The sequence below is a fragment of the Metapseudomonas otitidis genome (assembly GCF_900111835.1).
In the GTDB taxonomy this organism is placed as follows: Bacteria; Pseudomonadota; Gammaproteobacteria; order Pseudomonadales; family Pseudomonadaceae; genus Metapseudomonas; species Metapseudomonas otitidis.
In genome coordinates this window covers 169,769-224,795 of sequence record NZ_FOJP01000014.1, presented here as the reverse complement: position 1 = coordinate 224,795, position 55,027 = coordinate 169,769, and the positions used below count along the sequence as shown (strand labels likewise).

Annotated in this window: 58 protein-coding genes (2 of these 58 cut by a window edge); 34 read left to right on the top strand and 24 right to left on the bottom strand. The window is 67.1% G+C overall.

Annotation, left to right across the window (positions count from 1 at the left end):
* The 23 genes from BM198_RS29775 to BM198_RS19450 form a co-directional block, all read left to right on the top strand.
* A protein-coding gene (locus BM198_RS29775; protein ID WP_139233668.1) for a hypothetical protein crosses the window boundary here: on the top strand, window positions 1-414 show its 3' portion. The gene continues 75 nt to the left of window position 1, outside the view; 414 of the gene's 489 nt are visible here — the last part of the coding sequence; its start codon lies beyond the left edge, outside the window; it ends in the stop codon at window positions 412-414.
* 20 nt (window positions 415-434) lie between these two features.
* Entirely contained in the window at window positions 435-686 is a 252-nt protein-coding gene (locus BM198_RS29770; RefSeq protein WP_139233667.1) for a hypothetical protein, read from the top strand.
* A gap of 359 nt (window positions 687-1,045) precedes the next feature.
* The gene (locus BM198_RS19545; RefSeq protein WP_074971813.1) at window positions 1,046-1,522 is read left to right on the top strand and encodes a hypothetical protein; all 477 of its coding nucleotides are present in this window, start codon (window positions 1,046-1,048) and stop codon (window positions 1,520-1,522) included.
* A gap of 41 nt (window positions 1,523-1,563) precedes the next feature.
* Window positions 1,564-1,839, top strand: coding sequence for a hypothetical protein (locus BM198_RS29765; protein WP_139233666.1), 276 nt, complete (start codon window positions 1,564-1,566; stop codon window positions 1,837-1,839).
* A gap of 373 nt (window positions 1,840-2,212) precedes the next feature.
* A complete protein-coding gene (locus BM198_RS29760) occupies window positions 2,213-2,536 on the top strand; it encodes a hypothetical protein (RefSeq protein ID WP_139233665.1) in 324 nt (107 codons plus the stop codon).
* Window positions 2,537-2,711: 175 nt separating this feature from the next.
* On the top strand, window positions 2,712-3,170 hold the full coding sequence (locus tag BM198_RS29755) for a hypothetical protein (protein ID WP_139233664.1): 459 nt from the start codon (window positions 2,712-2,714) through the stop codon (window positions 3,168-3,170).
* 593 nt (window positions 3,171-3,763) lie between these two features.
* Window positions 3,764-4,045 carry a hypothetical protein gene (locus BM198_RS19535; RefSeq protein ID WP_074971811.1) on the top strand — a complete coding sequence of 94 codons (282 nt, stop codon included), beginning with the start codon at window positions 3,764-3,766 and terminating at the stop codon, window positions 4,043-4,045.
* Window positions 4,046-4,393: 348 nt separating this feature from the next.
* A complete protein-coding gene (locus tag BM198_RS19530) occupies window positions 4,394-4,993 on the top strand; it encodes a transposase (RefSeq protein WP_044407810.1) in 600 nt (199 codons plus the stop codon).
* 163 nt (window positions 4,994-5,156) lie between these two features.
* Entirely contained in the window at window positions 5,157-6,719 is a 1,563-nt protein-coding gene (locus BM198_RS19525) for a ShlB/FhaC/HecB family hemolysin secretion/activation protein (RefSeq protein WP_244165717.1), read from the top strand.
* 18 nt (window positions 6,720-6,737) lie between these two features.
* A complete protein-coding gene (locus tag BM198_RS19520) occupies window positions 6,738-8,588 on the top strand; it encodes a DUF2341 domain-containing protein (protein ID WP_074971810.1) in 1,851 nt (616 codons plus the stop codon).
* Window positions 8,589-8,598: 10 nt separating this feature from the next.
* A complete protein-coding gene (locus tag BM198_RS19515; protein ID WP_074971809.1) occupies window positions 8,599-9,021 on the top strand; it encodes an ExbD/TolR family protein in 423 nt (140 codons plus the stop codon).
* Between the two features lie 3 nt (window positions 9,022-9,024).
* Window positions 9,025-9,750, top strand: a complete 726-nt coding sequence (locus tag BM198_RS19510) for an energy transducer TonB family protein (RefSeq protein WP_083422424.1) — start codon at window positions 9,025-9,027, stop codon at window positions 9,748-9,750.
* 39 nt (window positions 9,751-9,789) lie between these two features.
* Entirely contained in the window at window positions 9,790-11,484 is a 1,695-nt protein-coding gene (locus tag BM198_RS19505; protein WP_074971808.1) for a putative porin, read from the top strand.
* 23 nt (window positions 11,485-11,507) lie between these two features.
* Window positions 11,508-12,143, top strand: coding sequence for a DNA repair protein (locus tag BM198_RS19500; RefSeq protein ID WP_074971807.1), 636 nt, complete (start codon window positions 11,508-11,510; stop codon window positions 12,141-12,143).
* A gap of 50 nt (window positions 12,144-12,193) precedes the next feature.
* Window positions 12,194-12,679, top strand: coding sequence for a YbjN domain-containing protein (locus BM198_RS19495; protein WP_074971806.1), 486 nt, complete (start codon window positions 12,194-12,196; stop codon window positions 12,677-12,679).
* A gap of 3 nt (window positions 12,680-12,682) precedes the next feature.
* The gene (locus tag BM198_RS19490) at window positions 12,683-13,645 is read left to right on the top strand and encodes a peptidylprolyl isomerase (RefSeq protein ID WP_074971805.1); all 963 of its coding nucleotides are present in this window, start codon (window positions 12,683-12,685) and stop codon (window positions 13,643-13,645) included.
* A gap of 90 nt (window positions 13,646-13,735) precedes the next feature.
* Window positions 13,736-14,698: a LysR family transcriptional regulator gene (locus BM198_RS19485; RefSeq protein WP_083422423.1), complete on the top strand. Its 963-nt coding sequence runs from the start codon at window positions 13,736-13,738 to the stop codon at window positions 14,696-14,698.
* Window positions 14,699-14,980: 282 nt separating this feature from the next.
* A complete protein-coding gene (locus BM198_RS19480) occupies window positions 14,981-15,682 on the top strand; it encodes an ABC transporter ATP-binding protein (RefSeq protein ID WP_044404834.1) in 702 nt (233 codons plus the stop codon).
* Window positions 15,679-16,890, top strand: coding sequence for an ABC transporter permease (locus tag BM198_RS19475; protein ID WP_074971804.1), 1,212 nt, complete (start codon window positions 15,679-15,681; stop codon window positions 16,888-16,890). Before BM198_RS19480 ends, BM198_RS19475 begins: the two co-directional genes overlap by 4 nt.
* A complete protein-coding gene (locus tag BM198_RS19470; protein ID WP_074971803.1) occupies window positions 16,883-18,364 on the top strand; it encodes a TolC family protein in 1,482 nt (493 codons plus the stop codon). Before BM198_RS19475 ends, BM198_RS19470 begins: the two co-directional genes overlap by 8 nt.
* Window positions 18,354-19,613: an efflux RND transporter periplasmic adaptor subunit gene (locus tag BM198_RS19465; protein ID WP_074971802.1), complete on the top strand. Its 1,260-nt coding sequence runs from the start codon at window positions 18,354-18,356 to the stop codon at window positions 19,611-19,613. The genes BM198_RS19470 and BM198_RS19465 overlap by 11 nt, the downstream gene beginning before the upstream one ends.
* Before the next feature lie 1,062 nt (window positions 19,614-20,675).
* The gene (gene praB / locus BM198_RS19455) at window positions 20,676-21,155 is read left to right on the top strand and encodes an alkane oxidation protein activator PraB (RefSeq protein ID WP_074971800.1); all 480 of its coding nucleotides are present in this window, start codon (window positions 20,676-20,678) and stop codon (window positions 21,153-21,155) included.
* 190 nt (window positions 21,156-21,345) lie between these two features.
* Window positions 21,346-22,812, top strand: coding sequence for an outer membrane protein transport protein (locus BM198_RS19450; RefSeq protein WP_074971799.1), 1,467 nt, complete (start codon window positions 21,346-21,348; stop codon window positions 22,810-22,812).
* Between the two features lie 185 nt (window positions 22,813-22,997).
* On the opposite strand, the gene BM198_RS19445 is transcribed toward BM198_RS19450, so the two are convergent.
* Window positions 22,998-23,300 carry a hypothetical protein gene (locus BM198_RS19445; RefSeq protein WP_074971798.1) on the bottom strand — a complete coding sequence of 101 codons (303 nt, stop codon included), beginning with the start codon at window positions 23,298-23,300 and terminating at the stop codon, window positions 22,998-23,000.
* 167 nt (window positions 23,301-23,467) lie between these two features.
* On the opposite strand from BM198_RS19445, the gene BM198_RS19440 reads away from it, so the two are divergent.
* The 3 genes from BM198_RS19440 to BM198_RS19430 are packed head-to-tail and all read left to right on the top strand — an operon-like array spanning window position 23,468 to window position 25,680.
* Entirely contained in the window at window positions 23,468-24,145 is a 678-nt protein-coding gene (locus BM198_RS19440) for a hypothetical protein (RefSeq protein WP_074971797.1), read from the top strand.
* Complete coding sequence (locus BM198_RS19435; RefSeq protein WP_074971796.1) at window positions 24,142-24,687, top strand: RNA polymerase sigma factor; 546 nt, start codon at window positions 24,142-24,144, stop codon at window positions 24,685-24,687. The genes BM198_RS19440 and BM198_RS19435 overlap by 4 nt, the downstream gene beginning before the upstream one ends.
* 45 nt (window positions 24,688-24,732) lie before the next feature.
* A complete protein-coding gene (locus BM198_RS19430; RefSeq protein WP_074971795.1) occupies window positions 24,733-25,680 on the top strand; it encodes a FecR family protein in 948 nt (315 codons plus the stop codon).
* 4 nt (window positions 25,681-25,684) lie between these two features.
* Here the strand turns inward: BM198_RS19430 and BM198_RS30205 are convergent, their stop codons facing one another.
* The 19 genes from BM198_RS30205 to BM198_RS19340 all read right to left on the bottom strand — a co-directional run bounded on the left by BM198_RS30205 (window position 25,685) and on the right by BM198_RS19340 (window position 43,981).
* Window positions 25,685-25,825, bottom strand: coding sequence for a hypothetical protein (locus BM198_RS30205; protein ID WP_160158561.1), 141 nt, complete (start codon window positions 25,823-25,825; stop codon window positions 25,685-25,687).
* A complete protein-coding gene (locus tag BM198_RS29750) occupies window positions 25,816-26,112 on the bottom strand; it encodes a PAS domain-containing protein (protein ID WP_074971794.1) in 297 nt (98 codons plus the stop codon). The genes BM198_RS30205 and BM198_RS29750 overlap by 10 nt, the downstream gene beginning before the upstream one ends.
* 39 nt (window positions 26,113-26,151) lie before the next feature.
* Window positions 26,152-27,471: a methyl-accepting chemotaxis protein gene (locus tag BM198_RS19420; RefSeq protein WP_074971824.1), complete on the bottom strand. Its 1,320-nt coding sequence runs from the start codon at window positions 27,469-27,471 to the stop codon at window positions 26,152-26,154.
* A gap of 130 nt (window positions 27,472-27,601) precedes the next feature.
* Complete coding sequence (locus BM198_RS19415) at window positions 27,602-28,681, bottom strand: protein-glutamate methylesterase/protein-glutamine glutaminase (protein WP_074971793.1); 1,080 nt, start codon at window positions 28,679-28,681, stop codon at window positions 27,602-27,604.
* Window positions 28,678-29,187: a chemotaxis protein CheD gene (locus BM198_RS19410; RefSeq protein WP_074971792.1), complete on the bottom strand. Its 510-nt coding sequence runs from the start codon at window positions 29,185-29,187 to the stop codon at window positions 28,678-28,680. The genes BM198_RS19415 and BM198_RS19410 overlap by 4 nt, the downstream gene beginning before the upstream one ends.
* A complete protein-coding gene (locus tag BM198_RS19405; protein WP_074971791.1) occupies window positions 29,180-29,989 on the bottom strand; it encodes a CheR family methyltransferase in 810 nt (269 codons plus the stop codon). The genes BM198_RS19410 and BM198_RS19405 overlap by 8 nt, the downstream gene beginning before the upstream one ends.
* Window positions 29,990-30,002: 13 nt before the next feature.
* On the bottom strand, window positions 30,003-30,536 hold the full coding sequence (locus BM198_RS19400; RefSeq protein WP_074971790.1) for a chemotaxis protein CheW: 534 nt from the start codon (window positions 30,534-30,536) through the stop codon (window positions 30,003-30,005).
* A gap of 55 nt (window positions 30,537-30,591) precedes the next feature.
* Window positions 30,592-32,226, bottom strand: a complete 1,635-nt coding sequence (locus BM198_RS19395) for a methyl-accepting chemotaxis protein (protein ID WP_074971789.1) — start codon at window positions 32,224-32,226, stop codon at window positions 30,592-30,594.
* 29 nt (window positions 32,227-32,255) lie between these two features.
* Entirely contained in the window at window positions 32,256-32,774 is a 519-nt protein-coding gene (locus tag BM198_RS19390) for a chemotaxis protein CheW (RefSeq protein ID WP_074971788.1), read from the bottom strand.
* 5 nt (window positions 32,775-32,779) lie between these two features.
* Window positions 32,780-34,729, bottom strand: a complete 1,950-nt coding sequence (locus BM198_RS19385; protein ID WP_074971787.1) for a methyl-accepting chemotaxis protein — start codon at window positions 34,727-34,729, stop codon at window positions 32,780-32,782.
* Window positions 34,726-36,888 carry a chemotaxis protein CheA gene (locus tag BM198_RS19380; protein ID WP_074971786.1) on the bottom strand — a complete coding sequence of 721 codons (2,163 nt, stop codon included), beginning with the start codon at window positions 36,886-36,888 and terminating at the stop codon, window positions 34,726-34,728. Before BM198_RS19380 ends, BM198_RS19385 begins: the two co-directional genes overlap by 4 nt.
* Complete coding sequence (locus BM198_RS19375; protein ID WP_074971785.1) at window positions 36,888-37,193, bottom strand: STAS domain-containing protein; 306 nt, start codon at window positions 37,191-37,193, stop codon at window positions 36,888-36,890. Before BM198_RS19375 ends, BM198_RS19380 begins: the two co-directional genes overlap by 1 nt.
* Before the next feature lie 13 nt (window positions 37,194-37,206).
* The gene (locus tag BM198_RS19370; RefSeq protein WP_074971784.1) at window positions 37,207-37,575 is read right to left on the bottom strand and encodes a response regulator; all 369 of its coding nucleotides are present in this window, start codon (window positions 37,573-37,575) and stop codon (window positions 37,207-37,209) included.
* 9 nt (window positions 37,576-37,584) lie between these two features.
* Window positions 37,585-38,760, bottom strand: a complete 1,176-nt coding sequence (locus tag BM198_RS19365; protein ID WP_074971783.1) for a methyl-accepting chemotaxis protein — start codon at window positions 38,758-38,760, stop codon at window positions 37,585-37,587.
* Window positions 38,761-38,953: 193 nt separating this feature from the next.
* The gene (locus BM198_RS19360) at window positions 38,954-39,583 is read right to left on the bottom strand and encodes a response regulator (protein WP_074971782.1); all 630 of its coding nucleotides are present in this window, start codon (window positions 39,581-39,583) and stop codon (window positions 38,954-38,956) included.
* Window positions 39,580-41,403, bottom strand: a complete 1,824-nt coding sequence (locus BM198_RS19355; RefSeq protein ID WP_074971781.1) for a PAS domain-containing protein — start codon at window positions 41,401-41,403, stop codon at window positions 39,580-39,582. Before BM198_RS19355 ends, BM198_RS19360 begins: the two co-directional genes overlap by 4 nt.
* A gap of 70 nt (window positions 41,404-41,473) precedes the next feature.
* A complete protein-coding gene (locus tag BM198_RS19350; protein ID WP_074971780.1) occupies window positions 41,474-42,172 on the bottom strand; it encodes an alpha/beta fold hydrolase in 699 nt (232 codons plus the stop codon).
* Between the two features lie 45 nt (window positions 42,173-42,217).
* Window positions 42,218-42,970: a substrate-binding periplasmic protein gene (locus tag BM198_RS19345; protein WP_044404593.1), complete on the bottom strand. Its 753-nt coding sequence runs from the start codon at window positions 42,968-42,970 to the stop codon at window positions 42,218-42,220.
* A 123-nt stretch (window positions 42,971-43,093) separates the two neighbouring features.
* Window positions 43,094-43,981: a LysR family transcriptional regulator gene (locus BM198_RS19340; protein WP_074971779.1), complete on the bottom strand. Its 888-nt coding sequence runs from the start codon at window positions 43,979-43,981 to the stop codon at window positions 43,094-43,096.
* Window positions 43,982-44,072: 91 nt separating this feature from the next.
* Between BM198_RS19340 and BM198_RS19335 the strand changes: the two genes are divergently transcribed.
* Window positions 44,073-44,852, top strand: a complete 780-nt coding sequence (locus BM198_RS19335) for an SDR family NAD(P)-dependent oxidoreductase (protein ID WP_074971778.1) — start codon at window positions 44,073-44,075, stop codon at window positions 44,850-44,852.
* Window positions 44,853-44,862: 10 nt separating this feature from the next.
* Window positions 44,863-45,615, top strand: coding sequence for an SDR family NAD(P)-dependent oxidoreductase (locus BM198_RS19330; protein ID WP_074971777.1), 753 nt, complete (start codon window positions 44,863-44,865; stop codon window positions 45,613-45,615).
* Window positions 45,616-45,648: 33 nt separating this feature from the next.
* On the opposite strand, the gene BM198_RS19325 is transcribed toward BM198_RS19330, so the two are convergent.
* Entirely contained in the window at window positions 45,649-46,593 is a 945-nt protein-coding gene (locus BM198_RS19325) for a PDR/VanB family oxidoreductase (protein WP_074971776.1), read from the bottom strand.
* Window positions 46,593-47,651 carry an aromatic ring-hydroxylating dioxygenase subunit alpha gene (locus BM198_RS19320; protein ID WP_074971823.1) on the bottom strand — a complete coding sequence of 353 codons (1,059 nt, stop codon included), beginning with the start codon at window positions 47,649-47,651 and terminating at the stop codon, window positions 46,593-46,595. Before BM198_RS19320 ends, BM198_RS19325 begins: the two co-directional genes overlap by 1 nt.
* Before the next feature lie 202 nt (window positions 47,652-47,853).
* On the opposite strand from BM198_RS19320, the gene BM198_RS19315 reads away from it, so the two are divergent.
* Window positions 47,854-48,561 (top strand): GntR family transcriptional regulator, encoded by a 708-nt coding sequence (locus tag BM198_RS19315; RefSeq protein ID WP_074971775.1) that lies wholly within the window; start codon window positions 47,854-47,856, stop codon window positions 48,559-48,561.
* 6 nt (window positions 48,562-48,567) lie between these two features.
* Here BM198_RS19315 and BM198_RS19310 read toward each other — a convergent pair whose 3' ends face one another.
* Complete coding sequence (locus BM198_RS19310) at window positions 48,568-49,191, bottom strand: TetR/AcrR family transcriptional regulator (protein WP_074971774.1); 624 nt, start codon at window positions 49,189-49,191, stop codon at window positions 48,568-48,570.
* Window positions 49,192-49,427: 236 nt separating this feature from the next.
* Here BM198_RS19310 and BM198_RS19305 point away from each other — a divergent pair, with 236 nt between their 5' ends.
* From BM198_RS19305 to BM198_RS19285, 5 genes are all read left to right on the top strand, one after another.
* Window positions 49,428-50,603 (top strand): serine hydrolase domain-containing protein, encoded by a 1,176-nt coding sequence (locus BM198_RS19305; protein WP_244165716.1) that lies wholly within the window; start codon window positions 49,428-49,430, stop codon window positions 50,601-50,603.
* 116 nt (window positions 50,604-50,719) lie between these two features.
* Complete coding sequence (locus tag BM198_RS19300; RefSeq protein WP_074971773.1) at window positions 50,720-52,054, top strand: alginate export family protein; 1,335 nt, start codon at window positions 50,720-50,722, stop codon at window positions 52,052-52,054.
* 20 nt (window positions 52,055-52,074) lie between these two features.
* Window positions 52,075-53,172, top strand: coding sequence for a polyamine ABC transporter substrate-binding protein (locus tag BM198_RS19295; protein ID WP_074971772.1), 1,098 nt, complete (start codon window positions 52,075-52,077; stop codon window positions 53,170-53,172).
* A 45-nt stretch (window positions 53,173-53,217) separates the two neighbouring features.
* Entirely contained in the window at window positions 53,218-53,700 is a 483-nt protein-coding gene (locus BM198_RS19290; protein ID WP_074971771.1) for a DUF3237 domain-containing protein, read from the top strand.
* Window positions 53,701-53,740: 40 nt separating this feature from the next.
* Window positions 53,741-54,901, top strand: a complete 1,161-nt coding sequence (locus tag BM198_RS19285) for an MFS transporter (protein WP_074971770.1) — start codon at window positions 53,741-53,743, stop codon at window positions 54,899-54,901.
* Between the two features lie 122 nt (window positions 54,902-55,023).
* Here the strand turns inward: BM198_RS19285 and BM198_RS19280 are convergent, their stop codons facing one another.
* Window positions 55,024-55,027: the final stretch of an OprD family porin gene (locus BM198_RS19280; RefSeq protein ID WP_074971769.1), read on the bottom strand. 1,292 nt of this gene lie beyond the right edge of the window; 4 of the gene's 1,296 nt are visible here — the last part of the coding sequence; its start codon lies beyond the right edge, outside the window; the stop codon is at window positions 55,024-55,026.

The window sequence follows — 55,027 nt, the reverse complement described above, 5'->3', positions numbered from 1 at the left end:
TTGTGTGCTGGAGCAGTAGGTTTGGGGTGTACGCTCGGTGGTGGCTCTCTGGCTCTCTTCGGTGCAGGTAATGTTACAGAGGGATCGACGGGATTTTATACGCATTTTCCTGGCGACGGCAGTGCGTTTAATCCAGTAGAGACGGATTTTAATAACATTCCGGGAGGGTATGGGGCAGTTCTATATGGTGGGGTGGATTTAGCAGTATCGGTAGGGGTGGGATTTGTAAAAATTTCCTTAGCTATGGGTAAGGCAGACGGATTTAATCGGCTAAATTCAATATTTAGAGTTATGGTTTCTCGTATGGATAATAATTACTTTTTGCCTTTGACATATAAATCTACTCCGTATGGTACTGCTGGTGCTATTTATTTGCTTGGTGTTGGCGGTAAAGGGTACGATTTTTGGGGGTAAAATTATTAATGGTCAAGAGAATGAAAATTAATTTAAATCTAACGAGAGCTGTTTTGTGGTTTACCACAGTAGTGGTGGTGCTTTTTGTTTGGTTGTTTATTGTATTTTTTGTTTGTGGGATTTTAATGTCGGTTTTTCAGGTGAAAGATAGTTTGGTTTTAATGGTTCATGCTTTTTTTTCTGCTCCTCTTTCTGTTGTGTGTACTGTGTTTTTTGTTGTTAAAAAGCGTGAAATGTTTTCGGCTATAATAGACGCTAATGTTGGTCGGTAATGTGTTTTGGGTAAAGGAAAGGAGGCGGACTCCGAGGGATTTTCGCAAATTTACTTTAGTGCCTGAGCTTGTCTATGAGTATCGTCATGTCACAATAGTTTCTTCTTTGCAAGTGCCGAGTATTAAAGCTCCTGAAGAACGCCACCGGTCGGCAAAAAAGCCTGCGTAGCCCAGCGCACAAAAGAAACAACGTAAAAATATAAGGGTGGTCTGAAGTAGCCCCGTATTTCTGGTCGACTTCAGTCATCGGTTTTTGAAATGAGCAAACTGTTCAAAAATAAGCTGCCGGACGGAAGAATTAGACTTCAGTCGCCTTCGACAAAATTAGCGCCAAGAATAGCCAGGGTGGACGAGATTCCATGGTAAAAATTAATGCGCTTAATGAGTTTTTTGGTTTGTCCCGCTACGACTTATGGAAGTCTGGTTGGGGTAATAAGAGTCAGGTTGATGAATATTCATATATAAGTGATCAATGTAATCCAGAGGATGTGTTGCTGTCTTGTAGGATTTTTTTCCCCGATTTCGTTGTTGTGGAGAATGGTGTTTTTCTAGAGAGGAATTATAACAGCGATGCGTTTTTATCTTGGCTTGAGATATTTGGTGGCGACCTGCATGCCGTTGAAAGGATGATCAATCATACTCATTTATATGATTTGTTCGATGGGTGCGTGGAGGAGGTGGATGATAGAGTTTTTGAACAGCTAGCTGAGGTTCTTGTGTTTTCGTGGAAATTGATTTTGGGAAATAAATTTCCTGATAGAAGGTTTGATGTGAAAATATCAAATTCGGAACAGGAGTATGGGCCGGTGGTTACATTTTGTCAGGCGAATTTCTAGTTTGCTTCATCCTTCATCAGCACAAGTAAGCGACATTACCCATGCACAGCCCTTCTGATGGATGTTATATGAAGGATATGGCGGAAATTAATAAGAAAGTTCGTGAGGGTCTGGGGAGTGGTGATGTTGTGCTTCTGCTTCACGGGCTAGGCTTTACAATCACTGAAAGCATAAGATTCTTGGTTGAAGAATATGGTTGCACTCTTGCTGATGCAAAGCGATTTGTATCGGAGAGCCCTGTTTGGAAGCCGGTTGTGGATGCATCAATACCGTTGCACAGAGAAATAGTTGAGTGCCTCGGCAAGGGAAAAGTTTAGAAAGCTCTGGGTCAAGTCAGTGCAGCCAGCTGATTGGATACTGAGCTTCTTCTTTAGTCCGACCTTTGCTGCAGAAATGTGGCTGTTGACCGGGTCTCTGCGTTTAAGGCACATCTCTCCTGTTAGCGAGCAACTCTCCATAGGTTATCCCAAGATTTGGCAGGGGTGGTGCATGATAAGTGGTATGGGTAATGGTGCGATTTTTTGATCTGGCTCAATATTTTGTAGTGGCTATTGATTTTGTGCTGTTTTGGGTTTTGTGGCTTCTATTTTTGAGTAGTGCTCGGCTTTTGAGACTCCTTGTCCGGTGAGTCGGGGGGCGATTTCTGTGATAAGGCTTTTGATTAGAATTCACTTGGTGGTTCGGTGAGTGATGGGAGTGGTTGAGGTGTGTCTGGATGCTCTTGAAATAAGAAATTGGATTTCTGAGAAGCTTATGCTTATTCGTTCGGATATCAGTAAAGAGGCTTTTTCTGATATTTCACATTATATGACGCATGGCGAGTATGAGATGGCCTTTGAGTATTTGCTGCTGGAGGTCATGGATTTGAAGTTGAATGAGAAATTTATTGACGGTGAGGTCGTGGAGATAGCGGTTTGTTTGGGGTTGGATCGCGACTACCACTATGATGAAAATTTCTGGCAGCGGCTGAGCTCAATTTGGGGGCGGATTCTGTATAAGGTTGCAGAGTCCTGATGAAGTGCCCTGGTGTTGTCGGCTTTTATGAAGTAAACGCCCGATATTGTGAGGCGTGAAATTGAAAATATTATAAAGATTCGGATCGTTGTGGAAGTGCGTCAGTTTGTGGGGGTGGTTAGATTTTTTAGTTTGGTATGTGTTGGGGCGACTGTGACAAGTATGGGGAAGTAGCGTGATCTGTGATTTATATCTTAAGCAGCCTGTGCATTCCGAATACCTTAGGTTTTTGAGTGTGTTCGATAAAGGTTTTTCCAGTGAGGCCAGGATTTATGGCTCTGGCTATCTGGGTGTGAATGTGGAGCGCATCAGGCTGGTTACCTTTGTGGTCGAGTTGAGGCGTAACGGGTTTGAGGCTATGAATGTCCCTGTCGCTTATAGAGAAAATCCGAATATCAGCAGGGAAGAAGCTTTCTGTTTGGCCAAGGATTACGCCGCTCTAATGGGGCGGAGTGTGGCGTTTGAAGGGGCGCGAGTTGCCGATGATTCGCCGCTGTTCTGGGCCTTCTCAATGGTGGGAGGTTCAGAGGAAAGGGCAGGGGGAGTTGTTTATATAGATAAGTTGGATGGTCATGTCTGGGTTGTCACTGAGTATGATGAATATATGCATGACTATTGCGGCTTGCTTGTCTGAGTTTTGATTGGGGCTGGCGCTCATGGGGCTTTTATTATGTTGCCGGCGGTTCTGGGTAGAAGTTGATCCATGAGTGGGGGTTTTCTGCGGCAGGTTCTGGGTCGCTATGAGGTTTTTATTTATCAGCCTTATAAGTGACTCAGCAGGTGATCCTTTGCGGATTATCTGTTTCGGAGGTACTGCGTGATCGCGCATTCAGGGGCACGGCCTCTATGCCAGGATCAGATGCCACATAAGCAGCGGCAGCAATCTGTCGTTGTAATCCCCGGTACTACGTCTCTGACAGGTCCTCAAGAAGGCCCATAGCCGCCTGACTGAGGAGGAACAGCGCAACCTCACGCTTTGATTCCATCCCCTGCCGCCCTTTTTCTCTTGCGAGCTTTCCTGCTGCCTCCTATAGTCCGCCCGCTGCGGTCAATCCCGTAGCCGACCTTGGCCGGTCGAAAACTCTAGGCGTACCGGCGCCTACCATTCGAGTGCAGGCGCTTTTTTCTCACGCTAGGAGCATCGCGTTATGACTCGCGCCCCTCTCGATATGCCTGTCTTTTCTTCATCCGCTTCCAACCACCTGCGCAGCCGCGGAGGTCTTCGTCATGACTGACCTGCGCCCGCTCTCCGCCAACCCCTCCGGTTCTTCCGTTCTCTTGCTCGATGGCAGCCGGTCCTATCTGGATCTCCAGGAAACAGCCGAGTACCGCCTGATGGCCGCGCGCGATTTGCTGGCCAGCTTCGCGTACATGGAGGGTTCCTGTGCTGATGGGCGTTACCTGGCCAACGTAGCCGAGGCGGCCAACCTGTTGCTGTCGGATGCCTATGACCTGCTCCGTGCGGCTCGGGAGGCAGTGAAGCGTGACCGCCTGAGCACCGTCGACTGAACCCTTCACGTCTCCCCAAAGAGGCCCTGCATCAGCCGGGCCTTTTCATTTCCGCAGGGTCGTTTCAGCGCCTTGTCCGTTCCCGCATCTACCAGGCGAAGGCGATCCCCACCGCCCCGTAATACCCGTTCCAGACGCTTTCCACCCCCGCAAGTCCCGTCCTTCCGACGCCGTTCATGAAGATTCGATGACAAAAGTTCGGTGCCTTCGCCGGGCGCCGGTCAAGGGAGTGTGGAACGACGACGGCAAGGACAACGCCGCGCCACATCGGCCGCTACGGAAGGCGGCCACTTCGGCCCGCGGGTTTGCGGGCCCCGGCCAGGCAGTGGAGCAACGGCGATGGGGAAGATGGACGGATTCGCGAAGGTGGGGATGCAGGAGCTGGACCAGCGCCTGTCGAAGATCGTCGAGGCGGCGCGCAAGAAGCCCGTTTCGGTCTACCGCTACGGCGCGCCCTGGGTGTGGATCGTGTCCCAGGAGGACTGGCAGAGCGCGCTCAAGGAGGTGTCCAGCTACATCCCCCCGGGCCACTCGCTGGTGGTGCTCAAGCCGCAACTGGATGCGCTGCTGGAGCCGGCCCTGGAGGCGTTGCAGGGCTGGGCCCGTACACGCCAGCTGCAGGTGCCGCTGCGGGCGCTGCTGCAGGCGCTGGTGCTGCAGGTGCTGTATTCGCTGCCCAGCGAGAAGCAGCTCTACGAGCAGCTCAACTACAACCTGCTGTTCCGCTGGTTCGTCGGCCTGCAACTGAACCAGCGGGTCTGGGGCTTCAGCGCCTTCGTCCGTGACCTTGGCGAGGTGCTGGACAACGCCCAGGCCGTCCGCCTGCTGGAACGGGCCATCAGCGAGGTGTTCGCGCCGTCGCTGATGAGCACACCGGAATTCACCCCGAACTTCGCCCAGCTGCACACCTGGATCGCCCGTCACGCGGCGCAGGCTCGCGCTCGCTAGGCCCGATACACCAACGACAACCATGGGTGGCCCGGCCCCAGGCACGGCCCGCCCACAGGACGGCGCACGCCAGCGTGGCGCCATTTCACGAGGGGGCTGTGTGGTTCTTCAGTCATTCAACCGGCACCTGCGCCTCGGCCGCGTGCCGTTCGCACCTTCGCTCCTGGCCCTGGCGCTGCTGGCCGGTACGGCCCGGGGCGCGGAGGAGGGCGAGGGTGCGGCGCGCCGGGTCGACGTCAACGAATACGTGGTGCGTGGCAACAGCGTGCTGCAGGCGCGGGACATCGAGGCGGCGGTCTACCCGTTCCTCGGCCCGCAACGCACCCTGGCCGACATCGAGGGCGCCCGCGACGCACTGCAGCAGCGTTACCAGGCCCTGGGCTACCAATCGGTCTTCGTCGAGCTGCCGGAGCAGCAGGTGGAGGGCGGCGTGGTCTACCTGCAGGTGAGCGAGACCCGCGTCGGCCGGGTGCGGGTGATGGGCGCCCAGCACTACTCGCCGCTGGCGGTGCGCGACGAGGTGCCGGCCCTGCAGGAAGGCCAGGTGCCGGACTTCGGTCGGGTCCAGGCCGAGCTGGCCGCTGCCAACCGCAACCCCGGGCGCCAGGTGGTGCCGGTGGTGCGCGAGGGGCGCCGGCCGGGGACCATGGACGTGGACCTGCAGGTGGAGGACAAGAACCCCTGGCAGGCCAGCATCGGCCTGAACAACGATTACAGCGCCGACACCGAGAAGCTGCGCTCGGTGGTCAGCCTCGGCTACACCAACCTCTGGCAGCGGGGCCACGCGGCCTCGCTGACCTACTTCACCGCCCCGGAGGACCGCGACAACGCCGAGGTCTGGTCCGGTAGCTACAGCGCGCCGCTGGATGCCCGCTGGACACTGCAGCTCTCCGGCTACCAGTCCGACAGCAACGTGGCCACCCTGGGTGGCAGCAACGTGCTGGGCAAGGGCCACGCCTACGGGGTGTCCCTGGCCTACGCGGTGCCGCCGGCCGGGCCCTGGGCGCACTCGCTGTCGGTGGGGGTGGAGTTCAAGGACTTCGAGGAGTCCCTGCAGTTCGGCGGCAGCCAGGACCAGGTGCCGATCCGCTACGCACCGATCACCCTCGGCTACACCGGCTACCGCTACACCGAGCGCTCGCAGTTCAGCCTCGGCCTGTCCCTGGTGGCCGGCACCCACAGCCTGCTGGGCTACGGCAGCGACGACGAGGCGTTCGACTACAAGCGCTACCGGGCCAAGCCGGGCTTTGCCCTGTTCAAGGGCGATGCCACCTACACCCTGACCTTCGGCGACGACTGGCAGAGCCACAGCCGCCTGGGGTTCCAGCTGGCCTCCGGGCCGCTGGTCTCCAACGAGCAGTTCTCTGCCGGCGGTGCCAGCAGCGTGCGCGGCTACCTGGCCGCCGAGCGCACCGGCGACGACGGCTGGTTGCTTGGCCAGGAGTTGCGCGCGCCGTCCCTGGCGCCGCTGCTGGGCAAGGGCGTGGCCCGCCACCTGGACGAGTGGCGCTTCTACCTGTTCGCCGAAGGCGCGCAGCTGTCCCTGCAGGACGCGCTGCCGGAGCAGGACGACAGCTACAGCCTGGCCAGCGTCGGCCTCGGCACCCGCGCCACGCTGCCCCACGGGCTGTCCGGCAGCCTCGACTGGGCCTACCCGCTGAAGGACGGCCCGAACACCCGCAAACGAGACCCCCGCGTGCACTTCAGCGTGCAGGCGAGCTTCTGACCCCTTGGAGTTGACCCCATGCGCCGCTTGATACTCACCACGCTCGTCAGCCTCGGGCTCCTGGCCCCGGCGATCGCCCATGCCTGGTGGCAGGACGATTGGCTCTACCGCAAGCAGATCACCGTCGACACCACGCCCCAGGGCGCGGCCATCGACCAGCCCGCCGGGCGCACGCCATTGCTGGTGCGCCTGCACACCGGCAACTTCACCTTCGACGGGGTCAACGAGAACGGTTCGGACATCCGCTTCGTCGCCGCCGACGACAAGACCGTGCTCAACCACCAGGTGGAAAGCTTCGACCCGCTGATGGGCATGGCACTGATCTGGGTGGACGTGCCCCAGGTGGAAGGCGGCCAGCGCCAGGACATCTGGATGTACTACGGCAACCCGAAGGCCCCGGCCACCGGCAATGGTCAACTGACCTTCGACCCGGACTACAGCCTGGTCTACCACTTCGACGGCGCCGTCGGTGCGCCGCCCCGCGACACCACCGCCTACGGCAACCACGCCCAGACCGCACCTGCCAGCAGCATCGACGGGGTGATCGGCCGCGCCGCCCAGCTCAACGGCCAGCCGCTGTTGCTGCCGGCCAGCCCGTCCCTGGCCCTGCCGGCCGGGGGCGCCTTCACCTTCAGCGCCTGGGTGCGCGCCGACCAGGCTGCCGGCGAGCAACTGCTGCTGGCACGCCGCGACGGCGGCAACGGACTGCTGCTGGGCCTGGCCCAGGGGGTGCCCTTCGTCGAGGTCAACGGCCAGCGCGCCCAGGCCGGCCAGGCCCTGGCCAGCGGGCAGTGGCAGCACCTGGCGCTGAGCGCCGACGGCAGCGCCCTGCGGCTGTACGTGAACGGCCGTGAATCCGGCAGCCTGTCGCTGTCGCTGCCGGCCTTCGCCTCGGTGATCGCCATCGGTGCGGACCTGCCGGGCAGCCAGGCCGCCGCCCCCGAGGGCGCCCCGGCCGAGGCACCGGCTCCGGCTACCTTCAGTGCCTTCACCGGCGCCGTCGACGAGCTGCGCCTGTCCAAGGTGGCGCGCCCGGCGGCGCTGATCCTCGCCGATGCCACCGCCCAGGGCGCCGAGTCGCGCCTGGTGGTCTACGGCGTGGACGAGGAACAGTCAGGTTTCGGCTTCGGCAGCCTCGGCTTCCTGCTCAAGGCGGTGCCGGTGGACGCCTGGGTGATCATCGCCGTGCTGGTGCTGATGATGATCCAGTCGTGGGTGATCATGATCCGCAAGAGCCGCACCCTGGGCCGGGTGCTGCGTGCCAACGCGGCGTTCCGCGAGCAGTTCGTCCGGGTCGGCACGCGCCTGGAGCTGCTGGCCGACGACCGCCAGCTGCACGAGCGCCTGGGGGATTCGCCGCTCTGGCACCTGTACCAGGTGGCGGTGCGCGAGATCCGCACCCGGCGTGACCAGGGCGCCGACACCGGCTCCATTTCCGCCGCCACCATCGAGGCCATCCGCGCCTCCATGGACGGGGTGCGCACCCGCGAAGGGCAGGCGCTGGCCTCGCGCCTGTCGACCCTGTCCAACGCCATCGCCGGCGGCCCCTACATCGGCCTGCTGGGCACGGTACTGGGGATCATGGTGGTGTTCCTCGGCACCGCCATGGCCGGTGACGTGAACATCAACGCCATCGCCCCCGGCATGGCTGCCGCGCTGCTGGCCACCGCCATGGGCCTGTTCGTCGCCATCCCCGCGCTGTTCGGCTACAACCGCCTGACCACGCGCAACCGCGAGGTCAATGCGGACATGCGGGTGTTCGTCGACGAGTTCGTCACCCGCCTGGCGGAGGTGCACGGCGAGAGCACCTTCAGCGAAGCGGTCCACCGCCGTGGCCACGCCGTCGGCGCTGCGCCCATGAGCGCCTGAGGAGAGCAGCATGGCCAACCTCAGCAGCGCCCATGACGACGATGAAGACGGCGCCGTCGACAGCATCAACATCACGCCCCTGGTGGACGTGCTCATGGTGGTGCTGGTGATGTTCATCCTCACCGCCACCGCCCAGGTTTCCGGCATCCAGATCAACCTGCCGAAGGCCAGCGCGTCCATCTCCCTGTCGCAGCCCAAGACCAAGGCCATCTCGGTGAACGACGGCGGCCAGGTGTTCCTCGACGCCTACCCGGTGACCCTGCCGGAGCTGGAGGACCGGCTGCGCACGGAGAAGGCGATGAACCCCGACTTTCCGTTGATCGTCCGTGGCGATGCCACGGTGCAGTACCAGAAGGTCATCGAAGTGCTGGACCTGCTGCGCCGCCTGGAGCTGTCCCAGGTGGGCCTGGTCACCGGCAAGCCGCAGGGTTGAGCCATGACCACCTTTCCCAGCAAGGGCCCGGAGAGCGGGCTCGCCGAAGTCCGCAGCAGCGCGCCGGGATGGCGCCGGCCGCTGGCCTGGGGCGTGGGGGCGCTGGTCGCCGCCAGCCTCGCCTGGCTGCTCTGGCTGTGGGCCAACGACATGAGCGGGGTGCGCCGGGAGGCGCCGAAGATTCCCGCCATCATCCCGCTGCCGCCACCCCCACCACCGCCGCCGGTGCCGGAGAAGCCGCCGGAGCCGGAAACCCCGGTGGAAGAGAAGCTGCCCGAGCCCGAGCCGACCCCGGAGCCGGAGGAGGTCAAGCCCCAGGAGGAGGCGCCGACCCCCGCCGACGACCTGGCCAACCCGATGCAGATGGACGGCGACGCCCAGGCCGGCTCCGACGCCTTCAACATCGGCGCCGGCAAGGGCGGCGGCATGGCCGGCAGCGGCGGCGGGCGCCTGGGCAACGGCACCTACAGCCAGTTCCTCGCGTACGCCTTCCAGAAGCTGCTGCGCGAAGACCCGGACCTGCGCACCCAGGCCTACCGGCTGCAGGCCGAGGTGTGGATCGACACCAGCGGGCGCATCACCCGCGCTGAACTGACCCGCTCCAGCGGCGACCCCGCGCTCGACCAGCAGGTGCTGGCGGTGCTGCGTGGCGCGCCACCCCTGGAGCGCCCGCCGGCCTCGCTGACGCTGCCGGTACGCATCGCATTGCAAGGACGCCGGCCCGGCTGATCGGGCTTGCGAGACGAATACGCCATCAGGAGTAGAACCATGATCCGCAGAATGAGCCGACTGGCCCTGGGCATCGGCGCCGTGATCGCCAGCCTGGCCGCCGCCACCTCGGCGCAGGCCACGCCCTCGGAGAACGCCACCGTCAACCTGATCCGCTTGCTGGTGCAGCAGGGTGTGCTCAAGCAGGACCAGGCCGACGCGCTGATCCGCCAGGCCGAAGCCGAGGCCGTGCAGGCCCGCCAGGCCGCCGCCCAGGCCGCACCGCCCGCGCCTGGCGCCCCGGGGGAGGTGCGCGTGCAGTACGTGCCGGCCATCGTCCGCGACCAGATCCGCGACGAGGTGAAGGCCGAAGTGATGGCCCAGGCGAAGAAGGAGAACTGGGCCGCGCCCAACACCTTCCCCGACTGGGCCTCGCGCATCAGCCTGGAGGGCGACATGCGCCTGCGCAGCGAGTCGCGCTATTTCTCCAGCAACAACAGCGACCGCCTGATCGACTACGCGCGCCTCAACGAGAAGGGCCCCTACGACGTCAACCCGCGCAGCAACACCCAGCTGCCGCCGCTGCTCAACAGCCGCGAGGACCGCGAGAACCTGCTGCGCCTGCGCGCCCGGCTGGGACTGCGGGCCACGCTGTCGCCGTCCTGGAGCGCCGCCTTGCGCATCGCCACCGGCTCCGACAGCGGGCCGGTATCCACCACCCAGACCTTGGGTGGCGGCTTCGCCAAGAAGGACGTGTGGCTGGACCAGGGCTACCTCACCTACAAGCCCGACGAGCGCCTGACCTTTACCGGCGGGCGCATGCCCAACCCGTTCATGACCACCGACCTGCTGTACTCCGGCGACCTCAACCTCGACGGCCTGGCGGCGAACTTCCAGCAGCCCCTGGACAGCGAACTGGGGCTGTTCGGCACCGTTGGCGCTTTCCCGGTGGAGTACACCCCCGATACCGCCACCACCAGCAGCGGCTTCGACAAGGTGGAGAGCGACACCAACTGGCTCTACGGCGCGCAGATCGGCGCCCGCTGGCAACCCGACGCGGACAACAGCCTGAAGGCCGCGCTGGCCTACTACCGCTTCGACGACATCGAGGGCAAGCGCTCCAGCCCCTGCACCCCGTGGAACGGCGCCCCGGCCTGCGACACCGACGAGTCGCGCCCGGCCTTCATGCAGAAGGGCAACACCCTGATGCTGTTGCGCGACATCACCCCCGACCCCACCCGGCCCACCACCACGCCCGAGCCGCAGTTCGTCGGCCTGGCCTCCGAGTTCAACCTGGTGGACCTCAACCTGGTCTGGGACACCGCGCTGTTCGACGGCTTCAAGCTGCGCAGCCAGGCCCACTACGTGCGCAACCTGGCCTACGACGAAGGCGAGATGAACAAGCGCTCGGCGGGCAGGCTGGCCAACAACGTCGACGAGAACGGCAACATCCAGAGCGGCGACACCGCCTGGATGCTGCAGTTCGTGCTGGGCAACGCGCTGGACTTGAAGAAGCACGGCGACTGGAACCTCTACGCCGGCTATAAGCGCATCGAGCCGGACGCACTGCCCGACGGCTTCAACGACTCGTCCTTCCACCTGGGCGGCACCAACGCCAAGGGCTGGTTCGTCGGCGCCAACTACGGCTTCGCCGAGAACGTCTACGGCAGCGCCCGCTGGCTGAGCGCGGAAGAGGTCTACGGCGCGCCCTTCGAGATCGACGTCCTGCAATTCGAGGTCAACACGCGCTTCTAGTGCGCGTCGGAAAGGAGAGCGCCATGAACACCCGATCCCGATCCGCCCTGGCCCTTGGCCTGGCCCTGCTGGCCAGCAGCGGGGCCCACGCCGAAGGCATGGAAGAGCGCCTGCGCACCCAGCTGCGCAGCACCACCCAGCAACTGCAGGCGCTGCAGAGCGAGCAGGCCCAGGCGGCTGCCGCCCGCAGCGCGGCGGAAAGCCAGCTGAGCACCGCCCAGGCGCAGATCAAGCGCCTGGAGGCGGAGCTGGCCAAGGCCCGCCAGCAGAACGAGCAACTGGCCGGGCAGCAGGCGGCCCTGCACGAGGCGGCCCAGGCCCAGGTGGCCGCCAGCAATGAGCAGGTGGGCAAGTTCAAGCAGGCCTACGAGGAACTGCTGACGCGCGCCCGTGGCGTGGAGGCCGCCCGCGTGCAGCTGACCGGCGATCTGGCCGCCCGCGACGAACAGCTGCAGCAGTGCACCACCCGCAACCACGAGATGTACCAGGTGGCCCGCGAGGTCCTCGACGCCTACGAGCGCATCGACGTGGCCGACGTGGTGAAGCTGCGCCAACCCTTCGCCAGCCGCGCACGGGTGAAGTTCGAGGAGCTGGCGCAGTCCTACGGCGACCGCCTCTACGACACCCAGTTCGACGCCGCCCTGGCCCCCAAACCCTGAACCCCAAGGCGTCGGCACGGGCCGGCGCCCCCGTACACAGGAGTGACAGCATGAACACCCAGGACCTGATCCAGAGCATCACCCCCGACCAGCTCGGCGACTGCCTGCGCGAAGCCGGCTACCGCGTCAACCGCACCGAACAGGGCGGCATCGTGCAACTGCTCAGCGCCACCCAGGGCATCGGCTTCGCCGTGCGCTTCGGCAACCGGGCGCTGGAGGAGGGCGCCTACCTGGACTATTGCTTCAGCTGCGCGCTGCGCATTCAGGGCGAACTGCCCGCCGGCCTCGCCGAGGTGTGGAACGCCACCCGGCGCTTCGCCCGCCTGTCGCGCCAGGGTGACTTCCTCGTGCTGGAGATGGACGCCCTGGTGGCCGCCGGCATCAGCCCCCAGCACCTGCGTGGCCAGCTGGAGCTGTGGGACCACCTGCTGCAGGAGTTCATCGTCTACCTGCGTGACTTCAGTCGCGACAGCGCCACGCGTCATCCCGAACCGGCCGCCGAGGCCGAGCCCGCTGCCGAAGCGGTCGAGGCCTGACCCATGGCCTGGCGTGGAGCCCTGTGGGGCCTGGGCGGCGTGGCCCTGACCGCGAGCGTGGCCGGGGTGGTGCTGGGGCTGCGCCCCGGTTCACCACCGGAAGCTGCCGTGCAGCCGGCGGTGCAGGTGGCACCGGCGCCCGTGGCATCGCCCACGGCCGTCGCGCGCCTCGGCGCGCTGGCGCTGGAGGCGGATGAACTGGAGGCACTGCTGGCGACCCTGCCGGCGGACAGCCGCGAGCAACTGCGCGAGGACCGCCCCGCACTGGAGGCCTGGATACGCGGTCGCCTGGCCGAGAAGGCGCTGCTACAACAGGCCGAGGCCCAGGGCTGGGAAGACCGCCCGGATATCCGCCGCATGACCCGCGCCGCCACCGAGCAGGTGCTGCTGCGCACCTACCTGGAGGCGGTCAGCCAGGTGCCGGAGGGCTACCCCAGCGACGCCGAACTGCAGGCCGCCTATGACGCCGGCAAGGCCAACTGGACTACCCCACCGATGCTGCGGGTGGCGCAGATCTTCCTGGCGGTGGGGCCGGAGCGCAGCGAGGAGCAGGTGCGCAAGCAGGCCCAGGATCTGGCCCGCCGTGCGCGGGCCGAGGGTGCCGACTTTGCCGCCCTGGCGCGGCAGTACTCCGAGGATCGGGGCTCGGCGGAGCAGGGCGGCGACAGCGGCCTCCAGCCGCTGCAGCAGTACCTGCCGGCCATGCGCCAGGTGCTGCTGGGGCTGAAGCCGGGGGCCGTGTCCGACCCGGTGCGCAGCCAGGACGGCTACCACGTGCTGCGGGTGCTGGAGACCCAGCCGTCGCGCACGGCCACCCTCGACGAGGTGCGCGGGCGCCTGCGCGATGCGCTGCGTGCGCAACGCCAGCAGCAGGTGGCCCGGGCCTACCTGGATGGGTTGGTCAACGCCGGCACCCTGAGCATCGACGGGGCACAGATCAGCCAGGCGCTGGAGGCTGCGCACTGAGCGGGACGGGTCGGACAGGGAGGTGCCGGCCAGGACCGGCGCGCGAGCCATCGGCCCGGCGCGCCGAGGATTCCTTAGGGAGGAGGTGCCATGACATTGCAGGAAGGCGCCGGGCCGGTACACGCCCCCGGCCTGGATGAAACACCGCTGGACCCGGCATTGCTGGAGCTCGATCACGAGGCGGCGCGCTGCTTTCTCGCCGCTGCCCGCTGCGGGTGCTTCATGCAGGCGGCCCGCAGCCTGAGCATCAAGCCCACGCTGCTGCGCAAGAAGCTGGCGCAACTGGCCGCCTGGAGCGGCCAGCCGCTGTTCGTGCACCAGGGCAACACCGTGGTGCTCAGCCCGGAAGGGCGGCGCCTGCGCCAGCTGTTCAGCGCACGCCTGGGGCTGCTCGACCTGCCCCGGGCGCAGCACGAGGAGCAGCCCCGGGTGCGCATCGCCGTGGCCGAGACCCTGCTGCACGACATCCTCGGGCGCGACCTGCTGGCCTACCTGCGCCAGCACGCGCGGGTGCGCCTGGACCTGCTGCGCCTGGACAGCACCAGCGCCCCCGCGGCCGAGGTGGACGTGCAGGTCTGGCTGGCCCCCGAAGGACCGCCCCCCGATCCCGGGTTCCCCTGTGACACGCTCGCCTGCCTGGCCCCGCTGGACTTCCTGCCCCACGTGGCCAAGCGCTACTCGCGGGAAAGCAGCCGGCCGCGCAGCCTGCTGGAGCTGGAGGACTACATGCTGGTGGACCTCAATGGCCAGTCGGGCCTGGAAGCCCTGGCGCCGTGGAACCGCGCCATCGCCGCGCGCCGCTCGGGGGTGACGCGGGTGAACGCCTACGAGGTGCAGCGGCAGATGATCCAGTGGAGCGCCTGCATCGGGCTGCTGCCGCACTACGTCCCGCTGATCGACAAGAACCTGCTGGCGCTGCCGGCGCTGTTCCCCCAGCCCATGACCCTCAACGCCTGGCTCGCCGTGCGCAGCGAGGCCAGCGAGCGCGATGAGGTGCAGCGCATCGTCACCCTGGTGCGTGCCGCCTTCGAGGAGCGACGGGACTGGTTCTGACCCAGAGCCTCCTGCTTCAGACCAAATACCACGGTGGGATCGGAGGCGTTCTTGCGCAAGAGGGCAAGATCGTCGACGCTCGCTGGGGCGTGTTTCCACCCGTCGGAACCCAGGCAGCGACGGGGTCCCCAAACTAAAGATTGGCTTTACCTGAGAGGGATTTTTGCTCTTACTGAGCGCTGCGCCGGGCACTGCCTGGGCCGGCGCGGATGCCGGTTTTAGAGCGGTTTCGCCCACGTCCTGCGGGCGCGGCGCACAGTACGGAACGGCGGAAACATGGACATGTTGCACAACAATAACGAGCGGCTCATCCGCCTGCGGGACATCGACAAGCGTTACCACCACGCCGGCCAGGAGCTGAGCATCCTGCGCGGTGTCTCCCTTGAGGTGGCGCGTGGTGAGAGCTGCGCCATCCTCGGCAGCTCCGGGTCGGGCAAGAGCACCCTGCTCAACGTCCTCGGCCTGCTCGACCGGCCCAGCGCCGGCGACTACCACCTGGCCGGGCAGGACGTGCTGCGGGCCACGCCGGATCAGCTGGCGGCCCTGCGCAATCGCCTGATCGGCTTCGTCTTCCAGAGTTTCAACCTGCTGCCGCGCCTGAGCGCGCTGGACAACGTGGCGCTGCCCCTGGGCTACCGCGGCGTGCCCCTGGGCGAGTCCCGCGAGCGGGCGCGGGCGGTGCTGGAGCAGGTCGGCCTGGCCCAGCGCTCGGCCCATCGCCCGGCCGACCTGTCCGGCGGCCAGCGGCAGCGGGTGGCCATCGCCCGGGCGCTGGTGGGCGAGCCCTCGCTGATCCTGGCCGACGAGCCCACCGGCAACCTGGATACCGCCACCGCCGAGGACATCATGGCGCTGTTGCTCGCGCTCAACCGCGACCAGGGCGTGACCCTGGTGATCGTCACCCACGACCCCGGCATCGCCGAACGCCTGGACCGCCAGGTGCGGGTGGTGCAGGGCCGCGTCAGCGAGGCGTTGCCGGCATGAGCGCCCACGCCGGGTTCGCCTCGCCCTCCCTGGGCCAGTTGCTGCACGAGGCCATCGGCAGCCTGCGCAACCTGGGGCGGCGTTCGCTGCTGGCGCTGCTGGGCATCGTCATGGGCAGCTGCTCGGTGATCGCGCTGCTCAACATCGGCAGCAACGCGGCCGACCAAGCCATGAGCGTGTTCAAGGAGATGGGCACCGAGACGGTGGTGGTGCAACTGCCCTCCGGTGCGCGGGGGCAGGACGGGCTGCCGCTGCGTCTCGACGTGGACGCCCTGCGCCAGGCGGTGCCCGAGGTTGCCACCGCCAGCCCGGTGGTGCTCTACAGCGCGCCGGTGGTGTTCCACGGGCGCAGCGCCAACCTGGCGCTGGTGGGGGCCGGCGATGCGCTGGCGGATACCGCCGGGCTGCGCCTGGCGGAAGGGCGCACCCTGTCCGCCTTCGACCGGCGCGAAGCCTTCGTGGTGGTCGGCAGTCGCGCCGCCCAGGTGCTGGGGGAGCCGGATGACCCGCTGCGTGTCGGCGACTGGCTGCGCATCGGCCACTACCAGTTCCAGGTGATCGGCCGGCTGCGGGCCCAGGGGGAGGGCGGGATCATCCCCTTCACCAGTAACGATTCGCTGTTCCTCACCGAAAGCGGGATGGCCCGGGTGAATGCCGACCCGCGCCTCGGCGCGCTGCTGGCCCGGGTTGCGCCCGGCCAGGCCGTGGCGCCAGTGGGCGAGCGGGTAGCGGCCTGGGTCAACGACCGCATCGCCGGGGAGGAGAAAGGCGCGCTGCAGGTGGCCGAGCAGATGATCGAGGCCATGCAGCAGCAGACCCGCACCTTCACCTACCTGCTGGGCGGGCTGGGGGCGATCTCCCTGGCCGGCGGCGGGGTGGGGGTGATGAACGTGATGCTGATGAACGTCAGCGAACGCCGCCGGGAGATCGGCGTACGCATGGCCCTGGGCGCGCGGCAGCGGGACATCCGCAACCTGTTCCTGCTGGAAGCGGTGACGCTGACCGCTGCCGGTGCACTCTCCGGTGCGCTGCTGGGCATCGCCGCCGCCTGGGGTTACGCCTGGCTATCCGGCTGGGCCTTCAGCCTGGCGGCCTCGGCGCTGCCGCTGGGGATGGGCAGCACGCTGCTGGTGGGGCTTTTCTTCGGCCTCTATCCGGCGGTATCCGCTTCGCGTCTGCAGCCGGTCGAGGCCCTGCGCGATGCGTAAGGCCCTGCTGGCGTCGCTCCTGGCCATGGCGTTGCCTGCCCTGGGAGCACCTTGGAGCGAGCGGCTCTCGCCCTCCGCACCGAGCATGGCGGGGGAGAGCCGCAGCGTACTGCTGAGCGAGCAGGAGGCCGACCTCAGCTTGCTGGATGCCGTGGCCCTGGGCCTGCGCAACAACCGCAGCATCCAGAGCAGCTACCTGCGGCGCATCGCGCAGAAGTTCGACCTGCGGGTGGCGGAGGATGCCTTCTCGCCCAAGCTCTACATCAACGGCACCTACCGGGCCAACCGCAACCACCAGGACCGCTACCGCGACGGGCGCATCGGGCCCACCGCCGTGGTGCTCGGCGAGTACGGTACCCAGGTCGCCCTGAGCTGGAGCCATGGCTACAACGAGGCCGACGTGGCCGGGCGGCGGCGTAACGATGGCGTCGACCTGACGCTCATCCAGCCGCTGCTGCGCAACGCCGGGCGCGAGGTGAATCGGGCGCCGGTGCGCATCGCCCAACTCGCCGAGCAGGCCAATCGACTGGCGCTGAAGTCCAGCGTCTCGCAGACCATCACCGCCATCATCAGCGCCTACCGCAATCTGCTGCGGGCCCAGGAGCAGCTGCGTATCGCCCGTGCCGCGCTGGAGCGCACCCGCGAGCTGGTCAAGGTCAACCGCTCGATGATCGAAGCGGGGCGCATGGCCGAATTCGAGATCGTGCAGACCGAAGCCGACCTGGCGACCCAGGAGCTGGGCGTGGAGGAGGCCGCCAACCAGGTGGACACCTCGCGCCTGGAGCTGTTGCGCCTGCTGGCCCTGGACCTGTCCTCGCGCGTCCGCGCCAGCGACGAGCTGGGGGCCGAGCCCATGGAGGTGAACGGCGAACAGGCCCTGCGCCTGGCCGAGCAGCAGCAGCCGGATTACCTGCGCCAGCTGATCGCCCGGGAGCAGGCCGACCTCAACCTGGTGATCGCCGAGAACCAACGCTTGTGGGACGTGTCACTGGAAGTGGGGGGCAGCCAGCGCCAGGATCGCTACAGCTACCCCACCGCCAGCGGCTCCGACCGCTCCTGGGACAGCTACGCCGGCATCCGTGTGGACATCCCCATCGGCGACCTGTCGCGGCGCCAGGCGGAGGTGCAGGCGCGGGTCAACGTCGAGGACCAGGCCCTGCAGGTGGCCGATGCGCGGCAACTGCTGGAGCGCAACGTTACCGATGTGGTGCGCGACGTGGGCACCCGCTGGCGCCAGCTGGAGATCGCCAACCGCGCCCTGGCCCTGTCCCAGCGCAAGCTGGAGATCGAGCGGGAGAAGCTCGCCGCCGGGCGGTCCAGCAACTTCCAGGTGCTCAGTTTCGAGAACGACCTGCGCAATGCGGAAAACGCCCGCCTCAGCGCGATGCTGGCCTACCTGGAGGCGCAGACGCGCCTGGACCTGACCCTGGGCCTCACACTCGACCGATGGGACATTTCGCTCAATGACTACTGACCGTCGCGCCCTCATCCGCCGTGGGCTGTTCCTGATCCTGCCGCTGCTGCTGGTGGCCGGCCTGGCCTGGGGCCTGCGTGACGCCCCGGCGCGGGAGCCGGCAGGGCGCCACTGGGTAACGGTGCAGCCCGAGCCGCTGGAGCAGAGCGTGGGCCTGGTGGGGCGCATCGAGGCCGAGCGCACCCTGGTGCTGACTGCGCCCTTCGCCGGGCGGGTGGCCGAGCTGCCCGTGGCGCTCGGACAGCGGGTGAAGAGCGGCCAGTTGCTGCTGCGCATGGACACCGGCGAGACCGAGGTGCAGCAGCGTGAAGCCCTGGCCAGCCTGCTGCGTGCCCGGCGCACCCTGCAGGAGCTGGAGGACTGGGACAGCGGCGAGGAGATGACCCGCGCCCGGCGCACCCTGCGCAGTGCCGAACTGGCCCTGGCCAGCAGCGAGAAGAAGCTGGCCCAGACCCGCGCCCTCTATGAGCGCGGCATCATCCCGCGCAACGAGCTGGAAGACCTGGAACAGCAGGCCCGCCTCCAGCGCCTCGACCGTGAGGCCGCCGAGCGCGACCTGGCCCGCTCGCGCAATCGGGGCAGCGGTGAGTACCTGCAGATCGCCCGGATGGAGCTGACCAACGCCGAAGCGCGCCACGGGGCCCTGCAGGCCTTGCTGGAAGCCCGGGAAGTACGCGCACCCTTCGCCGGCATCCTGGTCGCGCCGCCGGGCAGCGGCACCCCCGAGGACGCCACCCGAGGTCCGGTCCAGGCCGGTGCCACGGTGACCCAGGGGGCGCCGCTGTTCGGTGTGGCCGGCATCGAGCGGCTGCGCATCGTCGCGCGGGTCTCGGAGCTGGACGTGAACCAGTTGCGGGAAGGCTTGCCGGTGCGGGTGGAGGGCGACGGCTTCGAGGGCGAGGCGCTGCAGGGCACGGTCAGCGTGGTCGGTGGGCAGGCCCTGGCGGGAAACGGGCAGGGCGGGGCCCAGTTCGAGGTGGTGGTGGCCGTCGCCGATCTCGACGAGGACCAACTGACACGCGTGCGCCTGGGCATGAGTGCGCGCTTGTCGATCCAGGTCTACAGCAACCCGTCGGCCCTGGTGCTGCCGCCCCGTGCCTTGCGCAACGAGGACGGGCGCTGGTGGGTGGACTACCGCGCCACCCCCGAGGCCGCCGTGCAGCGCCTGCAGGTGCGCCCTGGGCGGGCCACTCGCGGCGGCATCGAAGTCTTCGACCTGCAACCCGGGCAGGTGGCGCTGGACGGCTGAGCCACAGCTGCCCGTAGCTGCCGCGTAGCCCGGGCTTCAGCCCGGGACATAGCGCCGCCCCTCCAACGTTCGGCTCAAACCGCGGCCTGTATCGCACCCCCTGCAGCTCAGCAGACGAGAAAGATCGCCCAATAAAGGCGGCATAAGCCCACTTTTACCTTCCTGTTCCCGCCCGTCTCGCTGCCAATCCCCTCTCGACGCATTGCCAATCCGCCGTCGGTGCCCATCTTCCAACCACCCGTTCGTGCGCCATTCTGGTGCGGTGTCCCCAATGGAAACACGCCCCCAGCCCAGACCTGACGGGGCGGTCAGCGCGTGCTCGGGAGAAAGTGTGTAGGAAGTTCCCGTTCGCACCGCTTCGCTGGGGCGCTCTAGGTCGAGGGGGACCCATCTTTTGCTAGGTATGAATCGCAGTTCACCAACCTAATCTCAGTTCCGGCGCAACGACCTGGCAAAGCCCCACACGAGTTGGGGTGTAACGCCTACGGAAAGACGCCAACAGCAACGAACCCTGGCGAATCGGTAACCATGATCGCTACGCATTGGAACGCAGCAGGGAGGTGGCAACGGATGCTCCACGTCTTCGCCCACTTGGGCCACGCACCTATCACCCGCCGGGAATCTGCCGCCCGGCTCTTTCGCGACGAAGCTTGGACAACTGCCGGCTTCGTCGTGCTCGCACCGCCTGCGAGGCGGTATCGGCAGCACCCTGTCCAGGGCCTCGGGGCCCGGATCAATCGACAGCAGTGAACGATGGCCGCCCGACTCCGGGCGGCACGGTCAGCGCCTCGCCGGGGCGTGTGAAGGACGACAAGCGCAGCCAGGGATCGCTGCATTCTCGAGAGCCGACCTTCGCATTTACCGACGGGCCTGTGGAGCCTGGAGCGGGCAGTGTGCCGCCGTGATGGACCCGAATACCCAGCCAGCAGCTGCGGGTCGACCACGGAAGGGTTCGCACCAGGTTTGAAAAGCGGTCATGGGATCAACAGGAAGGTCTGAGTGGTTCATTCCCAGGTGACCAAAACAACCATGCTTTGCTTATCAACCAAGGAACGAAAAACAATGAAAATGTCCAAAATCTCCGTTGCTACCGCTGCCCTGGCCCTCTGCATGGGCGCTTCCTCCGCCATGGCGGTGACCATCACCCCGACCAACACGAAGTTCTCCGCCAAGGGTGTATCGGTTGTGAAGCCTGGCTTCCTCAGCCCGGTCACCTGCAACGTTGAATTCGTCGGCACGACCAATAACAACAACACCGCCACCATCACTGCGGTGAACATCACCGGCGGCGGTGCTTGCGGCCTGGCTGGTACCTCCGGCCTGCCCTGGACCCTGACCGCCACCAGCACCACCACCGGCACCGTCAGCGGCGTCAAGTTCACCTTGGCCGGTATCAACTGCAGCTCCTCGCCGGTGACCGTGAGCGGTGCCTGGAGCAACGCCACCAACACCCTGACCCTGACCCCGAACCAGGCCGTTGGCACCTGCACCATCCAGAGCCTGTCGGTAAGCCCGAACCCGGCCTTCACCGTCCTGCCCTGATTGCACCGGCCCTTCCCCTTGCGGGAAGGGCCGTTTCCAGCGATCCAACCCCATAACAATTGCGCGTACCCCGTACGCCCCGAGGCGATGCCCCGAACGAACGCCGGCCGTTGAGCGGTTGTACGTCGAGTGACTTGGAAGTCCGCCATCGGATGCACCAGCGCACAACAATAAGAACCCAGGAGTTGTCATGAAGCCGTTTGTCCCGTCATCCCAACGTAACGTCCCCGCCCTGCGCCGCTCGCTGCTCAGCCTCGCCGTGGTGGGTGCCCTGCTCGGCGTCCAGCAGGCCGAGGCCGGTGCCTTCGCCGTGCCTACCTACGGCACCCCTGGTTGGGGCCGTGCCTTCGCCGGTGGTTCCCTGTGGCACAACGATCCCTCTGCTGCTTTCAACAACCCCGCAGCCATGGCCTTCATCGAGCGCCCGGTGGGGCAGGTTTCGGCGATCTATGCCGACATCGACATGAAGTTCAAAGGCCAGGCCTATGACTATGAGGGCAACCCTCGTGTCGACTACGCCGATGGTGCTGATATTGGAACCTCGAACTATCAGTCGCTCGGCGATGGTGGCAACGGCGGGTTCAGCAAATGGTTGCCCACTCAATTCCTGGTCATTCCATTAGGCGATCGCTTTGCGTTCGGCTTGGGGCAGGTCGTACCCATGGGAATGCGCAGTACGTGGGACAAGAACTTCAAAGGTAAGGACTTCGCGCTGGACACCAAGATCGAAACGGCGGCCCTGGCAGGTTCGGTGTCGTTCAAGATCGACGACCAGTGGGCCATTGGTGGCGGTGTGGTAATTCAGCGTACTCAGGGATTCGTCAGTCAGAACGTTGACCTGATGGCCGCTGCGGGCGCCGCGCCTGACTCCTTTGCCAATGGCTTGCTGCACGCGGGAGCTAGTAAGGCAACGATGCGGGTGAAGGTGGATAACGTTTCGCCAGGTTGGTTTGCCAGTGTCGCCTGGAAGCCCACGGCTCGTGACACCCTGGGCCTCGCCTATCACGCCCGCATCAAGAACGAGCTGGAGGGGAAGTACAGCTGGCACTTCAATGATGCGACGGGGATTGCCCCCTTCGACTCTCCGAGCGTGATGAATCCCGACACCTTGGCTTTTTTCTATCCAGGGCTGGTCCTCAACCCCAATGGTGATGACGCCAAGTCCCGCATGGACATCCCGGCCATGGCGGTCCTCGACTGGGTCCACGACTTCAACGACAGCTTCAGCCTGGGTGCCAGTGTCACCTGGACCCAGTGGTCGTCCTTCGAGTCCCTCAAGCTCACCTCCAACGGCAACCTGATCGTCGACATTCCCTACAACTACAAGGACACCTGGATGTACTCGCTGGGCGGTGACTACCGCTTCAACGACCAGTTGACCCTGCGGGCGGGTGTGGCGCTGGACCAGACGCCGACCCGCAACTCCACCCGTGATGCGCGCATCCCGGATGGCGATCGGACCTTCGTGTCCATTGGTGGCAGCTACCGCTTCGGCTTCGACCCGAACCTCAGCGTGGACATGGCGTACTCCCGCCAGTTCGTCGACGAGGGCCGCCTGCGCACCGTCAACCAGCCGCGTCTCGGGGGCGGCAGCATCGACGGCAAGGTTGAATCCAAGGGCCAGATTTTCAGCGTTTCGGCCACCTACCTGTTCTAAGTCGCGGTCCCCCCGCGTCATATCCCTCACGGCCCGGTTCCCGGGGCATCGGGCCGATCCGGAACAGTAAGTGGACGTTTGGGCAGGCCGATCACCCGTGTCCTCACCACGGGTGGGCCTGCCTTTTTTTACGTTCCGGGCTTCCCACGCTGCAGCCGAAACCCGGCGGGGACGGACCCTCGCCCTCAGGGACGCTGCGGGTGCACCGACTGGCCGAACTGATTGCCCATGCGCACCGACGTCGCCGCCGGCGTGGCCAGGCCCATCTGGCCGGGCGCACTGCGCTCCAGGGGTGAGCGCTGCATCGCGGCATTGCGCCGGGCGGCCTCTTCGCCTTCAGGGTTGGCCAACCTTTCGGTCAGGCATTCATAGGACAGCGCCTTGTAGCCGTTGACTTCCACGTCCACGCAGCCGCCGCTGCGCGGGGCGTCGTCGGCCAGGACCGGGACGACGACCAGAAGGGCCAGGGTGCAGAACAGGGTACGCATGTGAACCTCCGGGAAAGGGGCATGGCAGCGACTCTACGCAAATCCCCGGGCCGCGCCAGCGATGGTTTTCTTGCAGGCTCCATCACACAAATGACATGAACGGCCGTCAGCATGACCCGCTAATCGGGACGACAGTGCCCGGCTGTTCAGCGTGGGTCGTTCACCCTATGTCTAACCGGGTCATGGCCGGGTTTTGCCTGCTGGCGGCGTGCTGGATGCTGGTGGCCAGCACCCTGTGCCGGGCCGAGGCGCCGGAGCGCCAGGTGGACTTCGACATCCCGGCCCAGCCGTTGGCGGCGGCGCTGGATCGCTATGGCACCGCCACCGGCCTGGCCGTGCTGGTGGACCGGGAGCTGACACGGGGGCGTCGTTCGGCGCCGCTGAGGGGGCGCTATGGCCTTCGCCAGGGATTGGAGCGGCTGTTGGCGGGTACCGGGCTGATGGCACTGCACGCCGGGAACGAGGGGTTCACCCTGGCACCGGCCCGCCTGGCGTCGACGGCTGCGTCACGCACGGCCCAGGCCCCGCGCGGCGTGGGCAGCTTCGCCCGGGTGCTGCAGACGGCCCTGGGCCGGGCACTGTGCACCGAGCCGCTGACCCGGCCCGGCCACTACCGCGCTGCGCTGCAGCTGTGGATCGGCCGGGGCGGGCGGGTCGAGCACAGTCGCCTGCTGGCCAGCACCGGTGACCTGATGCGGGATGCGGCGCTGGTGGAGCGCCTGAGGGACATGAGGACAGACAGGGCGCCGCCCTCGTCGCTGCCGCAGCCGATCACGGTGCTGGTGGTGCCGGAGTCGGCCGCCGGCATGGAGTGCGAAACGTGGATGAACGCGGCGGGAACATGAACGACAAGGCCCCCGGCCGGCTGCTGCGGGTCTTCCTGGCCTCGTACGAGCAGTTCCGGGTGCGCCTGCGTCGCCGCCTGGGGTCCGACGACCTGGCTGGCGACGTGCTCCACGAGACCTACCTGCGGGTCGGGCGCATGGACGAGCCCGAGGACCTGCAACGCCCCGACGCCTACCTCTACCGCATGGCGCTCAACGTGGCGGCCGACCGCCGCGCCCAGGACGCGCGACTGCTGACCGGCGCCGAGGTGCAAGTGCTGCTGGAAAGCGTCGAAGAGCCCCGCGACCCGGCAGCGATCGTCGGCGGCCAGGTGGAAATCCTCGCCCTGGTCGAGGCGCTGGCCGAACTCAGCCCGCGCCGCCGGCAGATCCTGGTGGCCTCGCGCATGGAGGAGGTCCCGCACCAGGAACTGGCCCGGCGCTTCAGCATCTCCACCCGCACGGTGGAGAAGGAGCTGAAGGCCGCCCTGGCGCATTGCGCCGGCCGGCTGGAAAGAAAAGTGGTGCAGCGGTTCGGTCCCGGCGCCGGAAAACAGTCCTAGAAGCAGGCACGCGCCGAATCGATTACCCAACCCGAGTCCCCGCGCTTGAACGACGACCTCCAGCCCCTGACCGACCCCGACGGCCACCATCCCCTGCGGGACGAGGCCCATGCCTGGTTGCTGCGCCTCACCTCGGGCGAAGCCACCGGGCGGGATGCCGAGGCCTTTCGCCAGTGGTGCGCGCGCAGCACCGCTCATGCAGCTGCGTTCCGCCAGGTCCATGGCCTGTGGCAGGCCCTGGGGCCGGCGGTCGAGCGCCTGGCCTCGCCAGCCGCGCCGGTGATTCCGCTGCCATCCCGTCGCATTGGTCGACGCGCTTTCCTCGGGGGCGCCATCGCGGCCTCGGTGGCGCTGGTCATGCTGCGGCCTGCCTTGCACGACCGAGGTGACTACAGCACCGCCGTGGGTGAGCAGCGCCGCATCGAAGCGGGCGAGGGGCTGGTGCTGGAACTGAACACCGATACCCGCATCAAGCGGCAGGCGACGGGTGCCGGCCGGGTGAACCTGGAAGTGCTCGAAGGCGAAGTGGACGTACTGGCCCGCGTGCCGGTGCGGATCCTCGCTGCCGGCGGCACGGTGGACGCCCAGGGCGCGCGCTTCAACCTGCGCGCGCGGGAAGGGCAGGTGTGCGTCACCTGCCTGGCAGGCAACCTCTCACTGGTGCTGCAGGGCCATGCCCTGGTGCTCCCGGCGGGGCGCCAGCTGCGTTATGACCCGCAGCAGCGGGGCGAGCCGCAGCCCTTCGACGCGGAGCAGGTCACCGCCTGGCGACGGCAGATGCTGGTGTTCGACGACACCCCGCTGGCCGAGGTGATCGACGAGATCAACCGCTACCGCCCCGGGATGATCCTGCTGCTCAATGCCCAGCTCGGCCAGCGCCGGGTGCAGGCCCGCTTCCGCCTCGATCAGTTGGCCCAGGTGGCGGGGTTGATCCGCGATGCCTACGGCGCCCGGGTGGCCGAGCTGCCGGGTGGGGTGTTGCTGGTCGGCTAGCGCTTCAGCGTGGCGTGAGCAGTGCCTTGATGTGCCCGTCCAGTTGCTTCTGCTGGCTGATCCGCTGGTCGGCCTCACGAAGGATGGCGACGGCAGCGGCTGTGGCCTCCGGGTGGTGGCGCAGCGACAGGCAGGTCACGTCCATCCAGATGCAGTCGCCATCGGCCTTGCGCACCTGGACGTAGCCGACTTTTTTCGTGCGAGGTCTCCCAGCAGGCATGCACTGCCGGCCATCTCCTCGGGTGAGGCCAGCAGCAGGCTGCAGTGGCGACCGAGCACCTCGTCCGGCCCATAGCCCAGCAACTCCAGCAGGGGTGGGTTGGCAGAAGCGATCAGACCGTTGGCCTGGGTGTAGAGCAACGGCAGTTGCAGGCGCAGGGCGTCTGCCAACTGGGTGTCCGGTGGGGTGGCTGGTTTGTTCGGGTCGTCCACGTCGTTCTCCCCTCGGGTTGCAGGGCGCCTGGGCCCGGTTCAACGGGCCTGCAGGGTGCTGGTGAAGCGCTGGATGGTGTCGACCACCCGCTGGGCGCCGTCCTGGATGCTCTGGATGGCTCGGCCTGCTTCGTGGGCCAGTTGCACGCCCTGGTCCACCTTTTCGCAGCTCTCGCGCATGCTGCTGACGGCTTCCTGGGCCAGCTCATGGTTGCGCTTGACCACTTCGACGATCTCCTCGGTGGCCCGTGCGGTGCGGGCCGCGAGATTGCGCACCTCGTCGGCCACCACCGCGAAGCCCCGGCCCTGTTCGCCGGCGCGCGCTGCTTCGATGGCCGCGTTGAGGGCCAGCAGGTTGGTCTGGTCGGCAATGCCACGGATGGACTGCACGATGCTGTTGATCACGTCGGACTGCTGGCTCACTGCGCCGATGCGTTCGGCGGCATGGTTCAGCTCGCCGGCAATGCCCTGGACCAGCGCCACGGTACGGTTCACCACCTCCGCGCCGCCCTGGGCCTCGGCATCGGTCTGCCGCGCGGTGTCGTACGCCACATGGGCGGCTTCCGACTCGGCCTGCTGCTCCAGCACTTCGGCGGTGATATCGGAGGCGAACTTGACGATCTTGTACAGCTTGCCCCGGGTGTCGAAGACCGGGTTGTAGCTGGCTTCCAGCCAGATCACGCCGCCGTGACGATTGCGCCGCTCGAAGCGACCGCTGACGTACTCCCCCCGGTTCAACCGCTGCCAGAACTGCTGGTAGGCCGGACTGCCGGACTCTTCATGGGAGCAGAAGATCCGATGGTGCTGGCCGACCACCTCCTGTTTGCGGTAGCCGGTAACGGCGAGGAAGTTTTCGTTGGCGGCGACCACCTCGCCAGCCGGGTTGAACTCGATGACCGCCATGGAGCGGTTGATGGCGTTGATGATCGCGTCCTCCTCGTGCTCATGCAGGAGGTTGGCGCTGATGTCGGTGGCCAGCTTGATCACCTTGGTGACCCGCCCTGTGGCGTCGCGTACCGGGTTGTAGGTGGCCTCCAGCCACACGTCGCGCCCTTGCTTGTCCAGCCGCAGGAAGCGTTCGCGGATGAACTCGCCCTGGGCCAACCGCTCCCAGAAGCGCCGGTATTCGACGCTGTTAGCCAGTTCCGGCTCGCAGAACATGCGGTGGTGCCGGCCGACGATCTCGTCCAGGCGGTAGCCCATGGTGCGCAGGAAGTTGTCGTTGGCCTTGACGATGGTGCCGTCGGGCAGGAACTCGATGATGGCCTGGGAGCGGTCCAGCGCCTCGCGCAGGGCGGTGGCTTCAGCCAGGTCATCCTGGCACTGGGCAAGTTCGTTCTTGATGGCTGCACTGAACAGGATCATCTCGCTTCGCTCCAAGGTGGCGTCGGGTGTGCGGGTTCTAAACGCACGCCCGGATTCAAAAGGGCCCACCGGCACCGGCGACGGAGTGGGGAAGTCGCCGACGACGTGTCGATGGGCCGCGAACTCAGGGGCGGTCGCCCCTCAGGATGTAGGCCGGGATCTGCTCCAGGGGGATTTCCCGGTGCACCGCGTCCAGCTTGCGGGCCTCCTTGGGCATGCCGTAGACCACGCAGGTGGCTTCGTCCTGCCCGAGGGTGTAGGCCCCGGCCTCGTACATTTCCCGCAGCCCGCGGGCACCGTCGTCGCCCATGCCGGTCATGATGATGCCGGTGGCGTTGGCCCCCGCCGCGCGGGCGGCAGAGCGGAACAGCACGTCCACCGAAGGCTTGTGCCGGGACACCGGCGGGCCGTCGACGATGTCCACCACGTATTGCGCACCGTTGCGCTTGAGCAGCATGTGGCGGCCACCGGGGGCGATCAGCGCGCGGCCCGGAATCACCCGGTCGCCGTGGCGCGCCTCGCGCACCTCGATCTGGCACAGGGCGTCCAGTCTCGCGGCAAAGGCCGCGGTGAACTTCTCCGGCATGTGCTGGACGATGACGATGCCCGGGCAGACCCGGGGCAGTGCGGTGAGCACCTGCTCCAGGGCCTGGGTGCCGCCGGTGGAGGTGCCCAGGGCGACGATGCGTTCGGTGGTGCGGGTCATGGCGGCCGGGCCGCCGGCCGGCAGGATGGCGTCGGCAGTGAGCTTGGGCGCCAGGGCGGGTGCAGGGGCCGATGCGCTGCCGGGCATGCGCTTGAGGCGGGCCTGCGATGCGGCCTTGATGGCGCTCACCAGTTCTTCGGTGGCTTCGACGAGGAACTGGCGCAGGTTGCCCTGGGGCTTGGTGACGATGGCCACGGCACCGGCGGCCAGGGCCTCCATGGTGGTGGCCGCGCCTTTCTCGGTCAGGGTCGAGCAGATCACCACCGGTGTGGGGTGCTCGGCCATCAGCTTCTTCAGGAAGGAGATGCCGTCCATGCGCGGCATCTCCACGTCCAGCACGATCACATCCGGCCAGTTGCGGTTCATCCGCTCCAGCGCGAAGAGCGGGTCGGCGGCTGCGCCGATCACCTCGATGCCGCTGTGGCCGGACAGGCTGCCGGTCAGTACCTGTCTCACGACTGCGGAGTCGTCGACGATCATCACCTTGATCTTGTTCATGGCGAGCAGGCCTCGTAGCGCCGACTGGCAAGTTGTTGCGGATTGGGGTGGCGGAGCGCGATGTTGCCGCTCCACACGTCGAAGATCAGGTTGCGGTAGCCCTCGCCGCCCACATGGCGGGCTTGGCAGGTGAGGCCATGGGCGGCCAGCAGGGCCAGGCCGGCCTCGATGTTCTGCTGGCCGATGTGCCGGCGCTCGCGGGCGCCGAGCATGTTGCCGCCGCCGAACAGGCTGATGCGGTAGTCCGTGGCGCGGGTGCCGCTGTTGCGGATCTCCTGCAGCAGCAGGCGCAGGGCGGCATCGGCGTAGCGCCCGTCCGGTTCCACCCCGGGGTGGCGGCAGGCCGGCAGCATGTAGTGGCACATGCCCCCCAGGAGCGCCTCGCGGTGCCAGAGCACGATGGAGACGCAGGAGCCCAGCAGCGTGCGCAGGCGGGTGTAGCGGTCGCCGAAGTACAACTCGCCCGGCTGCAGGAACACCTCGATGACGCCCTTGGGCTTACGCATGGGGCCTCCGGTAGATCGAAGGGCGTACGGATTGCAGCTCTTCGCTGATGCCGTTGAGGCTTTCCGAATGGCTGACCAGGAAGTAGCCCCCCGGGCGCAGGCGTGCGCACAGCCGTTGCACCACCTGGCGCTTGGTGTCGGCGTCGAAGTAGATCATCACGTTGCGCAGGAAAATCACATCGAACACGCCCACGTCCGGCAGCGTGTTGTTGAGGTTGATCTGGCGGAACTGCACACGGCGCTTGAGGGCCGGGTCCAGGGTGAACAGCCCCTCGTTGCTGCCGGTGCCCCGCAGGCAGAAGCGCTGGCGCAGGTTGCCGGGGATGCCTTCGGCGTCCTCCAGCGGGTAGAGCCCGGCCCGGGCCTTGTCGAGGATGCGCGTGCTGATGTCCGAGGCGAGGATCTCCCAGGGGCGGCTTGCAACGGCATCGGCCAGCAGCAGGGCCAGGGTGTAGGGCTCCTCGCCGCTGGAGCAGGCAGCGCTCCAGATGCGCAGCGGGCCGCTGCCGCTGCGCAGCTCGGTGCCCAGCTTCTCGCGCAGGAACTCGAAGTGCTTGGGCTCGCGGAAGAAGTAGGTCTCGTTGGTGGTGAGGAGGTCGACGGCGATCTGCAGCTCCTCCTTGTCCTTCATCAGCAACTGGTAGTAGTCGCCGTAGCTGCCCAGGCCGAAATGGCGCAGGCGCTTGTTCAGCCGGCCGGCGATGAGCTGGCGCTTGGCCTCCGACATGGCGATGCCGGCGATCTCGTGGATCATTCCGCGGAACTGCTGGAACTCGCGGTTGGAGATGCTGAGATCGGTCATGGCGGGCTCCTGTTCAGGCCGACTGTTGCAGGTCACTGGCGTTGCCGACGTCGGCCAGGCGTTGCAGATCATCCAGGGACAGCGCCTGGCCGATGTTCAACAGCACCACCAGGTGCCCGTCGAGCTTGGCCATGCCGTGGATGAAATCGGTGCGGATGCGGGCACCGAAGCGGGGGGCCGGCTCGATGTCCTGGGCGGCGATCTCGATCACGGCGTTAACCGCTTCGACGACGATGCCCATCACCTGGCGCAGCTCATCACGCTCCACTTCCAGGATGACGATGCAGCTGCGGCGGCCGATGACGGTCTGCCCGGCGCCGAAGCGCTGGCGCAGGTCCATGATCGGGACGACCCCACCGCGCAGGTTGATCACCCCCAGCACGCAGGACGGCATCATCGGCACCGGGGTCAGGTGGCCGTACTCGATGATCTCGCGGACGCTGCGGGTGCCGACGGCGAACACTTCGTCGGCCAGGGTGAAGGTCAGGTACTGCTGGGGCGCATCCGGCTGGGTAGCGTCGCCGGGGCGGCTGAAGAAGCTGGACATGCTTCGCTCCTGGGGGCACCGGTGGGTGCCCCGGTCACGGTATCGAGAGGTCGGGTCAGTGCTGGAAGCGGACGAAGCCAGCCGGTACCGCGTCGTCGAAGTCACTGTCGCTTTCGTCAACGACCGGGCGGGAGACCTTGCGCGCTGCGCTCGCCTTGCCCTTGGCACCGACATCACGGCCGCCCTTGCCACCGTTGTTGACCTTGAAGAAGTCCATCAGCTGTTGCAGCTGCTCGGCCTGGCCGCTCATTTCCTCGGCGGTGGCGGCCAGCTCCTCGGCGGAGGAGGCGGACTGCTGGGTGATCTCGCTGAGCTGGCTCATCGCCGTGTTGATCTGGCTGACGCCGGTGGTCTGCTCTTCCGAGGCGGCGGCGATCTCCTGCACCAGGTCGGAGGTCTTGGCGATGGAGGGCACCATCTGGTCCAGCAGGGTGCCGGCGCGTTCGGCCAGGGAGACGCTGCTCTTGGCCACTTCGCTGATCTCCTGGGCAGCCACCTGGCTGCGCTCGGCCAGCTTGCGCACCTCGGCGGCCACTACCGCGAAGCCCTTGCCGTGTTCACCGGCCCGTGCGGCCTCGATGGCGGCGTTGAGTGCCAGCAGGTTGGTCTGGTAGGCGATGTCGTCGACGATGCTGATCTTCTCGGCGATGGTCTTCATGGCCGACACGGTGTCGCGCACGGCCTGGCCACCTTCGTTGGCCTCGCGGGCGGCCTTGCCGGCCATGCCGTCGGTGACCTTGGCGTTCTCGGTGTTCTGCGCGATGGAGGCGGACATCTGCTCCATCGAGGCACTGGTTTCTTCCACCGAAGCCGCTTGTTCCGAGGCGCCCTGGCTCATGCTCTGGGCGGTGGCGGAGATTTCCTCCGAGGCGCTGCTGAGGGAGTCGGCGTTGCTGCGCACCTCACCGATGATCTGGCCGAGTTTCTCCACCATGGTCTTGATGGCAGCCAGCATGCTGCTGGTATCGCCAGGCTTGGTGTCCACGGTGGTGGTCAGGTCGCCGGCGGCGATGCGGCTGACCACATCGGCGGCGTAGGCCGGTTCACCACCCAGTTGGCGCAGCAGGTTGCGGGTGATCAGGCCGCCTATCAGCCCGATCACGATCAGGGTGATGACGGACACGGTGATGGAGATCAGCGTGGCCTGCTGGCGAGTGGCCTCGGCGCTGAGACCCGCGTCATTGGCCATCTTCACGTTGTAGTCACGGTGCTTGTTCAGTGTGTCTCGCAGCGGATTGATGACGTTCAGGGTCAGGTGGATCATCCCGTCACGGGCTTGCTCGTTCTGGTTGGTACGCGACAGCACCAGGACCGCCTCGGCGCCTTGCAGGAACTCGCTGATGCCCTTGCGATCAGCGTCCAGCAGTTGCCGGTCCTCATCATCGGCGAGCAACTTGGCGTAGTCGTCGATGGCAACCTGGATGTCATCGCGGTTGGTTTTGATGGTGGCGTCGATCTCCCCCATGGTCTTGTCGTCAGTGGTGAGGATGTGGGTGTAGACCAGCTGGATCTGGGTGTTGACCGCATTGCGCAGCTTGTTCAAGGCCACGATGCTCGGGACCGAGTTGACGTTGGCGAAGTTGGCTGCGGTGTAGACCTGGTTCATCTGCTGGTAGGCGATCCCGGAGAGCAGGATGATGCCGAGCAGGGCGGACATCACCAGGAGGATCATTTTTTTGCTGATGGTCATTTTCAGGACTCCTGTGCGCGTCTGCGCAATCAGACGAGGGACAGTCGGGGGGTGTTGCGCTGGCCGGCCAGGGCGGCGATCTGGTCGACGTTCAGCACCTGCTCCATGCGCAGCAGGGTGAGAAAGCGTTCGTCCACACGGGCGAGGTCTTCGATGTATTCCGGGGGTACGCGGCTGCCGAAGGCCGGGGCCTGGCGCAGGGCGGGCGGCTCGATCTCGGCGACGGCGGTGACGGCATCCACCAGGGCGCCCATCAACTGGGCCTCCTCGCCGTCCTGCAGCTCGATGATGACGATGCAGGTGCGCGGGCCCAGCTCGGTGCTGCCGAGGCCGAAGCGCTCGGCGAGGTCGATGATCGGCACCACGGCGCCGCGCAGGTTGATCACCCCACGCACCAGCGGCGGCATCATCGGCACCTGGGTGATGGCGTGGAATTCGAGGATCTCCCGCACGTAGCGGGTGGCGACACCGAACAGGTCACGGCCGACCCGGAAGGTCAGGTACTGGCGTTGTTCTTCGCCTGATTGCAATGCGAGGTCGAGGTTCATGGTGTTCAGCTCCTGAAGCGGATGAAACCGCCTTCCTGTTCATCACCCTGGAGCGACGAGTTGCTGCGGTGAGAAGGCGATACCGAGTACGAAGACCGGGAAGCGCTGGCTGATCCATTTGAAGTGTTCAACTGGAAGAACCGCATCAGGTCCTGCAGGTTGGTGGACTGCACGGTCATCTCTTCGGAGGTGGCTGCAAGCTGTTCCGAGGCGGCGGCGTTCTGCTGGGTGATGTCACTGAGCTGTGTCATGGCGTCACTGATCTGGTTGACGCCAGTGGTTTGCTCTTCCGAGGCAGCAGAGATTTCCTGGACCAAGTCGGAGGTCTTGGTGATCGAGGGCAGCATCTGGTCGAGCAGGGTGCCGGCGCGTTCGGCCAGGGAGACGCTGCTCTTGGCCACTTCGCTGATCTCCTGGGCGGCCACCTGGCTGCGTTCGGCCAGCTTGCGCACCTCGGCGGCGACCACCGCGAAGCCTTTGCCGTGTTCGCCTGCTCGGGCAGCCTCGATGGCGGCGTTGAGGGCCAGCAGGTTGGTCTGGTAGGCGATGTCGTCGACGATGCTGATCTTGTCGGCGATGGTCTTCATGGCTGACACGGTGTCGCGTACGGCCTGGCCACCTTCGTTGGCTTCCCGAGCAGCCTTGCCGGCCATGCCGTCGGTGATCTTGGCGTTCTCGGTGTTCTGGCTGATGGAGGCGGACATCTGTTCCATGGCGGCGCTGGTCTCTTCCACCGAGGCGGCCTGGCTGGAAGCGGCTTGGCTCAGGTTCTGTGCCGTAGCGGAGATTTCTTCAGCGGCGCTGCTGAGCATGCTGGTGGACTGGTGTACCTGGCCGATCACGTCGGCGAGCTTGCGCACCGTGGTATTGAGTGACTGCTGCAGTTCGTCGAGGTGACCGTTGTAGCGTCCGCTCATGGTGCGGGTCAGGTCGCCATCGGCCAGCCCCTCGATGACGCTCATGGCTTCACGCAGTGGGGCAATGATGGCCTCCAGTGTGTCGTTGATACCGTTGACGATGCGGCGGAAGTCCCCCTGGTGCCGGCCGGCGTCGGCACGCACATCGAGGCGGCCGTCCAGGGCGGCCTGGCTGAGCATCTGGGTGTCTTCGATCAGCGCCCGGATGTTGCCGCGCAGGGTCTCGATGGTGTCGTTGATGAAGGCTTTCTTGCCCGGGAACTGCTCCAGCGGTGCGGTGAGGTCGCCTTCGCCGAAGGACTTGACGCAGGCCATGGCCTTCTTCTTCACGCTGATATGCCCGGCGACCATCGCGTTGATACCGCGGGCGATCTCGGCGTAACTGCCCTGGAAGCGTGCAGCGTCGATCACCACATCGATGTCACCCTTGTCGTGCTCGTCGGACATGTGGCGCATTTCGCTCATCAGGCCGGTGATGTTGCGGCGCAAGGTCTCGATGTTGTCGTTGATGAAGGCCTTCTTGCCGGGGAAGGATTCCAAAGGAGCGCTCAGGTCGCCTTCGGCGATGGAGCGGACGCAGGCCATGGCCTTCTTCTTCACCTCGATGTGGCTGGCCACCAGTGCATTGATGCCTTGGGAAACCTCACCGTAGAGGCCGGGAAGCCGGGTGTTCAGGATGACGTCGATATCCCCGCGTGCATGCTCGTCGCAGACGTGCCGGAGGTCCTGGGCAAGCCCATCAATCTGGGTTCCGATCTGGTGCAGGTGGTCGCGCAGAGATCCGCTGGTGGCTGGACTAGCGGGTCTTGCAATGGTCTCTCCGCGTGACAGCTGCTCGGCGAGTGCCAGCAAAGCCTGGGGTTCGTCACCCAGCTTGCGAGCCAGTGTGCCGTGCAGATACAGCCCCTGAACGCCTACGGCAACGGCTGCCAGAATGGCCAGCGGCACAGCGGTGCTGGAGGCCAGGCCCGAAGCCAGGGCGAGTAACGCGAGTACGGCGGTTGTGGTCAGGGCCAGGATGCGGAGAGAGAGGTTCATTGCAGGGCACTCCTCGGTTGGTTGGGCTGGCTGGCGCCGGGGCGGCCAGGCTGCGCGAACTGGGCGAGCAGGCCGGGGATGTCGAGGATCAGCGCCACCGCGCCGCTGCCGAGGATGGTGAAGCCGGACAGCGACGGGACCTGGCCGAATACCTTGCCGAGGGGCTTGATGACGGTCTGGAACTCGCCGTGGAGCTGGTCCACCACCAGGCCGGCGCGGACCCCGGCGTAGCTGACCACCACCACGTTCTCCCGGCGGGGCCGCAGGCTGGCTTCCTCGAACAGGTTGCGCAGGCGGATGAAGGGCAGCACGTCGCCGCGCAGGTCCAGCTGGTCGAGGTCGTCCAGCTCGCTGCTGGGCAGCTCGATGCATTCCTCCACCATGTCCAGGGGCACCACGTAGCTGGAGCTGCCGACGCCGATCAGGAAGCCGTCGATGATGGCCAGGGTCAGCGGCAGGCGGATGCGTACGCAGGTGCCGGCGCCCAGTTGGCTGTCCAGCTCCACCGTGCCGCGCAGGGCGGTGATGTTGCGCTTGACCACGTCCATGCCGACGCCGCGGCCGGAGAGGTTGCTGATCTGGTCGGCGGTGGAGAAGCCGGGCTCGAAGATCAGGTTGAAGGTGTCCTTGTCCGAGAGCTGCTGGCCTTCGGTGATCAGGCCGCGCTGCACGGCCTTGGCGATGATCTTCTGCGGGTTGAGGCCGCCGCCGTCGTCGCTTACTTCGATGACGATGCCGCCGGCCTCGTGGTACGCGTTCAGGCGCACCACGCCCTGCAGGGGCTTGCCGCTGGCGCGACGTTGCTCGGCCGGCTCGATACCGTGGTCCATGGCGTTACGCACCAGGTGGGTGAGGGGGTCGCCGATCTTCTCCACCACCGTCTTGTCCAGCTCGGTGTCACCGCCGCTGATGTGCAGGACGATGTCCTTGCCCAGCTCCTTGGAGACGTCGCGCACCACCCGCTGGAAGCGGTTGAAGGTGGCGCCGATCTGCACCATGCGCAGGGTCAGGGCGGAGTCGCGGACTTCCTCCACCAGGCGCGAGAGGGTCTCGGCGGACTCGCTCATGTTCACCAGGCCGCAGCCCTGGGCGAGCATGCGGGTGTTGGCGCCGGCGATGATCAGCTCGCCCACCAGGTTGATCAGCTGGTCCAGCTTGCCGGCGTCGACGCGGATCAGGTTGGCGTCGCCGCTGGCGCGGGCGGTTTCCTTGAGGGCCTTGCCGACGGCGGCGGTCTCGCCCGGTTCGGAGGCGGCGGCCGGTGCCTCGGGGCTGGAGGCGGCCTGGGCGTCATTGGCCGGTGGGGCATCGAGGCTGGCCAGTTCGGCTTCGCTCAGGGTGCCGCAACGCAGCAGGCGCTGGCGCTGGGCCTCGCCTTCATCGGTCTGCTCGGCCAGCAGTTCGGCGTAGCGGGCGAGGGGCGCGCCGGGCGGCAGGATGCGGATGCGGCCCTCTGCGCGGACGAAGTCGAAGGCGCCTTCGAGCACCGCCTGGTCAGCCTCGGTGGTGAAGGCCACTTCCAGGCCCAGGTAGCAGGCTTCGGGATCGAGGGCCTCGAAGCTGGGCAGGTGGTCGAGCACCGGTTCGATGTGCAGCAGGTCGCCGAAGGTGACGAGGTAGCGCAGGAAGGACACCGGGTCCATGCCGTCGCGCAGGCTGTCGGCACCGAAGCGCAGGGACAGGTGCCAGTGCTGGCTGGCGACGCCATCGTGGGGGGCGGCTGCGCATTCGGAAGGCGTTTCGGCGGTGGCGGCCGGGGTGCTGTTCAGGTACTGGCTGAGGCGTTGCACCAGTTCGGCTTCGTGGATGCCCATCACTTCCGGCAGCTCGGCCAGGTCGCGGCCCTCGGCGAGGTGGTTGACCAGGCCGGCCAGGTGGTCGCCCACCAGCAGCATCAAGGCACTGAGGTCGGCGCTGAACGGCAGTTCGCCGGCGCGGACGCGGTCCAGCACGCTCTCGGCCACGTGGGTGAAGGCGACGATGGAGTCGAAGCCGAACAGCCCGGAGGAGCCCTTGATGGTGTGGGCGGCGCGGAAGATGGCGTTGATCAGTTCGGGATCTTCCGGGGATTGCTCGATCTGCAGCAGGGCGTCTTCCATCTGCTGCAGCAGTTCCCGGCTTTCGGCGATGAAGGTGCCGATCACGCTGTCGAGGTTCATCAGTGCAGCCCTCCGATGGGGAGCAGTTCACGCAGGCCGCTCAGTTGCAGGATCTCGGTCATGGCCGGGCTGGCCCCTTCGAGGCTGAGGTTGACGTGTTGGCGCCGAGCCTCCTGGCAGGCTGCCAGCAGCAGCTGCAGGCCGGCGCAATCCACTTCCTCGATGGCGCTGAGGTCCAGGTGCAGGGCCACGGCGCCTTGCAGGGCGTTGGCCAGCAGCAGCTTGGTGTCGGCGGCGGTGTAGATGGTCAGCGCGCTGTCCAGGGCCAGGCGGCGGCTGCCATCGGGGGATTCCAGGGTGCTCATGACAGTCTCCCGATCACGGCAGGATCAGCTTGGAAACGGCCGTCAGCATCTGGGCCGGCTGGAAGGGCTTGACCACCCAGGCCTTGGCCCCGGCGGCCTGGCCTTCGGACTTCATGGCGTCGCCGGCCTCGGTGGTGAGCATGATCACGGGGGTGAACTTGTAGGCCGCCAGTTGCTTGACGTTCCTCAGGAAGGTGAGGCCGTCCATGTTCGGCATGTTCACGTCGCTGATGATCAGGTGGACCTTGCGGCCGTCCAGCTTGGTCAGCGCGTCCTTGCCGTCGACGCCTTCGAGCACGTCGTAGCCGGCGTTTTTCAAGGTCATGCCCACCACCTGGCGGATGGAGGCGGAGTCGTCGACGATGAGAATGGTCTTGGCCATGATCTGTCCTCAGAAGAAGGTGATGTCGGAAGCGGAGTCGCTGGCGCCACTGGCGGTGCTTTGGCTGCTCTTGCGGCCTTGGTGGATGGCGTGCTGTTCGGGGGTGGTGTAGGTGCGGGAGAGCTCGTCGAGCCAGGAGCGGGCGTCCACGTGGCGGGCGTCGTCCTCCTCCAGGTGCTGGGCCAGGCGGCTGATGTCGTCGCGCATGTGGCCGAGCATCTGGCTGACCCGGTCCTGGAACTGCAGGGCCACCAGCACCTCGGAGATTTCCTCGCCGACCACGGCGTTGTCGTTGCGCAGGGCGTTGCCCTGTTCCACCAGGCGGGTGGCGCCGGAGCGGAACTGGGCGATCACCTGGCGGATCACCTGGCTGGCGTTCTCCAGGGTTCCGGCATCGCGGGTGGCGTGTTCGTTGGAGACCTGCAGGGTGCGCTCGATGGCGCCACTGACGGTCTCTATGGTGTCGCCGATGCGCTTGCCGGTTTCCTCGGAGAGGGTGGAGAGCTTGCGCACTTCGTCGGCGACCACGGCGAAGCCGCGTCCGGCTTCACCGGCGCGGGCGGCTTCGATGGCGGCGTTGAGGGCCAGCAGGTTGGTCTGCTTGGCCACGTCGCCCACTTCCTTGGCCATGGTGCGCAGCTGGGCGGTGTAGCTGTTCAGCCGCTCCACCTCCTGCAGCAGGCTCTCCTTGCTGGAGAGCGCCAGGCGCAGCTGGCTGACGATGTCTTCCAGCTCCACTTCGCTCTGGGCCAGCAGGGTGACCAGGGCATCGCTGTCGGCCTGCATGCCGCTGGAGACGGCGTCGCTGATGCGGCCGGCGAGGCGGGCGAAGCGCTCGGCGAGGGCTTCGATGGCGGTCTGGGTCTGGTGGCGGGCGGATTCGATCTGGGCCGACCAGATGGGGGCGATGCGGGTGCACAGCTCCGGCAGCCCCTGTACATGGCGCTCGGCCTCCTGGCGGGCACCTTCGGCCAGGGCCTCGTCATGGGTGCGGTGCAGGGCCTGCTGGTGGGCGCCGTCACGCTGGGCGATGACGACCCACAGCAGCAGCGTGGGCGCCACGGCCGCCAGGGCCCAGGCCGGGGAGGGGAACTGGCTGGCCGTCCAGAACAGCACCGCGCAACCGGCACCGCAGAGTGCGATGGGCAGCCAGGGGACGCTGGAAGTAGGGTTCGGGCTCGTCACGGTCGCGCTCCTTGAGGACACTCGACCCGCAGCGGCAATGCGTTGCGGGGTTGTGTCCAGCATGGGCGCGGGGCGTGATCGGCCCTATCGTCCTATCCCGGTGATGGCCTCGGGACATCCTGCTTTTTTGTAGGGATTTCCCGAGGGGCCGCGTGATGGCGGGCCGTCGGATGTGGCGGGGCAGACGGCCCGGTCAGGCCGTCAGGCCGTGGGTCATGGCGTACTTGATGATGTCGGCGTTGCAGGTGAAGCCCATCTTCTCCATCAGCCGGGTCTTGTGGGTGCTGACGGTCTTGTTGCTGATCACCAGCTGGTCGGCGATCTGGTTGACGCTGAGGCCCTGGGCCAGCAGGCGGAGGATCTGGAACTCGCGGTCGGAGAGCTGAGCGGCCGCGTCGTCCGTGGGGCTGCTGCTGGCGAAGGCGAGCTGCTCGGCGATGCGCGGGTCGAGGTAGCGGCCGCCGCTGGCCACCCGGTGGATGGCAGCCAGCAGGGTTTCCGGGTTGTGGTCCTTGGTCAGGTAGCCGCTGGCCCCGGCACGCAGGGCGCGTTGGGCGATCTGCGCCTCGTTGTGCATGCTCAGCACCAGGATCGGCAGGCGCGGGTAGCGGCCGTGCACGCGGCTGATCAGGTCCTCGCCGCTGAGCCCGGGCATGCTCATGTCCAGCAGCAGCAGGTCGAATTCCTCCGCCCGCAGCTGCTCCAGCACCTGGGCGCCGTTCTCCGCTTCGGCTGCCACCTGCAGGCGGGCGTCGAACTCGATCAGCTGCTTGAGGCCGCCGCGCATGATGGCGTGGTCGTCGGCAATGAGGATGCGGGTCATGGGGACTCCGAAGGCTCGTTGACGGGGAAGGTGGCCTGCACCGTGGTGCCCTGGCCCGGGTGGCTGAAGATCACCACCTCGCCGCCCAGGCTGGTGCCGCGCTCGCGCATGCCGGCCAGGCCCAGGGAGCGCTTGCCGACCTTGGTCGGGTCGAAGCCGTGGCCGTTGTCGGTGATGTCCAGCACGTAGCGGTCGTCGAGCCGCTCCAGGCTGATCACCGCGCGGCTGGCGCCGGAATGGCGGGCGATGTTGGTCAGCGCCTCCTGGACGATGCGGAAGGCGGTGGTGGCCTGGCTGTCGTCCAGCGCCGGCGCGCCGCTGTGGGCCACCAGCTCGCAGGCGATCTGCGTGTGGTGGCTGCGGAATTCGTCGATCAGCCATTCCAGTGCGGGGTACAGGCCCATGTTGAGGGCGGCGGGCCGCAGGCTGGTGGCGATGGAGCGAACCACGCCGATGGTGCGGTCGCACAGGGCCATGAGCCGCTCCACGCCCTCGCCGAGCCCCGGTGCCTGCTCGCCGTGCCGCAGGCGCAGCAGGGAGATGCCCATGCGCAGGGCGGTGAGGTGCTGGCCGAGTTCGTCGTGGATTTCCCGGGCGATCAGCTTGCGCTCCTCCTCGCGGGCGCTTTCCCGGCGGCTGGACAGCTCGCGCAGCTGGCGGTTGCTGGCCGCCAGGCGCCGTTCGGCCTTGCGGATGCCGCTGATGTCGCGGGCCACGGAGATGACGCTGGTCACCTCGCCCTCGGCATTGCGCTCCGGCACCAGTTGCATGAGGTAGTGGATCTGCTGGTCGCTCGGGCCGTCGATGCCGTGGATCAGTTCCTCCTCCATGGACTCGCCGGTGGCGGCCACCTCGCGCACCAGGTCGGCCATGATGTCGACCTGCGAGTTGTCGCCGAAGGCTTCCCGTGCCGGGCGGCCGCGGGCTTCCACCAGGGGCAGGCGGCACAGCGCCTCCAGGGCCGGGTTGGCGTAGATTAGGCGGAAGTCGGGGGTCAGCCGGCCGATGGCGTCGGGGGTGTTCTCGATCAGCGCGCGGAACTGCCGCTCGTTGCGCAGCAGGGCGTCGGCGATGCGCCGCTGCTCGGTGAAGTCGTGGATCAGCGCCAGGCTGTAGGGGCGCTGGTTGTAGTGGAAGTGGCTGAACTGGAGGGTGACGTAGCGCGGCGAGTCCTCGTCGGGCACCTGCAGTTCGCAGCTGAGGATGCGCTGGCTCTCCACTGCCTCCTGCAGGCTCTCGTCGTCGGCCAGCAGGTCCGCCAGCTTGCCGGCCAGCGGCGCGAGGACCTGGGACAGGGACTGGCCCAGCAAGCGGTGGCGTGGCTGCCCGGTGAGGCGGCAGGCCGCCTCGTTGAGGTAGCGGATGTGCCGCTCGCCATCCAGCAGCAGCACCCCGTCGGCGGTGTAGTCCAGGGCGTAGCTCAGCAGGTACATCTGTTCGGCACGCTGGCGATGCCCCAGGGGCAGTTGCAGGCGCACCAGGTAATGGGTGGGCTGGCCATGGTCGTCCTCGACCATGCGCAGGCCCAGGTGCAGCCATTGGGGTGTGGCTGCCGAGGTGGCCAAGCGCACCTCGCCGCACTCCAGGTCCTCATGTTGGCGCTGCGCCCGGTCGAAGGCGCGGAGGACCGCATGGCGGTCGCGCGGGTGCAGCAGGGCGTCCAGTGAGGTGCCGAGCAGGTCGGCTGCGGGTTGCCCGAGCATCTCCACCAGGGCCCGGTTGATGTGCTGGATGCGGCCGTCCAGCCCCAGCAGGGCCAAGCCTACCGAGGACGATTCGAATGCACGGCGATAGATGCTTTCGTCTGCATGGTTGCCCATGAATCCCCCGATCACGTGCGATGCGACCGAAGGAGTATGGATCAGTGGCGAAGTACTGGCAGGTTTTTGCTCAGGCCAGCCATTCCCGCAGCAGCGACAGCGTCTGCTCCGGCGCCTCCAGGGGCGGCAGATGGCCGCACTCGGGGATGACTGCGAGGCGCGAGCCGGGAATGGCGGCGTGCATCAGGCGCGCTTCGGCGGGCGGGGTGATCAGGTCGTCGGCGCCCACCAGGATGAGCGTGGGGAGCGTCAGCTGTGGCAGCAGGTCGAGGGCGTCCTGGCGGTGGATGATCGCCTGTTGCTGGCGGATGAAGCCTTCCCGCCCTACATCGCGGGCCATGGCGCGCACGGTGTCGGCCACTGGGGTGCTCAGGTGGCGGGGGTGGATCAGCCGGCGCAGCAACTGCGGGCTGACACCGACGAAGCGGCCATGGCGCGCCAGCTCCAGCAGGCCCTTGCGGTTGGCGGCGCGCTCGGGGCTGTCCGGGCTGGCCATGGTGTCCACCAGGGCCAGGCGGGTTACCCGCTCCGGCGCCTGGCGGAGGATCTCGAAGGCCACGTAGCCGCCCATGGAGAGGGCGCCCAGGGCGAAGCGCGGCGGGGCCTCGGCCAGTACCCGGCGGGCCATGGCGGGAATGCTGTCGTCACGGGTCAGGTCGGCGACGTGCACCGGCCGCTCCGCGCGCAGGGCATCGGCCTGGTGGGCCCAGAGGCGCGAGTCGTTGAGCAGGCCCGGCAGCAGAAGCAGGGCATCGGGTGAAGGGGTCATGCGGTACTCGATACGGCGGCCCGGCGGGGCCGGGCATCGATGGGTTCAGGGGGTGGGCGGTTCGACGCCTTGTTCGCGGTAGATGGACACCACGTCGCCGTTGCGGCGCATGGCGTCCAGCTCGCGGCCGAGGCGATCGTAGAGCGCTGCGCGGCCGCTGTCATACAGCTTCTGCGAGGCGGCGAAGCGGTTTTCGATGCGGATCGGCTCGCGCAACCCGGCGTAGGCGTAGTCGCGGAAGCGGATGTTCTCGAAGGCGGTGTCGATGGCGGCCTTGTCCAGCACGGCGATGGCGTCGATACGGCCGGCGCGGAACATCCGCACCAGGATGTCGTCGTCCACCGCCGGCTGCTTGTGCAGGGCGGTGTCGGCGTCGAAGCGCGGGAAGTACAGGCTGCTGCGCTTGACGCCGATGCGCAGGGGCGCCAGGTCTTCGTAGCGCTCCACCTGCCGGGTGGGGCGGATGGCGAAGAGGATGTCCTTGTCCTGGGTGCCGATGCTCGGCAGGTAGTGCAGGTAGCGGTCGCGCTCGGGATCGGGCAGCACCCGGGGCACCAGGTCGATGCGGCCTTCGCGCAGGTCCGCCAGGCTGCGGGCGAAGGGCGCGTAGCGCCACTCCAGGTGCAGGCCGGCACGCTCGGCGGCCACTTCCAGCACCTTGACCAGGGGACCGGTAGGGCGCCCGTCGATGCTCCACATTTCGGGCGGGCGGTCGCGCAGGTCCACGCGCAGGGTGTCGGCCCCGGCTAGCGCAAACGCCGGGAACAGCAGGATCAGAAAGGCAGAAAGGAATCGCATGGGAGGTTCTTCTGTTATGGCCCGCGTCCGTCGAGGGGCGTGGATGCCGGAACTGTGGAGCCGAAACCGCAGGGGTGCAACCCGACTCCCGTAGGGGGGGAGACCGCCCTCGGCGGCCCCGGGTCACACCGGGGTGCTGCTGGCCAGTTGCTCGCGCATCAGCGCCAGGTAGCGTCGGGCGCCGAGGCCGGTCGGGTTCGCTTTCAGCCAGACGATGTCCACGCCGATGCGCAGGTGGCTGCTCATGTTGTCGAAGCGCAGCGTTTCCAGCGATCCACCGGCCACCAGCGGCGCCACCAGGGGTTCGGGCAGGTAGGCCCAGCCGACGCCGGCCTGCACCAGCTCCAGCGCCGCCAGGTGGCTGTCGCAGAGCCAGACGCGGTGGGCCAGGACGATCTGCGGGTCCGAGGCCGTGGGCGCGCCGCTGGCGACGATGATCTGCCGCCGCGCGGCCATCTCCCGCTCGTCCAGGGGACCGGGGGCGAAGTCCGGGGCCGCCACGGCCACCAGCACCTGGCTGCCGGCTTCCTGGAAGGCCTCGCGCTCGTCGATGCCCGGCCGTTCGAACACCAGCGCCAGTTGCACTTCGCCGGCATGCAGCAGGCGGATGGCTTCGGCCTGGGGCGCCGAGCGGACTTCCACCTCCAGGGCCGGGAACTCCCGCGCCAGGCTGGCCAGCGGGCGGCTCCAGGGGCCGCTCTGCAGCTCCGGCGCCATGGCCAGGCTGAGCCGGCGCTCCAGCCCCTGGTGCAGTTGCAGGGCATGGGCGTCCAGCAGGTTGAGCTGGCTGGCGGCCTGGCGGGCCTGGGGCTCCAGGGCCAGTGCCGCCGGGGTGGGCAGGGCCTTGCGGGTGGAGCGGTCGAACAGCACCAGGTCCAGCTCCGCCTCCAGCTGCGAGACGGCCATGCTCACCGCCGAGGGCACACGCCCGAGCTGGCGCGCGGCGGCGGAGAAAGAGCCGTGGTCGAGCACGGCGAGGAAGGTGCGCAGGGTGTCGCGGCTGAAGGCCATGGTTGTCAGCTCGGCTGATGACGGTCGTCTTTTTCTATCAGCGAAAGGGGCCTAATTTCCAGCGCCATCACAAACCAGCAGGAGCGAGACCATGACAACCACAGGGTGGCAGGGGCAGGTGGCGCTGATCAGCGGCGCCGGAAGCGAGGCGGGCATCGGCATGGCCATTGCCCGGCGGCTGGGCCAGGCGGGCGCACGCCTGGTGATCACCGCCAGCAGCGAGCGCATCGCCCAGCGGGTGGCCGAGCTGCGCGCCGAGGGGTTCGAGGCGGAAGGCCGCCCGGCGGACCTCACCGACGAGGCCCAGGTGGTGGAACTAGCGAGCTGGGCCGAAGCCCGCTGGGGCCGCATCGACGTCCTCGTCAACAACGCCGGCATGGCCATGCAGGGCAGCCCGGAGCCCTTCGCCGACGTCGCGGAGATGGACCTGGCGACCTGGAACCTGTCCCTGGCGCGCAACCTCACTACCGCCTTCCTGCTCACCCGTGCCGTGCTGCCGGGCATGCAGGCACGGGGCTACGGGCGCATCGTGCAGATCAGCTCCACCACCGGCACCCGTGGCAGCAACCCCGGCGAGGCGGCCTATAGCGCGGCCAAGGCCGCCATGGTGGGGATGAACATGGGGCTGGCGCTGGAAGTGGCGCGCCACGGCATCACCGTCAACAGCGTGGCCCCAGGCTGGATCGCCACTGCCTCCAGCACCGACGAGGAGCGCCATGCCGCTAGCTACGTGCCGGTGGGGCGCGCCGGCCGGCCGGAGGAGGTGGCGGCGGCGGTGGCCTTCCTGGCCTCACCCGAAGCCAGCTACATCACCGGCGAACTGCTGGTGGTGGATGGCGGCAACTGCCTGATCGAAAACAAGGCCCCCTGAGGAGCACTGCATGAACAGCATCGTCATCACCGGCGCCGCCGGAGGCCTGGGGCGCAGCCTGGTGAAGCGCTTCCACCAGGCCGGCTGGAACGTACTGGCCACCGACGTAGACGCCGCCGGCCTGGAGCAGGTGCGCGAGGCGTTCCCCGGGTGCGCCATCGCCGCCGCCGACATCCGTCGCCCGGACAACTGCGAGGCGGTGGTCGCGGCCGCCGTCAGCGCCTTTGGCCGGCTGGACGCGCTGGTCAACGCCGCCGGCATCTGGCGCGAAGGCCCGGTGGAGCACTTCAGCGAGGAAGACTTCGACCTGGTGCTGGGGGTGAACCTCAAGGCCGTGTTCTTCATGTGCAAGGCGGCCATCCCGCACCTGCGCGCCACCCAGGGCAGCATCGTCAACATCTCCAGCGATGCGGGGCGCCAGGGCAACCGCAACGCCGCCGCCTACTGCGCCAGCAAGGGTGGGGTGGCACTGCTGACCAAGACCCTGGCCCTGGACCTGGCGCCGGACGGCGTGCGCTGCAACGCGGTGTCCCCGGGGGACATCGTCACCCCGATGCTGAGTTTCCAGGCCGAGCGCTACGGCAACGGCGACCCCGACGGCTACTACCGCGAGCTGCTGGCCAAGTACCCCCAGGGCGAACAGGCGCGCTTCATCCAGCCGGAGGAAGTGGCCGAGCTGTGCCACTTCCTCTGCCAACCCCTGGCGCGCTCCATCACCGGGGCGGACCTGGCCATCGACTGCGGGCTGTCGGCCGGTAACTGACCCGGGCACCGCCAAGCCGCCCGGGTCGTCCTGCTAGAGGTCCAGTACCAGGCAGGCGCTGCGGGCCCGCGAACAGCAGGGGGTGAACTGGTCGTTGCGGGCCCGCTCCGCGTCGGTGAGGAAGCTGTCGCGGTGCTCGGGTTCGCCGTCCAGCACCCGGGTCAGGCAGGTGCCGCAGATGCCCTGTTCGCAGGCCAGCGGGATGCACACCCCGGCGTCGTCCAGCACCTGGGCGACGCTGCGTTCGGCCGGCACCTGGAGGGTCAGGCCGCTGCGCGCCAGGCGCACCTCGAAGGCGCGCGCCTCGCCGGCAGGCTGCACGGGGGCGGCGAAGTATTCGCGGTGCAGGCGCGTTTCGTCCCAGCCGGCGGTGCGGGCACAGCCCAGCACGTGCTCCATGAAGCCGCCCGGCCCGCACACGTAGAGGTGGGCGTCGCCGGCGTCCCGCAGCAGCGCAGGGGCGTCGAAGGGCGTGGGGCCGTCGTCGGCGTGCAGGTGGACGTGCGCGGCGAAGGTGCTGGCCTCCAGCCAGTCGATGAAGGCCGCAAGCCTGCGCGAGCGCACGCAGTAATGCAGCTCGAATGTGTCGCCCCGGGCCGCCAGCGCCTGGGCCATGGCGAGGATCGGGGTGATGCCGATGCCGCCGGCGAACAGCAGGCTGCGGCTGCTTTCGGCCACAAGGGGGAAGAGGTTGCGCGGTGCGCTGGTGGTCAGGTGCTGGCCGACCCGCAGCTGTTCGTGCACGGCGCGGGAGCTGCCCCGGGACGCCGGGTCCAGCAGCACGGCGAGGCAGTAGCGGTGTGTCTCGCCGGGGGCGTTGCACAGGCTGTAGGGGCGCACCAGGCCGCCGGGCAGGTGCAGGTCCAGGTGCGCGCCGGCCTCGAAGGCGGGCAGGGGCGAACCGTCGGCAGCCACCAGTTCCAGGCCGAGGATGCCCGGCGCCTCCAGGCGCAGGCCACGGATCATCAGGTCGAGCATCAGGCTTGCCTCCCGATCAGCTGGGCCTCGGCGGCGCGTTCGGCGTTGACCAGGCGCTCGATGATGCGCCGGGACTGCACGCCGCCGGCGTCGATGTTGAGCTTGAGCAGGGGCCGCTCGGGCCAGGCCAGCAGGTTGCGCTGCTGCTGTTCGAGCATCTCCAGGTCCTCGGCGAAGATCGCGCCCTGGCCCTCGCGGATGCGCGCGGTCAGTTCGGCGTCCTCGGGGCGGAAACTGCGCGCCATGCCCCAGAAGTACCAGATGGAGGTGTCCGTCTCGGGGGTGATGAAGTCCACCACGATGCTGCTCGCCTTGCAGTCGGCGGGGGCGTCGTAGCCCCCTCGGCCGGCGTGGGCCACGCCGACTTCGATGAGTACATGGCTGGGCGGGGTGAAGCGGCAGATCTGCCAGCGGTCCACCGGCACGTCGTCGGCCAGGCCATTCCCGCGCAGGGCGGCGCGCCAGAAGGGCGGGGCCAGGATGCCTTCCATGAAGCGGCTGGTGATGACGCTGTCGCCTTCCACGCGGGTGGAGACCGGTGCCTCGTCGATCTCCTTCTGGCCGATGCTGGAGGCGTGGACGTAGGTCTCGTGGGTCAGGTCCATGAGGTTGTCGATCATCAGCCGGTAGTCGCAGGCGATGTGGTAGAGCCCGCCACCGTAGGCCCAGGCCGGGTTCTCGGCCCACTCCAGCTGGGGGATCAGGGCCGGGTCGGCGAGGGCGGCGTCACCGGGCCAGACCCAGATGAAGCCGTGGCGCTCCTGGACCGGGAACGCGCGGATGCAGGGAAACGCCTGCACCCGCTGGGCCGGCATGGAGGCGGTACGGCCGTCGCAGTCCATCACCAGGCCGTGGTAGCCGCACACCAGCTTGCCGTCCTGAATGGATCCAAGGGACAGCGGCGCGCCGCGGTGGGGGCAGAAGTCCTCCAGGGCCGCGACACGTTGGCCGGCCCCCCGGTAGATCACCATCCGTTCGTTGCAGATCATGCGGCCCAAGGGCTTGCCGTCGATTTCATCCGGGGTGCAGGCGACGTACCAGGCATTCTTCGGGAACATGGGGCGGTCCTCGTTGTTGTTGTATTGGATCCAATGCTGGCGCTTCGGGCGGGTGGAATCCATGATTTACGGCTGTTTGGATCCAATAACCGTGCGATCAGCGAACGCTGAGACAAGGAACGCCTGCGTCCGGCCTCTGGCAGGGGGCTGGGCGGCTGGCTAGAGTACGGGCCTTCGTGAAATTGGATCCCAAGGGGCGCGCATGAGTGGAGCAGGGCAACGGGTGCTGAACCGCCTGCGGCAGATGATCGTGGACGGCGAGATACCCGCCGGTGAGCGCATCGCCGAGATTCCCACGGCCGAACGCCTGGGGGTGTCGCGCATGCCGGTGCGCATGGCCTTCCGCGCCTTGGAGCAGGAGGGGCTGCTGATTCGCCAGGGCGCACGCGGCTTCGCCGTGCGCCAGGTGACCTTCGACGACCTGGCCGGTGCCGTGGAAGTGCGCGGTGTGCTGGAAGGGCTGGCGGCGCGCCAGGCGGCCGAGCGGGGTCTGTCGGAGGCGGCACGGGCCGTGCTGCTGGCATGCCTGGCCGACGGCGACCGGCTGTTCGAGAAGGGCCACGTGAGCGAAGACGACCTGGCCGAGTACCACGACATCAACAAGCGCTTCCATCAGGTGATCATCGAGGCCAGCGGCAACCCGGCCATCGCCGATGCCCTGGCGCGCAACGAGCACCTGCCCTTCGCCTCGGTCAGCTCCCTGGCGGTGGATCGCAACGACCTCGCCCGTGAGTTCCGCCGCTTCAACTTCGCCCACCTGCAGCACCACACGGTAGTGGACGCGCTGCTGGCCGGGCAGGGCGCCCGGGCCGAGGCGATCATGCGTGAGCACGCCAACGCGACGCTGCGCTATGCCCGCCTGTTCGGTGGCCAGGACGGCCCGGTGGAGGGCCTGAAGATCCTCTCCTGAGGTGACTCAGTCGCGCGGCGGCAGGGCGCGCATGCCGTCGAAGATCAGCTGGGTGGTGCGGCGGACCTGCTCGCGGTGGGCGGCCAGGTCCGGTTCGTCGGTGCTGGTCAGGCGCAGCAACTGCAGGTGGGAGTAGTCGTTGAGCAGGAAGGCGGCCAGCTCCACGTCCAGGTCGGCGCGCAGCCTGCCGCGTTGCTGCAGGGCGCGCAGCACCCCGGCGATTTCCCGTTGCAGGTTGCTGTTCAGCTGGCGGTAGGCCTCCGGCAGGCCGTCGCTGCCGCCGATGAGCACCAGCGGCAGCAGCTCGCGCCACAGCGCCGCCGGCAGCATGGTCAGGGCATAGCCGACGATGCGCTGCTCCAGCTGGCAGAGCACGTCCACCGGCTCGCCGTCCAGCGGCAGTTCGTGGCTGTCGAGGATGGCGCGGCGGTCGGCCTCCTTGAGCATCTCCAGGATGATTTCCTGCTTGCTGCCGAAGTACTTGAACACCGTGGGCACCGAGACGCCGGCCTGGCGTGCGATCTGCTCGACGGTGGTGTTGCCGTACCCCTGGCTCTTGAACAGGGCGACGGCGCTCTCGGCGATGGCCTGGCGGCGCAGTTCCTTCTGACGTTCTCGTAGTCCGCTCACTGAATTCCTCGGCTCGGGTGCATGTGGCGGCGATGATAGACGGAGAGCGTTGATCGGCACAAAAACTTTATTGACTTAAATAAATAATCGGATTAATCATTTCTGGGCATCTGCTCCACACGCAGAGTCACCTGTCCAGGAATGCCGAGATGAGTCACCCCAACGCCCACCCCCTTGTCCCGCTGTATGAGCACGCCCGTCGCCTTGTCCAGGCCGGAGAGCCCGAAACGCCGCTGATGCAGGGCTTCCCCGCCGCACCCGAACAGCGGGTGACCTGGGGCAACTGGATGAGCCCGCCCTACAACCGCTGGGGCTTCCGTTCCCTGGCGCGGCTGCGTCCGAGCATCGATGTGGAGGCGGGCCCCGGCCCGGCCAGCGTGTTCCCGGCGGCCACGCGCAGCCTGGAAGGCCTGCATTTCGAAAGCGTCAGCGGCGCGTCGGTATCGGTGCAGGAGCACCTGCTGGCCAGCCACACCGACGCCTTCCTGGTGCTCAAGGCCGGCGAAGTGGTGTGCGAGCGCTATTTCGGCGGCCAGCGTCCGCAGGACCGCCACATCATGTTCTCGGTCACCAAGTCGCTGATCGGCACGCTCGGCGAGCAACTGGTCAGCGATGGCGTGCTGGACCCGGCCTTGCCGGCCGCCCACTACGTGCCGGAACTCGCCGGCAGTGCCTTCGGCGATGCCAGTGTGCGCCAGCTGTTCGACATGGCCGTGGGCATCGACTACAGCGAGGTCTACGACGACCCCGACTCGGAAAGCTCCCAGTACGGCTACGCCTGTGGCTTCCAACCGGCGCCCGCGGCCTACGCGCGCTACGCCTCGCTCTACGAGTACCTGCCGTCGCTGCAGAAGAAGGGCGAGCACGGCGGCTTCTTCCACTACGTCACCGCCACCACCGAGGCCCTGGCCTGGGTGATGGAGCGCGCCAGCGGCGAGAGTTGCCCGGCGATGCTGCAACGGGTCTGGCAGGAGCTGGGCTGCGAGCGTGATGGCTACTTCATGGCCGACCCCTGGGGGCGGGGCGTGGCCGGTGCCGGCTTCAGCGCCACCCTGCGTGACATGGGGCGCTTCGGCCTGCTGCTGGCCAATGGTGGACGCCACCAGGGCCGCCAGCTGCTGGGCGCGGACACCATCGAGCGCATCGCCGCCGGCGCCGATCCGGCGATCTACGCGGCCAACGCCGACTTCTCCGAGTGGACCCCCGGCGCCTCGTACCGCAGCCAGTGGTACGTGTTCAACGACCACAGCCTGGCGCTCATGGCCGGCGGCATCCATGGCCAGTACCTGTTCATCGACTGGCCGTCGCGGGTGGTGATCGTCAAGCAGTCCTCGTTGCCCGAGGCCGTCACCGACCTCGACGCCGACAGCGTCCGCATGCTGAGGGCCATCGCCGCACACCTGAAGGCCTGACCTGATTCCAACACGGAACACCGATTCCGGATTCGCCCGCCCCGGCGGGCGTTCGGCGGCCCAGCCGCCTACTTCCACTGCCCTGTAACACAAGAACAAATGCACAGGAGCTCACCATGTACCGCACCCTGCGTTTCCAGCGGGCGCTGACCGCGCTCGCCCTCCCGCTGGCCAGCCAGGCCGCACTGGCCGGCTACACCTTCGAAGAGAGCGACCTCTCCGGCGAGGCGACCCTCACGGCAGGCGCTTCCACCGTCATGACCCGCAACGTCAACTTCGGCGCCGGCCGCGTCGATCAGCGCAACGGCCGCAACGGCGGCACCCGCGTCGACTGGCAGGAGATGTACCTGAAGCCGGGCGTGACCCTGAAGTACGGGGTGACGCCGGACTTCGACCTGATCGCCGGTGGCTCGGTGGTCGCCTCCAAGACCCTGGGCGACGGCGATGCCGGCGGCTTCACCCGCAGCTCCGACGGCCAGGTCTCCACCGAGGAGCTGTACGCAGGGTTCCGTGCCGGCGAGTGGACCTTCACCGCCGGCCGGCAGAACTACAAGGTGGGCACCGGCTTCATCGTCATGGACGGCAACCTCGACGCCCTGGATGACGGCGCCTACTGGCTCGGCCCGCGTACCGCCTTTCGGGACTCCGGGCTCCTCGCCTGGGACCACGGCGCCCTGAAGGTCCAGGCCTTCAGCCTGCGCACCGACACCCAACTGGGCGACTACCGCCTCAACGGCGCCAACCTCGACTACGACCTCGACGGTCGCGTCACCCTGGGCGCCATGGCGATGAACGTGGATTCGCTGACCCGCCACTACAGCACGCCGATCCGCCGCGACGGCATGCACGTCTACAACCTGCGTGCACTGAACGGCAAGCTGCCGGGCCTGGATGCGCTGACCCTGAACGGTGAATATGCCGTGCAGCGCGGCAGCGGCGACGGTGTCGACTACGACGCCAAGGCCTGGTACGCCCAGGCTGACTACGCCTTCGAGACGCTGCCGCTGACCCCGGTGCTGGGCTATCGCTACGCGGTGTTCTCCGGCGATGACGACGTCACCGACACCACCCAGAAATCCTGGGACCCGCTGGCCAAGGGCTTCGTCGACTGGAGCACCTGGCTGGTGGGCGACGTGATGGGCAACTACGTGCTCTTCAACAGCAACGAGCGGGTGCAGCAGTTCTCGGTGAAGACCCGGCTGAGCCAGACCCTGGCCCTGGGGGCCATCCACTACCAGTTCTGGCTGGACGAGAAGAACTACCAGGGCGTGGCCGTCGATGACCGTCGCTTTGCCGACGAGAGCGTGGTGTACCTCGACTGGACACCCACCGAGCGGCTGTACACCTCGCTGTCGTACAACTGGGTGGACCCGAAGGCGGCCGCCAAGCAGGTGTTCGGCAACGACGACCGCTTCAGCGCCCTCGAACTCTATTTCACCTACCGTTACTGATCGCGCCAGGAGACCTCGCCATGAAACCCTTCCGCATCGCGGCCGCCTTGGCCCTGGCGCTTGCCACCCTGGCCGGCGCCCACGCCGACGAGCGCACCGTGCGCATCTACAACTGGATCGAGTACCTGCCGCCCGACGTGCTCAAGGACTTCCAGAAGGAGACCGGCATCCGCCCGGTGTACGACGTGTTCGACAGCGTCGAGACCCTGGAGTCCAAGCTGCTCACCGGCAATTCCGGCTATGACGTGGTGTTCCCCAGCAGCGCCAACATCGGCAAGCTCATCACCGCCGGCGCCTTCGAACCACTGGACCGCGCCAAGCTGCCCAACTGGCAGCACCTGGACCCCACCTTCATGACCAGCCTCGAAGCGGTGGGCGATGCCGGCAACCGCTTCACCGTGCCCTACCTCTGGGGCACCACCCTGATCGGCTACAACGTCGACAAGGTGCAGGCGGCCCTGGGGCCGAACGTGGCGATGAACACCTGGGACCTCATCTTCAAGCCCGAGAACCTCTCGAAGCTCGCCAGCTGCGGGGTCGGCTTCCTCGATGCCGGCAACGAAATCCTGCCCATCGCCTTGCACTACCAAGGGCTGCCGCCCAACAGCGAGGACCGCGGCGACTACAAGAAGGCTGCCGAGGCGCTGCAGGCGATCCGCCCCTACGTCACCTACTTCAACTCCTCGCGCTACGGCATGGACCTGGCCAACGACGAGATCTGCGTCGCCGTCGGCTGGTCCGGCGGCGTGGCACTGGCGCGCAAGCTGGCCAACGCCGCCGGCAAGGGCGTGAAGGTGACCATGGCGATGCCGAAGGAGGGCGCGCCGATGTGGTCCGACGTGATGGCCGTGGCGGCCAAGGCCTCGCACCCTGACGAGGCCCACGCCTTCATCAATTACATCCTGCGGCCCGAGGTGATCGCCCGCATCAGCGATGCCATCGGCTACCCCAACCCCAACAAGGACGCCACCGCCCTGGTGTCGCCGGAGATCCGCAACGACCCGAACATGTACGTCTCCGACGAGGTGCGCCGGACGCTGTTCCCGCTGGAGCCGGTGTCTTCCGCCACCGAGCGGGTGCGCACCCGCACCTGGACGACCGTGAAGACCTCCCACTGACCCCGCCGGCCCGGGGCGACCCGGGCCCCTTGCGAGGAGCGACCCATGCAAGACGACATGAGCGTGCCGGCACCGGCGCTGGAGTGGGTGATGACCCTGGACGTGGCCATCGGCGAGCCCCAGCCCCTGGGGGAGGCCATCGACGGGCGTCGTGCCAACTACCCGATCCTCGGTGGACATTTCGTCGGTCCGGGCCTGCAGGGCGACGTGCTGCCCGGTGGCGCCGACTTCTACTGCCTGCGTCCGGATGGGGTCGGCGACCTGGACGCCACCTACAGCCTGCGTACCGACCGGGGCGAGCTGATCAACGTGCACAACCGGGGCTTCCTGGTGCTCAGCGAGGAGGGCCGCCGCCGTGAAGACGAGGGCACCTGGCCGTTGCCGGAACACCTCTATCGCTGCACCTGCAGCCCGCGCTTCCAGGTGGCACGGGGCGCGCTCGGCTGGCTCACCGAGGCCGCCTTCATCGGGCGGGTGACCTACCCCGGCGAGGACCGGGTCGTCATCCGCATCTACCGGCTGGACTGACCCGCCCGGGCCTCGCGCCCGTCTTTCAGGATTCGACACCATGATCACGCATCACTCGCGAGCCGCCCGCGCGGCCTGCATCTTCGTGGCCGCCATCGCCATCCTGGTGGTGGGCATCCAGCCGGTCTTCATCGGCCTGATGGCCGAACGCCTCGGCCTCTCGCTGCCCCAGCAGGGCACCCTGATCGCCGTGGAAATGTGCGGCTCGGTGATCGGCACGCTGCTGGTTCCGCTGTTCGCCGCGCGCCTGGGCAATCGCCTGGCTTGCCAGTCCATGGCGGCCGCCCTGGTGCTGTTCAACGCCGCTGCCTGCCTGGCCGACGCCCTGGGGCCGCTGCTGGCGCTGCGGTTGCTGGCCGGAATGGCTTCCGGTGCGCTCTATGCCCAGGCGGTGTTCGCCCTGGGGCGGATGCCGGGGCCGGACCGCTCCTTCGGCCTGCTGCTGTTGACGCAGACACTGGTCTTCGCGCTGATGGCGGCCGTCGTTCCGCAGCTGGCCGAGCACCTCGGAGGCGGGGTTGCCCTGGGGGTGATCACCGGCTGGTTCGCGCTGGCGTGGTGGGCGTGTGGCGTGCTGCCGCGCCAGCTGGAGGTTGGCGAGGCGGTGCTGAGCGGCCCTGCTGCCTGCGGCTCGGCAGCCGTCGGCATCGCCGCGTTGCTGGGCATGCTCTGCCTGCAGTTTTCCATCTACGCGGTGTGGGGTTTCGTCGACGGGCTGGCCGGTGAACAGGGGCTGGATGCCGCCCAGGTGGGCTGGGCCGTCAGCCTCGGGCTGCTGGGCGGGCTGCCCGGTGCCGGCCTGCCGAGCCTGCTCGGTCGGCGGGTCGGGCGCTTGCCGATGATCCTCGTCGGCAGCCTCTGCGTCGCGCTGTCCGTGGTGCTGCTGGCCCGTGGCGTCGAACACGCCGCCGGGCTGGCGGGCGTGGTGTTCCTGATGAACTTCGGCTGGGTCCTGGCGCTGACCTACTACATGGCGGCCGTGGTCACCCATGACCCGGACGGTCGCCTGGCGCGCCTGGTCAGCGTGGTGCAGGTGAGTTCGGCTGCCAGCGCACCCACCTTGCTGAGCCTGGCGATGGGCAGCGACGGCCAGGGGCTGATCTTCACCTTCTCCCTGGTGGCGGTGCTGTTCGGCGGTGTGCTGCAACTGCTCGCACGCATGGCCCAGCGCCGACCCGCCGGGCGCTTTCTTGCGGATTGATCGGCATGCCGTGCGCCTTGCTGCCAATGCCGCCCCTGGCCGACAGGGGGGCGGCCGTGCCGAGAGCGGGGCAGGGCGCAGGACCGTCGCGGACCGTTGCCGCGACGGTCGGTTGCCGGCGGCTAC

What these genes read in the sequence shown, in the direction of transcription:
- BM198_RS19415 (WP_074971793.1), bottom strand. Translation starts at nt 28,681, where the DNA reads ATGAACAAGATCAAGGTGATGATCGTCGACGACTCCGCAGTCGTGAGA.
- BM198_RS19480 (WP_044404834.1), top strand. Translation starts at nt 14,981, where the DNA reads ATGTTGCACAACAATAACGAGCGGCTCATCCGCCTGCGGGACATCGAC.
- BM198_RS19345 (WP_044404593.1), bottom strand. Translation starts at nt 42,970, where the DNA reads ATGCGATTCCTTTCTGCCTTTCTGATCCTGCTGTTCCCGGCGTTTGCG.
- BM198_RS19470 (WP_074971803.1), top strand. Translation starts at nt 16,883, where the DNA reads ATGCGTAAGGCCCTGCTGGCGTCGCTCCTGGCCATGGCGTTGCCTGCC.
- BM198_RS19535 (WP_074971811.1), top strand. Translation starts at nt 3,764, where the DNA reads ATGACTGACCTGCGCCCGCTCTCCGCCAACCCCTCCGGTTCTTCCGTT.
- BM198_RS19385 (WP_074971787.1), bottom strand. Translation starts at nt 34,729, where the DNA reads ATGAACCTCTCTCTCCGCATCCTGGCCCTGACCACAACCGCCGTACTC.
- BM198_RS19445 (WP_074971798.1), bottom strand. Translation starts at nt 23,300, where the DNA reads ATGCGTACCCTGTTCTGCACCCTGGCCCTTCTGGTCGTCGTCCCGGTC.
- BM198_RS19515 (WP_074971809.1), top strand. Translation starts at nt 8,599, where the DNA reads ATGGCCAACCTCAGCAGCGCCCATGACGACGATGAAGACGGCGCCGTC.
- BM198_RS19340 (WP_074971779.1), bottom strand. Translation starts at nt 43,981, where the DNA reads ATGGCCTTCAGCCGCGACACCCTGCGCACCTTCCTCGCCGTGCTCGAC.
- BM198_RS19355 (WP_074971781.1), bottom strand. Translation starts at nt 41,403, where the DNA reads ATGGGCAACCATGCAGACGAAAGCATCTATCGCCGTGCATTCGAATCG.
- BM198_RS19405 (WP_074971791.1), bottom strand. Translation starts at nt 29,989, where the DNA reads ATGACCGATCTCAGCATCTCCAACCGCGAGTTCCAGCAGTTCCGCGGA.
- BM198_RS19335 (WP_074971778.1), top strand. Translation starts at nt 44,073, where the DNA reads ATGACAACCACAGGGTGGCAGGGGCAGGTGGCGCTGATCAGCGGCGCC.
- BM198_RS19495 (WP_074971806.1), top strand. Translation starts at nt 12,194, where the DNA reads ATGAACACCCAGGACCTGATCCAGAGCATCACCCCCGACCAGCTCGGC.
- BM198_RS30205 (WP_160158561.1), bottom strand. Translation starts at nt 25,825, where the DNA reads ATGGACGTGACCTGCCTGTCGCTGCGCCACCACCCGGAGGCCACAGCC.
- BM198_RS19500 (WP_074971807.1), top strand. Translation starts at nt 11,508, where the DNA reads ATGAACACCCGATCCCGATCCGCCCTGGCCCTTGGCCTGGCCCTGCTG.
- BM198_RS19325 (WP_074971776.1), bottom strand. Translation starts at nt 46,593, where the DNA reads ATGCTCGACCTGATGATCCGTGGCCTGCGCCTGGAGGCGCCGGGCATC.
- BM198_RS19520 (WP_074971810.1), top strand. Translation starts at nt 6,738, where the DNA reads ATGCGCCGCTTGATACTCACCACGCTCGTCAGCCTCGGGCTCCTGGCC.
- BM198_RS19530 (WP_044407810.1), top strand. Translation starts at nt 4,394, where the DNA reads ATGGACGGATTCGCGAAGGTGGGGATGCAGGAGCTGGACCAGCGCCTG.
- BM198_RS29760 (WP_139233665.1), top strand. Translation starts at nt 2,213, where the DNA reads ATGGGAGTGGTTGAGGTGTGTCTGGATGCTCTTGAAATAAGAAATTGG.
- BM198_RS19450 (WP_074971799.1), top strand. Translation starts at nt 21,346, where the DNA reads ATGAAGCCGTTTGTCCCGTCATCCCAACGTAACGTCCCCGCCCTGCGC.
- BM198_RS19545 (WP_074971813.1), top strand. Translation starts at nt 1,046, where the DNA reads ATGGTAAAAATTAATGCGCTTAATGAGTTTTTTGGTTTGTCCCGCTAC.
- BM198_RS19290 (WP_074971771.1), top strand. Translation starts at nt 53,218, where the DNA reads ATGCAAGACGACATGAGCGTGCCGGCACCGGCGCTGGAGTGGGTGATG.
- BM198_RS19395 (WP_074971789.1), bottom strand. Translation starts at nt 32,226, where the DNA reads ATGACCATCAGCAAAAAAATGATCCTCCTGGTGATGTCCGCCCTGCTC.
- BM198_RS19380 (WP_074971786.1), bottom strand. Translation starts at nt 36,888, where the DNA reads ATGAACCTCGACAGCGTGATCGGCACCTTCATCGCCGAAAGCCGGGAA.
- BM198_RS19490 (WP_074971805.1), top strand. Translation starts at nt 12,683, where the DNA reads ATGGCCTGGCGTGGAGCCCTGTGGGGCCTGGGCGGCGTGGCCCTGACC.
- BM198_RS19285 (WP_074971770.1), top strand. Translation starts at nt 53,741, where the DNA reads ATGATCACGCATCACTCGCGAGCCGCCCGCGCGGCCTGCATCTTCGTG.
- praB (WP_074971800.1), top strand. Translation starts at nt 20,676, where the DNA reads ATGAAAATGTCCAAAATCTCCGTTGCTACCGCTGCCCTGGCCCTCTGC.
- BM198_RS19390 (WP_074971788.1), bottom strand. Translation starts at nt 32,774, where the DNA reads ATGAACCTCGACCTCGCATTGCAATCAGGCGAAGAACAACGCCAGTAC.
- BM198_RS29770 (WP_139233667.1), top strand. Translation starts at nt 435, where the DNA reads ATGAAAATTAATTTAAATCTAACGAGAGCTGTTTTGTGGTTTACCACA.
- BM198_RS19400 (WP_074971790.1), bottom strand. Translation starts at nt 30,536, where the DNA reads ATGTCCAGCTTCTTCAGCCGCCCCGGCGACGCTACCCAGCCGGATGCG.
- BM198_RS19510 (WP_083422424.1), top strand. Translation starts at nt 9,025, where the DNA reads ATGACCACCTTTCCCAGCAAGGGCCCGGAGAGCGGGCTCGCCGAAGTC.
- BM198_RS19410 (WP_074971792.1), bottom strand. Translation starts at nt 29,187, where the DNA reads ATGCGTAAGCCCAAGGGCGTCATCGAGGTGTTCCTGCAGCCGGGCGAG.
- BM198_RS19435 (WP_074971796.1), top strand. Translation starts at nt 24,142, where the DNA reads ATGAACGACAAGGCCCCCGGCCGGCTGCTGCGGGTCTTCCTGGCCTCG.
- BM198_RS19320 (WP_074971823.1), bottom strand. Translation starts at nt 47,651, where the DNA reads ATGTTCCCGAAGAATGCCTGGTACGTCGCCTGCACCCCGGATGAAATC.
- BM198_RS29765 (WP_139233666.1), top strand. Translation starts at nt 1,564, where the DNA reads ATGCACAGCCCTTCTGATGGATGTTATATGAAGGATATGGCGGAAATT.
- BM198_RS19465 (WP_074971802.1), top strand. Translation starts at nt 18,354, where the DNA reads ATGACTACTGACCGTCGCGCCCTCATCCGCCGTGGGCTGTTCCTGATC.
- BM198_RS19300 (WP_074971773.1), top strand. Translation starts at nt 50,720, where the DNA reads ATGTACCGCACCCTGCGTTTCCAGCGGGCGCTGACCGCGCTCGCCCTC.
- BM198_RS19305 (WP_244165716.1), top strand. Translation starts at nt 49,428, where the DNA reads ATGCAGGGCTTCCCCGCCGCACCCGAACAGCGGGTGACCTGGGGCAAC.
- BM198_RS19295 (WP_074971772.1), top strand. Translation starts at nt 52,075, where the DNA reads ATGAAACCCTTCCGCATCGCGGCCGCCTTGGCCCTGGCGCTTGCCACC.
- BM198_RS19350 (WP_074971780.1), bottom strand. Translation starts at nt 42,172, where the DNA reads ATGACCCCTTCACCCGATGCCCTGCTTCTGCTGCCGGGCCTGCTCAAC.
- BM198_RS19485 (WP_083422423.1), top strand. Translation starts at nt 13,736, where the DNA reads ATGACATTGCAGGAAGGCGCCGGGCCGGTACACGCCCCCGGCCTGGAT.
- BM198_RS19330 (WP_074971777.1), top strand. Translation starts at nt 44,863, where the DNA reads ATGAACAGCATCGTCATCACCGGCGCCGCCGGAGGCCTGGGGCGCAGC.
- BM198_RS19370 (WP_074971784.1), bottom strand. Translation starts at nt 37,575, where the DNA reads ATGGCCAAGACCATTCTCATCGTCGACGACTCCGCCTCCATCCGCCAG.
- BM198_RS19440 (WP_074971797.1), top strand. Translation starts at nt 23,468, where the DNA reads ATGTCTAACCGGGTCATGGCCGGGTTTTGCCTGCTGGCGGCGTGCTGG.
- BM198_RS19360 (WP_074971782.1), bottom strand. Translation starts at nt 39,583, where the DNA reads ATGACCCGCATCCTCATTGCCGACGACCACGCCATCATGCGCGGCGGC.
- BM198_RS19505 (WP_074971808.1), top strand. Translation starts at nt 9,790, where the DNA reads ATGATCCGCAGAATGAGCCGACTGGCCCTGGGCATCGGCGCCGTGATC.
- BM198_RS19375 (WP_074971785.1), bottom strand. Translation starts at nt 37,193, where the DNA reads ATGAGCACCCTGGAATCCCCCGATGGCAGCCGCCGCCTGGCCCTGGAC.
- BM198_RS19315 (WP_074971775.1), top strand. Translation starts at nt 47,854, where the DNA reads ATGAGTGGAGCAGGGCAACGGGTGCTGAACCGCCTGCGGCAGATGATC.
- BM198_RS19475 (WP_074971804.1), top strand. Translation starts at nt 15,679, where the DNA reads ATGAGCGCCCACGCCGGGTTCGCCTCGCCCTCCCTGGGCCAGTTGCTG.